The following is a 57,671-nucleotide window of genomic DNA, read 5'->3' as shown; positions in this document are numbered from 1 at the left end:
TGTGCTCAGAAAATTGTCCGGGGCGGCTCCTATTTTAAAAGCTCCGTCACCAGAAAACAGAACAGTGTAAAGTTGTATTCCTTCAGGCGCGAACGTAATATTTTTAAGGCTTTTACCATATGTTTCTCGACAGTGTTCACAGATATCCCCAGCCGTTTGGCAATGTCCTGGTAGGACAAGTGCTCTTTTCTGCTCAGATAAAATACCTCCCGGCATTTCTCGGGCATTTCTGCACAGGAGGCCTCGATCTGTTCCTGTAGCTCCTTCAGTTGGAGCAGGGAAGCGGCGTCGGGCTGGTAATGGCTGTTATCTGTCAATACATGCTGCTGATAGTTGTTACGCACCAGTTCGGACCGTACGGCATTCAGCACTTTATTTTTCAGTGAAATATGCAGATAGTTGCGAAGAGAGGTACGGAGCACAATTGTCTCCCGTTTCAGGTACAGGTTTACCAGCAGGCTTTGCACCATTTCCATGGCTGTTTCCTGCACTTTTACCCGCCTGTAGGCTGCGTCCAGCAGTTCCTGCCAGAAACGTCTGAAAATCTCTTCGAATGCATCGCTATCCCCCTGTTTCACGAGCAGGAACACCTCTTCATCAGTATACGTGGAAAAATCTTGTCGCATCGCGTGAATTCAACTACCGGCTAATGTAATCGTTTTAGCACAATTTTCTAAATCCGCTCTGTTTTTTGCGATGCGGCATTTTTTATCCTATTGCATGCTTATCGAGAAGGGCTTATCAGCCGGTGCGAGCCCCCGGTTGGTGGCGGGCTTACTGCCCATTTCCAGTACCAGGATACCTCCGTTCATGATATCGGTATGACTGATCCAGTTATGCGAATACGGTCTGCCATTCAGCGTAGCGGATTGTATATACACGTTTTCCGGACTGTTGTTGTGTGCTTCTATTGTGAACTGTTTCCCGTTCTCCAGCGTGATGGCCGCTTTAGGGAACACCGGACTACCGATCACGTACTGGTCAGTTCCAGGGCAGACGCTGTATAGTCCCAGGGCACTCATGACATACCAGGAAGACATCTGCCCCTGGTCTTCATCGCCAGGATAACCGTCGGGACCGGCGTTGTATAGTTTGCTCATTACCTCTCTTGCGTGTGCCTGTGCCTTCCAGGGCTGGCCGGCGTAGTTGTAGAGATAGATCATGTGCTGGATGGGCTGATTGCCATGCGCGTACTGCCCCATCTTACCATCTACCATTTCCTGCATTTCATGGATCATTTGTCCGTAGTAGCCTACGTTCACTTTATCAGGTACGCTGAATACGGAGTCCATCTTAGCGATGAAACGGCTTTCCCCTCCCATCAGGTTGATAAGGCCCTGTACATCATGAAACACGGACCACTGCCAATGCCAGGCATTGCCTTCTGTATAGGGTCCTCCCCATTTGTAAGGATCAAAATCTTCCACCCAACTGCCATCCAGCTTGCGGCCACGCATAAAACCGGTGGCGGTATCGTACTGGTTTTTGTAGTTATACAGCGTACGGCCAAAGATGTATTGGTAGAAGCTGTTGCCGGTTGATTTTGCCAGCTGATAACCACAGAAGTCGTCATAGGCGTATTCCAGTGTCTGGGAAGTACTACCATGCGATTCAGGGAAGCTTACATATCCCAGCTGATAATATTCCTTCCAGCCGGCACGGCCATTTGCCCCGCCCCAGGGGCCTTTATTCATCGCTTCATGATAATAGGCATCCAGGGCCTTTTTAGGGTCGAATGTGCGGATCCCCTTTACCCAGGCATCTGTTAACAGAGAGATGGCATGATTGCCCAGCATACCGCCTGTTTCACCCGGGAAAGACCAGGCCGGGAACCAGCCGCACTGCTCCTGTGCAGCGAGTAATGCCTGCATGTATTGGCCCTGCATCGTTGGATGTACGATCGTATTCAGCGGGAACTGTGCACGAAAGGTATCCCAGAAGCCGTTGTCTGTATACATATAGCCGTTGTGGACTTTACCATCGTAAGGGCTGTAGTAGTAAGGCTCTCCTTTGGCGTTATACTCGAAGAACTGGTGAGAGAAGAGATTCGCTCTGAAAAGGCAGGAGTAAAAAGTCGCCTTGTCCTGTTCCGAACCGCCTTCCACTTGTACCCTTTTGAAAAGGTCGTTCCAGATCTTGTTTGCGGCCGCTTTTGTTTGTTCCAGTTTGGTAAACTTTCCCAGTTCCTGCTGCCAGGTCAGTTCCGCCTGCTCCGGACTGATATAGGAAGACGCGACACGGGCCTGTACCTTTGCTCCCTTGCGGAAGCGGATATATGCACCGGCACCTTTTCCTACGGTGGAAAGGCTGTCTGCCGATATTTTGTTGTTTACATTCTCCCAGGTACCTACCGCTTCAAAAGGCTGGTCAAACACAATGACGAAGTAACTTCTGAAATCCTTTGGGATAAAGCGCCCATTGGTTACGTAGCCTGTGATCTTCCGTTCTCCAGGGAATATCTTTACTTCACTCACCGCGTTGTAACCGTCCAGTACGATGTGTGCCGGTGCGCCTGCCGGAAAGGAAAAACGCAGGTGCGCACCTCTTTCTGTGGGTGATATTTCGGTAGTGACTTTATTGTTAAACGTTACTTTGTAGTAGTCAGGACGCGCGATCTCGTTCGCATGGCTAAACCCCGCTGCACGCTCTTCTTCGTTGACTTTCAGTTCTCCAGCTACCGGCATCAGGCTTATTACGGCGTAATCGCCCACCCAGGGGCTGCATTGGTGTACCTGCTGGAATCCGCGGATGGTGGTAGCCTTGTATTGGTATTTCCAGCCGTCGCCATTCTTGCCGGTTTGTGCCGACCAGGCATGCATGCCGAAGGGCAGTGATGTGGTCGGATAAGTATTCCCGTGGCTTAAAGCGAATTCTGAGTTTGTACCCTGGAGGGTGTTTGCATAGGTTACCAGGTCCTTTTGCTGGGCAAATGCCGTGATCCAGGTGGTGCATAATAACGTGGTGATGGTAGTCCGAAGGTTCATATGTATTATTTGCGATGGCTTTTATAGTAGACACGCGAGAAGAGGGGTACCGCCATTTACAAAACAAATAGGACCCCGGTTATGGATCCTATTTGTTTTGTTGATCATGTTTTGTAATGATATGCGAGTACGCTTTATATACGCTTCATACACGACGCATACAGGGCGCATATACGACGCATAGGTGGACTTCATCGGGAAAATGTTATCAGAGCCCTATTTTCGAATAGGGGACCCTTATACCCTTTAACCGGTAATAATATGGGTCAAGGTAAGCACCTTCACAACCATCTAAACCGCATGCTGAAAAATTCACGCTGTACGTCAGTAGTAGCTCATTTCTTCCATTGACAAACTCAGGATGAATAACGGGCGTATAATAACGGGTGTACTGTTCTTTGAAGTATTCCTTTATTGTATACACCTTGATCTGTGTTGAAAAGGGACCTGTCGGCGAGCTGGAAGTAGAGATATAAATACTTCTGTCGGGATCGCAGTTAAAGCCCTGGTCCATCGTCATCAGGATATATTTTCCATTCAGATAAGCTACGCTGTTGCTGCCCCTGGCATCGGAGATTTTGGAAGTCTCTCCGGCAACAGGCGTACTGGTCCATGTTGATCCGTTGTAATACTGCCATTGCAGCGGATTACTTTCGGGGAACCTGGCTACATGGATATAACTGCCATAACCGAAAAAGACGGCTTCACTGCCGAACGCGTATACGTAACCATCGCCTGGTTTCACCAAGCCGGTAGAATAACTGATGGCAGTCTGACCGGCAAAACCATTAGGCATCATACGCTCGGATACCCATTGTGTACCGGAGCTTTGCGTTAAGCGATAAAATGATTGTCCGGTGGCAGTCAGCCCATTTCCTTCTCCGCATTGCACCCATACCTTATCGCCGATCTCGATACCAGGGCCAGACCATGACCAGGATGTACCCGGCTGTATATTGAAGATCTGCTTGGGCTTACCGGAGGTGCTGTTATTAATGGTCATGTTAGGCGCACTGTTAGGGTTCCAGTTTGTTTTAGATGGCTGAATGAATACAGAGTTACTATAACTATGAAAATTGCCGCAGTTAAACATGCCGTTAGACTGTACCTGTGAACCATCCCAGGCATCTTGTGTTACCCACAGTACTTTACCGTTATTAGCGCCCCAGGTCAGCGGAATGCTGTTGCCCTGGTCAAAAGCAGCGGAGCCCAGGCTGGCACTGTTACGATGGAAGAAGCGTACGACTTCATCGTCCCGGTAGGTATCTGCCGCTATTGCGGTAATGGTCCAGTATTGTTTGGTATCGTTGACAGCTGTTTCCTGTATTACCTGCACGCCGTTACCCGTAGCGCCTCCAGCAACAGATAGCGCCAGGCCGTTACCTTTGTTGACGATCCTGTATTGTCCTGTAGTGACTTCTACAAGGCGCCATAACTGCTGATCTGCAAGCAGTGGGAACGCTGCGTATTGCTGCATGACCGTACCGCTGACATTAGTTCCGGAAGGTACGTCGATCAGTTTACCGCTATGAAGACTACGGATATGGTAATACTTAATCCCACCTGCGGTTGTTTGATAGATAAGATGCCACTTCTGCCACAGGTCTACTTCAGCACCAGACATGGAAGTTTCCCATTGTTGCAGAAGCGCATTGTCTTTGAATTTGGCATTTTGTACCGGGTTCCCTCCTACTTCCAGGAACTTGTTGCTTTTGACGTTCTTTAGTGTAACTGTCATGTAATCAGCGAGAGCAGCAGCGCTCATAATGCTTTCAACCTGAAGGGGTTTTTCAACAGGAGCTAAAAGGCTTTCTTTACAGGATGTTAATGCCAGCAGGCAGATACCTGTCTTAATCAGACTGTTCATCATAATGTGGATTTTAAATGTGTATTTTATTTGGTCAAACATGAGGTTATAGACAGTGGTAACGGGAACTTACAGCACAAACAGGTCACACAGGCTTCTTTTGCGGCCCATGATGCTTGTTTACACAACGTGGTATTTCAATCTAGTATATGACACTTGAGAGATGGGTGTCCGCCATTCGGGAGGAATTATTTATATGAGGCTATTCCGGATAAGAGCCACCAGCTTCCTGCATTCAGATATTTATCATACATTCATCGTCATTTTATTGGCTATCTGTATGCACACATTAAATTCACAAGAAAACTTCAGGCAACAAGTTGAAAAGGTTATCGCTGATTATGAGAAAGCAATCGCGCTGCGGCCAGACGAGTGGGAACTTTATATTAATCGCGCCAGGGCATACGTGGAAATAAACGAACATGAAGCTGCACTAAGAGATTATAACCAGGCAATACAACTAAGTCCGGATACCGCAGCGGTTTATTTTGAACGGGGCGATTTCTGGTATGACAACTATCATTACGACCAGGCAATTGGAGATTATACGAAAGGGCTTGAACTGGCGGAAGGTTATGTACCGGCCTATTTATACAGAGCCAATTGCTTCTCTTTCCAGAATAATTTTGAAAAGGCAATGGCGGATTATGACAGAGCAATTGAGATAGCCCCAGGTTTTTCCATGTCTTACTTCCACCGTGGTATAACTTCGCGCCGCAACGGAGATCCTGAAAATGCCATTGCTGATTTCGACATGGCGATATCGCTTGACGCAGACAATGCAGATTTCTATTGCAGGCGTGGAATGGCACATACCGATCTGAAAAACTTCACTGCTGCAATGAACGATTTCGACTATGCTATTTCATTGGACCCGGATTTTGCATTATCATACTATGGCCGCGGTTCTGTTTGGCATGACACAGATCAATATGAAAAAGCGATCGCTGACCTGGATAAGGCCATAGCACTTGACAGTGATGACATCACGTATTATATACGAAGAGGCCTGGTATGGAACAGTTTGGAACAATACCAGAAAGCACTTGGTGATTTTGATAAAGCGCTTGAAATAGACCCTTCAGACGATCTGGCGAAAGGGTTAAGGGATGAGGCTAAAGAAAAGGTATCCTGATAATAAAGAATAGTTTCAAGGGGGACAACAAGTCTCCCTTGATCATTCTGTATAATAATCTCTTAAAGATTTCTGAAATGATATTTCAACTTTTTCTCCCCGAACGAATGTGCCATTCCGGACAATGAGCAGATCTTTGAAGTTCAGGAAATGTTCTCCTATTTCCCAGTGGTGATAATATGGAACAGGATCATCAGGAGACGAAAAAGGAGTTGTTGCGGTCCAACCTACAGCTTCCTCACCAAATCTTTTTAACGCTGCAGGCAACAGTTTATCTGACGGCGAAACAATAAAATAAAGTTTAACTATCACAGAGTCTTTATCTAAACTCATCTGTATTTTCTCAACAGGGGTTCCCAGGAAAAAGTAATCAACAGGGTTGTCAAAAGAGTAATAGCTTCGTTCCATACGGCGATTCACCATAAGCGGCATCTCCTCTTTGGATACCTGGTGGAAGCTATCCAGATTAAATTGCCGCACAGGCAGTTCTATTATTTCATTCGCATCCTCAAGATGCAGTGGCAGACTGATTTTGGCTTGACTCATACATTTTGAAGGATTGATCAGGTAGAGTACAGTACAGAGAACGAGGATAATACGACCCATAGCATGATTTTGAGCTGTAATTATTCTAATATAAGCTATTTGTAGATAATGGATATGTTATCGGACGATAACTCAATAAACGATATATTTGTTTAGCCAACAATCGCGTCAATCAATGTCAAGTATTACCAGTCAGAATAATATGCCAGTAACCGAAAGATTTGAAGCATGCATATTATTGGGGGCAATTGGGGACGCCTGGGGAAGTAGCTACGAAAATTATGTATCTCCTATTAAACCTAATACTTTCTACTGGCACCCCATAAGTCAACCTAAAGAGACATGGCTATTAACGGATGATACGATGCTGACATTGGCTTCATGTGAAGCGTTGCTTAACAAAGATTTCGGCCCTGAGATTCTTTCCAGATACTTCGTCAAATATCATAAACAAAATAAACTCACCGGAGTTGGAGCCAGTACTTTAAAAGCCATACTCGAACTTGAAATAGGAGGTCATTGGTCCCAGGTAGGCCGATCAGGTGAATACGCTGCCGGCAACGGCGCTGCTATGAGAATAGCGCCAATTGCATTCAGACAGTCTATAACGAGAGAAAATATCCGGGACTTATGCCGGATCACGCATAAAAACGACGAAGCATATGCTGGCGCATTATCGGTTGTTCTGGCTATACGGGCGATCCTCAATGGTGAATGGAGGGGAGAACCGAACCTGCTGGATATCTTAATACCACAGTTACCGGATACAAATGTCAGGGACCGGTTCATTGAGATCAATTCAAATTACGAAACAAAAACTATTGAGGAAGTTGCAAAACTTGGAACCAATGGCTATGTAGTTAACTCTGTGCCCTTTGCAGTATTTTCTGCATCACTTGTGATGAAAACCGGAATAAATAACATGTTCCAGCAAATTATTGAGGCAGGTGGAGATACGGACACAAATGCTTCAATAGCGGGACAAATCGCAGGAGCCCTTGTAGGCTTAAAGGGAATACCTATCAATCTGTACGAAAATCTGCAACAACTTAGTGAGTTCAGCTGGATGGAAAAAATTCTACATCAGGTTCGAGGGACAATCAAATGGGATATTTGATCCGTTAGGTCGCACCTATTTTATCATCATCAAGCACTACCTTAAAAAAAAACGCTACGATTACCGTCATATAAACGTAGCTTAGAGGCATATGACCTACAATAATGATGAAAATATCGCATTTGAGAAATGTATTAACTTCCTAAATAGTATTGGTATTAAGACAATATTCCGGAAGATCGGGACAAACAGCTTCCTTCCGGGTTTACTAGTTGAAAACGGAATGATCGTTATTGACAAAGATACCCTGGAACATCCCGGGGATATACTCCATGAGGCCGGCCATCTTGCAGTAGTGCCAACTAAACATCGTCACTCGCTGACTGAAAAAAACATTATCAAAAGAAGTAACAGGGAAGGAGAAGAAATGATGGCCATTGCCTGGTCATACGCAGCCTGCATGCATTTAATGATAGATCCGTTTTTCGTTTTTCATGAGCAGGGCTATAGAGGCGGTAGCCAACAGATCGTGGACAGCTGCGGTAAAAACGATTATATCGGCTTGCTGATGTTGCAGGCGGCTGGTATGACAACGGGCGAGAAAATGATAAAATGGTTACGTGAATGACTATAAATGTTCTCTGACAAAGTCTTCACTGTACTGTTTTACCTGCTCCCTGACAGCCCTGAACTGATCCATGACCTCCTGTTCCGTGCCTGTTGCTTTGGCCGGATCCGGGAAGTTATGATGGAACTTCTGCGCAGTGGAAGGGAAAAACGGACAACGCTCTTTTGCGTTATCGCAAACAGTGATTACATAGTCGAAATCAATGTCCCTGTATTCGTTCATGTTGTTTGATGTATGACGGGAAATATCAATGCCATCTTCCGCCATCACAGCAATCGCCTTCGGGTTCACACCATGTGTTTCTACACCGGCGCTATAAACCTCCGCTTTATCACCTGCAAAATAACGTAAATATCCTTCGGCCAATTGGCTGCGGCAGCTGTTGCCGGTACAGAGTACGAGTACTTTCTTCATTCTTATCTATTGTTAGCAGCATCCGCCGCCAGGTGTACATGTTTGTCCTGCATCTTGTAATACAGCTAGTTTCGACTTCGGTGTACCACAGGTCTGTCCCCTGTCTGTCGCCTTACATTGAGTAGCGTCCGGCTGCAGATCAACGATCAGGTCCTCTCCTTCCAGCAGGAACGCGTTCGGGTACATCTGACGCGTATCGAAGTCTGAATTACCAAACTCAATCTTTACTATACCCGCCGGATTCAAGGGTAGACTATTCTCTACCAGGTCGACTATCTTCAATGCCTTACTTACCGCCATTGCCCTTTGAGTTTGCTCTTCGCCAGGCTCCCACAATTGAACAATGATCTCTGTCCATGCATTCATCTTGCCGCCGCAATCAACAGAAGTGATCGGCGCCTGCTTTATTTCCGTAATGTGATAAGATGGTGCTACGAACTTCTCCGCTGCAAACTGGAATTGCAGGATCTGATCAGGATGTGTTTTCAGCTGGTCCTTAAATGATTGCCAGCTCATTCTCTGGTTGTTCATAAAAGTAGTTTTTATTGTTAATTATGCGATGATAGTATCTTCCTTGTACAATTTTCTTTTAAGCCAGAAGGCTGCGTTAACCAATCCTATCAATGCCGGTACTTCAACGAGCGGGCCGATCACACCAACAAACGCCTGCCCGGAATTAATTCCAAAAACGCCAATTGCTACAGCTATTGCCAGTTCAAAATTGTTACCCGCCGCAGTAAACGCAATAGACGCATTTTTAGAATAATCGGCACCTGCAGCCTTACCCAATACGAAACTCACCAGGAACATGATAGCAAAATATATCACTAATGGAATTGCAATACGCAACACATCCATAGGTATATGAACGATCAGTTCCCCTTTAAGGCTGAACATAACAACGATAGTAAACAGCAATGCGATAAGTGTAACCGGAGATATTGCCGGAATAAATGTCTCCTGATACCATTGTTCACCTTTGAGCCCCGGAAGGACGAAGCGACTGAGAAGCCCGGCTGTAAAAGGAATACCGAGATAGATGGCAACACTCTCTGCTATCTGACCAATAGTAACATTTACCTCAATACCTTTTATACCGAAAGCCGGAGGAAGCACAGTAATGAAAACATATGCATAGACACTGTACAATAGTACCTGGAAAATGCTGTTAAGCGCGACCAACCCCGCTGCATACTCACGGCTTCCCTCCGCCAGCTCATTCCATACAATAACCATCGCAATACAACGGGCCAGACCAATCAGTATTAATCCGATCATATACTCAGGATAACCATGCAGGAAAAGCAGTGCCAGCACGAACATCAGTATTGGCCCGATCACCCAATTCAATAATAGCGATGTAGCAAGTACTTTTGTATTTTTAAATACCTCTCCCATCTGTTCATACCTGACTTTCGCCAGTGGAGGATACATCATCAATATAAGTCCAATAGCCAATGGAATATTGGTCGTTCCCGAAGAAAAGGAATTGATAAACCCGGCGCTGGATGGCAAGAAATACCCTATGCCTACCCCGGCAGCCATTGCAAGAAATATCCACAATGTGAGATACCGATCAAGGAAACCCAACCTCTTTCTTTGTGCCGGATTACAATTCTGCATGTGTGTGATATTTATTGCAACAGGAATAGTGTCAATTACAATATCGCAATATTACGATAATGATATATCACAACCAAATGAATCTGATCTTTTTTCCATAAATCATCTGTTTATATGGCATACTGACGCATGACATTCCCGATACTATTGGTATACAGGCGGATCATACAAAGAATAATAAGTGGAAGAAATGCTAGCAGCAGTTTCCTTTAGTGTTCACATCAACAAAAAACATAGCAAATGCATCCCTGCATTTTTTCCATCCGATGGGGTCTATACAATAACAAACACTGTTTCCTTCAATAGTGCCTTTAATTAAACCAGCTGTTTTAAGTTCTTTCAGATGCTGTGAGATAGTGGCCTGTGCCAGCCCCAGTTCATCTACCAGGTCTCCGCATATACAGGTATTGGATTTGACGAGGTATTGTAGAATTGCGATCCGGGCGGGATGACCCAATGTCTTGGCTACGTTAGCCATATCATTCTGCTTCTTATTAAACAAATCCGTCTTGGTGATACCCATAATCCACAATTTATTGCAATATTACGATTTTGGGTTTATCTCCCCAAAGGGCTGCGTACAACTCTTAATTTATAACATTACCCCCACTTACAGGCCCGGTTTTTGATTTTTCCAACAAAACGGATTGTATGAAAACACTGGCTTCAATGACAAGCGGACTGATTAGCTCAGTAGCTCTTACAGTGGCACATGAGACATTAAGAAAGAACGTCTCTCAAGCGCCGAGAATGGATAAACTTGGTATGCAGGCCTTATCAAGTTCACTCAATCAGGCCAGGCTGCCTGTTCCGGGTGAAAAGAAACTATATTATGCTACTATGGCCGGAGATATTGCCGGAAATGCAGGCTATTATTCACTTGTCGGCATGAACCCAAAATATAGCATACTCACAGGGGCCGCTTTAGGACTTATGGCCGGTATCGGCGCTATCACCCTTCCTAACAAGCTGGGTTTGAATGAGAAGTATAGTAACAAAACGGGGAAAACACAGCTGCTTACATTGGGATTATATGTAACTGCGGGCTTGATAGCAGGGGTTGTACACAAGCTACTGGATAAGAAAAAACCAGGAAACTCCCAGGCTGAATAATACATGAGAAAGACCCACTAATGAAACATAAGCGACTCTCGGAAATGCCGGAGGATCCGGATGCCAGTGTGTAAATAAAGACCAGAAGATAGTTGCTATACAACCTGTTATCAACCCAAACACGATACTGCTGCTCCAGCCAGGATTACCTATGCCATTCCGCCATAGAAAAGCGTAAAACAATGCGAAGCCTACGCCTATACAATAATGAAGCAGTATCCCGATGAACAGGTCCGCTCTGTCTTTAGTCAGTCCTTTTGATGCTGTTGTATGTCCGGTGACCATCGTAGCCAGTATTCCGACAACCTTAAAATTTTTTCCGGTGATGATTGTCAGCAGATAAAGTGCACCTGTCATCAGCAGTGTACCAAATATACCCGCCGGAATTGCTCTTAAAATATTCATACGCAGTCCTTACTTAAAATAGTTAACCCTTATTTCTCCTTCATGAACTATGCCATAAGAACTGGTGAATGCCTCCCTGCGTTCGTGGAAAGTTATTAAATCATACTTAAAATTTTACAATCTTAACTATTTAATGAACTTTCTGCTATTTTTGTATCCCGATGACGAGATTGTTAATAAATTTTTTCTTATCGCTCTGTTTTTTTCTGTTGAAGGGGCACGGCCATCTGTATGCTGATACAGATCAGGACAATCTTTACAAGTCACTGAAACTGCATTCGGAAAACAGGGTACAGATAAAGGTTTTCGAACTACCGAGCCTTCAACCGCTGATCAGCAATGCTCCTTCCTCCGGCAAAAAAAAGGAAAAGATCAAAGCCACAGAGGTCGAGGAAGAAGAAAGCTTTTCAGCGAGAAAGCATTTACAGATCAGCCATTACTTTTGTTTATCTCCCCAGGAACCCCCATCTAATTATAGCTACCTTAAGAACCCCCTACCTTTTTGCAACCATTTTTCCTATTCTTCTTCAGATAAGTTTATTGTACACCGTGTAATCCGGGTATGATCGATTTATTCCTGTAGCTCAGGCAAAGCCTTGCCTGGCTGTTCACAAATATTTCTTAACCGTTTGCCGTCGTAGCATCCTGCTATAGAGGTTATGACGCTATACACCGTTCAAAACATCATTATCAAATAGCAACTTTTTAAAAATCTATAAAATACCATGAAGAGAATTGTCATGCTTATGGGCGTGTCGGCCATGCTATGTCATATAGGCTGTAAATCACACAAAGAAGAAAAGGAAGAGGAAACCAAACTGGTGGCCACCAGTCCGTTGACAATGGATACAACTGTCACCAGCGAATACGTATGTCAGATACGTTCTATGCGCAACATTGAACTGAGAGCACAGGAAAAAGGCTACCTGCAGAACATCTATGTAGATGAAGGTCAGTTCGTGAAAAAGGGACAACTCCTGTTTAAGATCATGCCGACCATATATGAAGCTGAACAGGAAAGAGCACAGGCAGAAGTTAACATTGCTGAAATTGAAGTACAGAATACCCAACCACTCGCCGATAAAAACGTCGTGTCAAAGAATGAACTGGCAATGGCCAAAGCTAAGCTGAGCAAAGCCAAAGCTGAACTGGCACTGGCTACAGCTCACCTGGCCTTTACTGAAATAAGGGCTCCTTTTGACGGCTTAGTTGACCTTCTCCACCTAAAACTTGGAAGCCTCGTAGAAGAAGGTGAACTGCTTACTACGTTAAGCGACAACAGTAAAATGTGGGTCTATTTTAATGTATCAGAACCAGAATACCTCAGTTATAAAGCACAACAATCGAACACCGGTAAGCTGGAAGTAAACCTGCTGACGGCCGACAAACAGCTGTTCAAACATCCGGGAGTAGTTGAAACCATTGAGAGTGAGTTCAATAACGAAACCGGTAACATCGCGTTCAGGGCTACATTCCCTAACTCAGACGGCCTGCTGAGACATGGTGAAACAGGTACCATCCTGATAAATAAACCGCTTAAAGATGCACTGATCATTCCGCAGAAAGCTACGCTGGAGATCATGGACAGAAAGTATGTGTATACTGTAGGTAAGGACAATGTGGTGAAATTAAAACCTATCACTATCGCTGCAGAAATTCCTGATCTGTATGTAATAAAAGAAGGACTGGCCGCAGATGACAAAATCCTGCTTGAAGGATTGAGGAAAGTGAAGAACGATGACAAGATATCCTATGAATATGAGGATCCCAGGAAGGTAGTTTCCCATTTAGTGTTGCCAACGGAATAATCTGCGAATCAAAAAAAGTAAGAGAATGTTTAACATATTCATGAAACGGCCGGTCTTTGCGATAGTGATATCACTTGTCATTGTCTTCATGGGCGTACTGGCCATTTATACATTACCTACCTCACAGTTCCCTTCTATTGCGCCGCCCAGGGTAATTGTGAGTGTGGCATACCCCGGCGCCAGTGCCGATGTACTGGTCCAATCCGTTCTCATTCCGATGGAGAAAGCCGTGAACGGTGTTCCGGGTATGAAATATATGACATCCGACGCTACCAGTGCCGGTGAGGCGAACATACAGGTGGTCTTCGATCTGGGTACAGACCCGAATCAGGCTGTAGTTAACGTAAAGAACCGTATTGAACAGGTAACGAGCAGGCTCCCGCCACTCGTACAGCGTGAAGGTATCGTTGTGAATATCCTTCAGCCCAACATGTTGATGTATGTGAACGTATTCAGTACAGATCCGAAGGCTGACGAGAACTTCCTGTACAACTACGCCAATACAAACATCCTGCAGGAACTGAGAAGGGTATCCGGTATAGGTAACGCCCAGATCCTCGGTAGCCGTCAGTATGCAATGCGTATCTGGCTGAAGCCTGACAGGATGCGTGCCTATAACATCTCTACTGAAGAGGTGATGGAAGCGCTGTCTACTCAGAGTGTGATCGGTTCTCCCGGCAGGTTGGGAAGAAGCGATGGTAAACGTTCGGAAGCACTTGAATATGTATTGACCTATCAGGGTAGATATAACAAACCTGAACAGTATGAGAATGTGATCGTAAGGGCAAATCCGAAAGGTGAGATCCTTTACCTGAAAGACGTTGCTAACATTGAATTCGGTAGTGAGTTCTATGATATTTATTCGAACCTGAATGGTCACCCTTCAGCGGCGATCGTACTAAAACAGACTTATGGAAGTAATGCGAGCGATGTAATTAAAGCCATTAAGGCGAAACTGGCAGAGATCAAGAAAAGTTCCTTCCCTCCCGGAATGGACTATGAGATAGACTATGACGTATCCAGCTTCCTGAACGCCTCCATTGAAAAGGTTGTGCATACACTGGGTGAGGCTTTCATACTCGTGGCAATAGTGGTGTTCCTCTTCCTCGGCGACTGGCGCTCCACGCTTATTCCAACGCTGGCAGTGCCAGTATCGCTGGTAGGCGCCTTCTTCTTTATGCAGGTGTTCGGACTGACCATCAACCTCATCACACTGTTCGCACTTGTACTGGCTATCGGTATAGTCGTCGACAACGCCATCGTGGTGATTGAGGCCGTCCATGCGAAAATGGAGGAAGAACATTTATCGCCCTACCAGGCTACATATAAAGTGGTACATGAAATAGCAGGGGCCATTGTTGCGATCACCTTCGTAATGACGGCGGTGTTCATTCCCGTAGCATTCATGTCCGGCCCTGTTGGTATATTCTACCGGCAGTTCGCTATTACCATGGCTACGTCCATCGTGCTTTCCGGTGTGGTAGCGTTAACGCTTACACCTGTTCTTTGTGCCATCATCTTAAAGAACAATCACGGCAAACCAAAGAAAAAGTCACCGATAGATAAGTTCCTCGACGGTTTCAACAGGCAGTTCGAGAAACTGACCGGCAGATATACCAGTCTGTTAAGGGTGATCGTAAACAGAAGAGTGGTCACTTTCGGTATCCTGCTGGCCTTCGGGTTCGGCATATTCGGGATCAACCAAAGTCTGCCTGCCGGATTTATTCCGAATGAGGACCAGGGTATGATCTACGCGATCATTCAGACGCCTCCCGGCTCTACACTGGAAAGGACCAATGATCTGGCCAGAAAGGTGCAGGAGATCGCTGAGCATATCGAAGGTATCCAGTCTGTTTCGGCACTGGCAGGTTATGAGGTATTGACAGAAGGTAGAGGTTCCAACGCCGGTACCTGTATCATCAGCTTGAAAGACTGGTCTGAACGTAAACACTCTGTAACTGAGATCATCGAGGAATTGGAGAAAAAAGCCAAAGAGGTTCCCGGTGCAACCATTGAATTCTTCGGTCCTCCGGCTGTACCTGGATATGGTGCTGCAGGTGGTTTCGCGCTACGTTTGCTTGATAAGACCAATGCCGATGATTACAAGGAACTGGAAAAAGTGAATGACGACTTCATGGCTGCACTTGGCAAGCGTAAGGAGTTAACAGGATTATTCACTTTCTTCAGTGCCAACTACCCTCAGTATGAGTTGCAGATCGACAATAAAGCAGCTATGCAGAAAGGCGTATCCATTGGTAAAGCAATGGACAACCTGTCCATATTGATCGGAAGTAGCTACGAGTTGGGGTTCATCCGGTTCGGTACTTCGCTCAAGGTATATGTACAGTCCAGTCCTGAATACAGGCGCTTACCCGACGACCTGCTGAAGCTCTACATAAAGAATGACCGTGATGAGATGGTGCCTTATTCTGCTTTCATGTCCATCAGGAAAACACATGGTCTGAATGAGATCACCAGGTACAACATGTATACGTCGTCAGCTATCAGGGGTGAGCCTGCAGCAGGTTACAGCAGTGGTGAGGCTACCAAAGCCATCCAGGAAGTAGCAGCACAAACACTGCCGCGCGGATATGACATCGACTGGGAAGGTCTGTCTAAAGATGAAGTAGGACGTGGTAACGAAGCCCTTTATATCTTCCTGATAGTACTGGCCTTTGTATACCTGATCCTTGCAGCGCAATACGAAAGTTTCCTCCTGCCGTTAGCAGTAATCCTCTCTCTCCCTGCGGGGATCTTCGGGGCATTTTTCCTCGTTAAGGTAATGGGCCTGGCAAACGATATCTACGCCCAGGTGGGACTGGTAATGCTTGTCGGCCTGTTAGGTAAGAACGCCGTGTTGATCGTGGAGTTTGCCGTTCAGAAACAGCGTTCAGGCTCGACTGTCCTGGAAGCTGCCATTGAAGGCGCCAAAACGCGTTTCCGCCCGATATTAATGACATCCCTGGCGTTCATCGCCGGTCTGGTCCCTCTCCTCTTCGCTACAGGCCCCGGCGCCATCGGTAACCATACCATTGGTGCGGCTTCTGCAGGCGGTATGTTGCTGGGAACAGTATTCGGTGTGATCGTCATCCCCGGACTATACTACATATTTGGTGGTATTGCGGCAAGACGCAAGCTCATTAAAGACGAAGATATGAATCCGTTAACAGAAGAAATTGACCATAATGTTTAAAAAGAAAATACATAAGTACATAGGGATAGCCGGTATCTCCCTGGCTGCCGCGGCTTGTGGTGTTCCGGCTTTAACGGAGAAATCAGAAAATAAAACAGTTCCTGCGAGTTATAACAACTCGCAGGATACAACCAACGTAGCCAATCTGAAGTGGAAGGAATACTTTACCGACCCTTATCTGGCTGCGCTCATAGATACGGCTTTAAAGAACAATCAGGAGCTTAATATCACCTTACAGGAGATAGAGATCGCCCGGAACGAGATAAGGGCCAGAAAGGGCGAATATTTGCCTTTTGTGGGTATTAAAGGTGCGGCCGATGTAGAAAAGGTAGGAAGATACACCAGCCAGGGCGCCGGTGACGCTACTACCGAGATCAAACCCGGAAAGGAAATGCCGGACCCACTGCCAAACTTCCTGGTAGGCGCCTATGCTACCTGGGAGGTGGATATATGGCACAAGCTGCATAATGCAAAAAAAGCAGCACTGACCAGATACCTGTCCACAGTTGAGGGAAGGAACTTTGTGGTAACCACCCTCATCGCAGAGATAGCTAACTCTTATTATGAATTACTGGCGCTGGATAAACAGCTGGATATCGTAAAACAGAATATCGGCATTCAAACCAACGCGCTGGAAATAGTGAAACTGCAGAAAGAGGCTACCCGTGTTACTGAGCTGGCCGTACGGAAATTTGAAGCAGAGGTATTGAATACGCAAAGTCTGCAGTTCGACATTCAGCAGCGCATCACCGAAACAGAGAACAGGATCAACTTCCTGCTGGGTAGATATCCGCAGCCTATTCAAAGGAATGCACAGACCTTCGACAATGCTATACCTGATGTGATCCATTCCGGTATCCCGTCGCAGTTGCTGGCTAACCGTCCTGACATTAAACAGGCCGAACTGGACCTGGCCGCTTCCAGACTGGATGTGAAAATAGCAAAGGCACAGTTCTACCCTTCTCTGGGTCTTTCTGCTGCTATCGGTTATGAGGCGTTTAATCCCACATACCTGTTTAAAACACCCAAGTCACTGTTATACTCTGTAGCCGGCGATCTGGTTGCGCCATTGGTCAACAAGAACGCGATAAAGGCTGCCTACTACAGTGCCAACGCTAAACAGATACAGGCCGTTTACAACTACCAGCGTACCATCCTGAACGCCTACGTTGAAGTGATGAACCAACTGATCAAGATCGGCAACCTGGGCAAAAGCTATGACCTGAAATCCAGACAGGTAGAGACGCTCACCCAATCTATCACTATTTCAAATGATCTCTTCAAATCGGCGCGGGCAGACTATATGGAAGTATTGCTGACCCAGCGTGATGCGTTGGAATCAAAGTTTGAACTGATCGAGACCAGGAAGCAACAGATGACCGCCATGGTCAATATTTATCAGGCTTTAGGCGGAGGCTGGAATTAAAAGTGCCTTAAAACAGGGCCTTTCCTCTAATCTTTCATATCGCTTCACCGTCATCTCTATATCATTTTACCGTCATCTCTATATCGAAGGGATATACAGATGACGGTAAAGTGACGGCCAGATGACGGTTTCGCGATATGGAGATATAGAAACCTGAACGAATTTCGATAGAACTACGAATTTCTATTCTCATTTATTACTTTCGTAGAAGTCATCAGCGATTCCACATGAAAAAACTATCCTTTCTTTTTTCGGTATTGTTAGCCGTAAGCTGCCACCTTCTTGCACAACAGCCTATCCAACAGCTTCCCGATTGGGCGTTAGGGCCTTTTGTCAGACCTCCCGGCGTCAATCCCATTATTTCACCTGATACTGCCAGCCGCTTTTACGACCCTATGCAGCAAAAGCAGCTGGACTGGGAAAGTAATGACACTTTTAATCCTGCCGCTGCGGTTAAAGACGGTAAGGTCTATGTGCTCTATCGTGCAGAAGATAAGTCAGGCGTAGGTATCGGGCATCGTACCTCGCGGATAGGGTTGGCTGAAAGTAAAAACGGCGTTACAATGAAACGCATGGGTAAACCGGTGCTCTTTCCAAACACAGACGATCAGCAGGAATTTGAATGGACCGGTGGTTGTGAAGACCCGCGTGTAGCTGTTACCGAAGATGGAACTTACCTGATGTTATATACACAGTGGAATAAGAAGGTACCCCGCCTGGGTTCCGCTACTTCAAAAGACCTGGTACACTGGAAGAAGCATGGTCCTATTTTTCAGGATGCCTATAACGGCAAGTTTCACAACATCGCTTCCAAATCGGCGTCTGTCCTCACTACCCTGAAAAATGGCAAATTGCAGATCACAAAATATAAAGGCAAATATTGGATGTACTGGGGAGAAAATCACGTGTATGCAGCTACTTCGGATAATCTTGTAGACTGGTCGCCGGTGCTGAACGAGAAAGGCGGGTTGAAAGAACTGATCTCTCCCCGTAAGGGATATTTCGACAGCCATCTGACCGAATGCGGTCCTCCCGCTATTCTGACCGACAAAGGCATTGTGCTGCTCTACAATGGTAAAAACCTCGCTGGTGCGAATCGTGATACGAACTATACAGCGAACTCTTATTGCGCCGGACAAATGTTATTCAGTGCAGAAGACCCATCTAAATTTATCACACGGCTGGACAAACCTTTCATGGTACCTGCCGAGCCTTTCGAGAAGAGTGGGCAATATCCTGCAGGAACAGTGTTCATTGAAGGTCTTGTATATTTCAAAGGCAAATATATCCTGTATTACGGTTGTGCTGACTCCAGGGTAGCTGCTGCTGTTTATGAGCCCAGATAACTCACTCTTTTATCAGAACATCAAGCCCGGCATCATCCGGGCTCTGATAAATTACTTCATCGATTTCATGGTCTTTTATGGTAACGATCATCGGATAGATATGTTTCTTCTTATCGGGATACCCGATCAAATTAGTTGTGTCCAGCAGGATCTTACTGCTGGACATTACTTTGCTACCTAATTTTATCCTCAGTAATTTAACTGATTGTATCCGGGTGAAGATATATCTGATGTTATCCTGACGATCAATATGTTTCTTCACGAATGCTTCTGCCGTACTGATACAACCTTCGCACCCCTGATTGGGGATAATAACATAACTGCCTGTAGCAGGTTGAAGCGCATCCAATGTTTTAATGGCTTTGCGCAGGTCTGCGTGATCATCAGCACACGCTGTTATCAGTAGCAAACACAGGATATACTTATAATTCAATTTTACATTGTACATATTGCGCCAGATCTTTGTTTTTATTGCCAACATTTAGAAAATATAATCCTTCACTGGTAACAAAAAAATTATCCAATCCCAGGTAATCAGGCAGCCTGGCCTCTCCCAGATAATTGAAGTCTTTATCAAAAGCAATGATGCTGATATTTTTGTCGAGGTATGTGCCCGTATACGATTGTAACGGTACAGGAGGCATTTCCAATATTCTGTAATATCTATCGTGATACTTGTCATAAATGATATTACGATATGAAGGTGTACCGGTAAAGTATCCCAGCGTCGCTTCTTCATCCAGCAACTTTTTATCGTCTTTCGACAGCGGCATCGAAGTGATACAGATATCCCTTCTGCTTCCTGCATAAAATTCAGTGGTCTGCCAGTTGCTATCAATAACCTGTATATTATGATCTGCCGGAAGACTTAATATCATTTTTTTTGTCCGCTCATTAAAGGATGTATAAGGGTCACGCATGTGCGACCCTCCCCAGTTATATTGCCAGTATAGCTTTGGATACGGAATATGGTTGCTGATATTTCCTGAAGGCAGATCAATTTTGGTACAAATAGTACGGGTCATTACATTTTCACCCTCCCCCTCGCCTAACATCATTCCGGCACCGATAACCCTGTTATCGGTAAAAAACAGCGGCTTTCCTGCTGAAGGGTAAGGCGGGGCAGCCGATATCTTCATTCGCACTACCTCCTCTTTGACGAATGCCAGGCTTTTATAGACAGTATCCCTGTTCAAAGAATAATAGAACAACGTCGCCCCACTCGCGCCGCCATAAGTATACAGCGCCACCGTATCACGGGATATATATTTAATGTAGGAGATCGAGGAAGATATTTTAATCGGGTAAATACTGTCCGGATATATCAGTCCCTTCGCGTTCAGATTATATGATAGCAGCCGCTTATTATAACGATCAAATACGTATAGCATCTTTTCCTTTGCCTGATAGTCGACCGACGATGCCCAACCCAATACCATCATTTCGTCCAGGTGAAGATTCAATGTATCATTATAAGAAATCGCCAGTGGGATAACGGCCTTACCGCTTACACTACAGTTTGACCATGTTTTTTCAGCAGGTGTTTCACACCCGTAAAGTGTGATCGTGATTAACCACAACAGGGATAGCATTCTTGATTTCATATTCAGATTTAGATGTTAATAGGGATAATTTGAATAAACAGGGTGTAGTGCCCCTGTTTATTCGTTTGTTTCATCAACTACTACTCTACATAATAAGTGCAGTTCGTAGTTTCCGGATCAATCGCAGTTACACAATTGTAGTGATATACACCACCTACAACTGTGATCCTGCATCTTCCGCGTAAGCCATGATGATCGTCCTCGCAGGCGCTTCCGGAAGAAGATCCTGATACAAACAGCACCATAGCAGTGATAGCAATGCTAAAAAGAATGAAGGGTCTTTTCATCTTATATAGTTTTAAATGAAGGAAAAGCGTAGTTGGCTAAATCACAGTCTTATCGGGTATAACACATTATAATTTACAGGTCATTGGCATCAGCGGGTATTCATAAACGTTCAGTACACAAATAAATTTAACTAAATTTCTATAATCAGGCAAAGCTATTTTGAACAGCCGCCCCTTGTTCTTTTAAACTTATCAACATCTGTTCCTTACGGTGTTGCACATCATCTCCTGTTCCTATACTGTCTTGTATGAGGACTACCTCATAACCAAGCCGTAAAGCATCCAGGGCAGTTTGCATCACACAGTATTCCGCCAGGAACCCACACAACAAAAGTCTTTTGATATCATTACGTTTTAGATGATGTATGAAACCGGCAGATGAAAAACAGCTATGCTGCGTTTTGGTCATGAAAGTATAGGCGGGGTCGACGTCGATATCTGTCTCATGTCCTTCAGTTCCCGGAATGCAGATGGACAGGCCTGTTCCGAACTGGTCTTTCTTATAATCGGAGGTAACAATGATTACATGGTTCTTATTAACGGAGTGCACCAGGCCGTTGATCTTTTCTTTAGCATCCAGCATTTGCCTGATACCGTTATGCCTACCGGCATAATTACCTGATTCACTAATGAAGTCTTTCTGCGGATCAATTACTACGATACACGAGTTTGACATATGTTACAGGATACGTTAAGTATACTGCAAATGTACCGATCCTGTTGTATAAAACCCTGTATATACTGAAAAGGGGACCCAAACTGAGTCCCCTGAAAATGCTTCTATGAAATATCAGCTCACGATGTAGCTGCCGCAACAGGCCTTGCCTGCTTACTGGCCGGTAATGGTTTATTCAATAAACTGGCCAGCATTATATCTGCCGTCTGCAAAGCGCCTTCTACCCAGCCCTGTGCATCAGAATATGCCTCGCCACAGATATACAGCGGACAGTTATCTATCGGATGAACGATCTTATCTCTCACCTCCCAGCTCTTCACACCGATATTCCAGCTGTTCCAGCCACCGCCAAATGGGTCTTCACCCCAATCACGGAATGCGGCAGCTCTGATCTCCGGAGTATAATCCAGGTCGTGCATCTGGGTTAATTGACGGCCAATTTCTTCTACCATGCGTTCTGGCGCCTCATATTGCGCCCAGGTCTGGTTAAGGCGCGCATCGACACCATTTATCACCGGGGCTTTTTTATCGTCCACTCCAACAAACGGATTCACCATCGCTGCGCGTGCGCCACTCTTGCGCCATGCAGCGCTACGTTGTGGCCGTAAACCATCCCAGAAACCTGTATTACTGCCATCGTCATAACTGGCCAGTAGCATAGATGGTCCGCTTATAGCAGGCGTTCCATCACGCTTCGGCCAATAATAAGTCTGACGTACCGGCAGATCAGTTACAGAACGGCCTGACTGTACAGGTACGAACTTTCCTTCTGCATTGGTATATCCTGATATCCTCCACCACGGACTACCATAAGTGGTAAACAATTTGAACAAAGGACGCGGAGTGACGCTACTGATCAAAGGCTGTATACCTTTCAACGCTTCACTTTCAGGCATCAGCAGGTCCAGCGATCGCCGTGGCATAGCCAGGATCAATTTTCCTGCGTTTATCTTTTCTCCGTTAAAATCAAGCACAAACTGCCCGCCAGTAAATTCAAAACCCATTAATTTTTTCTTCAGGCGTATTTCTCCCCCGCCTTCTTGAAAAAATTGAGCCAGTACAATAGGCACCTGCTGGAAGCCGTTGGTAAATCCTTTGTACTCCGGCGAGATCCCAAAATCAGAAAGATACCAGGGAATTGCATCCGCGGCATTCCAGTTAAGCAAGGTAGAATCATAGCCGCCCGCATCTATGCTGAACTGGTATCCCTCACTGCTGATAACACGGTAGAGCAGGTTCCAGAAGCCCCAGTTGTACAGCTCAACACCATCAAAAGTGGCATTCCTTGCCATCTCCCGGCGTTGCTCTTCATTCAGCGACTCATCCGTTATACCTGGTACGATCTGTTCAATAGCATTCACGATGATGGTACCAGGACCATTTCCCGCTTCAAGGAAGGAAAGATTGTAAGGTATCCTGTCAGGGATCGCAAAGTCAAACAACCGGAGGAATTCTCCTCTCAGGTATGCGATGTTCTGGCTCTCATCCACCGGAAAATCATAAGTCGTAATTTTCTTATCTGCGGGTAACAGCGCGTTCAGATCATCAATCAGCTTCACGATCCTGAACTGATTATTTTCCAATATGCGCATTCCTCCCAGCTCAGCCACCATATCGGGGATATTTGGTGGTTTTACGGAAAGTAAACGGCCTCCTATATGATCGCTGCCCTCGAATACAACGATCTTCTGGCCAGGGAATTCCTTTTGCAGTTTCCAGGCGCTGTATACGCCGGAAACGCCTCCACCTACAATGGCGATGTCAATTTGTTCATTTGCCATAAGAAATTGGTTTTTTGAGATGATGCTTTACTGGTTATTTCGCTGATTAAACACATGACTATCCCGTCCGTCAATGACAGGAACAATAAAATAAGGTTATAAAAGAATGAGACTACCGGACTACCTGATCAGTAATCACTGGTGTTTTCATGAATATGGAATGATCTCGTGGTATATATTTTTTTGATTATTGGAGCTTTCTGCAAATAAGAATTCCCTGACAGTGATGTAAACAACAATGGAATGAGATGATTTGTTTGGGGGACTTGTAAAATGATTTTATTGCTGATCAGACGTAACCTTCAGGACAATGATTAATAAAATTAGATTGAGGACCCATTTATGGCCTTCATTAGGGGGCTTACCCAGTCAGGATATTTCTTCATATTCAAATGTAACTCACCACCTGTGATATATAAGATTTCTTCAGGAACTTGTGGTGCTGCAATATTAGGGATTGAGTTATCGTACAGGCTTACTGAATCGAATTCCCTGAAATATTTATAAAGATTCTTGTATCCATGTTCATAGTTATAACGAATGGATGGTTCCGCAACCTTATGTCCGCCAAGTTGGACACGCTGCTCAACCCTCTGAATCGATTCCTCAATAGAGTTCAGCCCCATAAATATTAAGTGAACCTCATAACCCTTCTCTTTAAATTGCCTCGCCGAGGACATCCGATCTGACGAACTGAAATTAGTCTCAAATGCATAGTCTGAACCATGATGGATCGCGTCCAGCTTTTCCGCCATAAAGATATTGCTATCAATGTACGACCATAACGCCTCACTCCCTGTCTCGGGGAATTGCTTTACGAGAGATGACATGTGCTTGTCGCCATCAAAAACATTGAGTTTTTTTCCTGTAAGTACTTTGGAGAACAAACTTTTTCCCGAACCGTTAGGTCCGGCAATAATGAAAAGCCTTGGCGCAGACATAAATTAATGCAACTCTTTAAGGATCCGCTCTTTTGAATCATTCTGATCTTGCTCGATCAAAAACATCCTTCCATCTTTATGTTGGTGGATAAACTGGTTTTTTTTAACGCAAAGGTCATTACGATAAACTAACGGCCTGTCCATTGCATATGTTTGCAACATGGCCTCATCCAATACTTCTTTAAATCGAATTACTTTTTGAACACGGGACAATTCAAAAATTAACTTATTTTGTTTACTTCGATTCATCATTAATTTATACTTGTAGGATACAAAATTAACAAAAATCTATTAACCTAAATTCTAAAGGCCTTTTACACTTGCATAGTCATTAATTTATCAATATAATAATCTGATAATAAAATATTTGCAACCTTCACAGAAGGAGTCACTCCCATTAAGATTACATGATGTGATTATGTGATCCTGGCCCCTCACATTAGCCTTCTTCAATATTATGAAAAACGGCTTATTAAGGTGTTTGTTAAGCATGAAAACATACCATCCCTTATTACCGGATTCCTGGCATTTCCAGTAAAAATAATCATAATGTCTATAAAAGAAGCCCCCGCCTGTACTCCCCATGTGAGCCTAAAATGGTATATTTATATTAGTACCGATGCCTATTCCATGTTTAAGAAAATACAACTGATTCCGCTGTTATTGCTGGTAAACTATGTCTATTCACAACAGCCCTCTTACCAGTTCTCTTCTTTGAATGTCAATAATGGCCTGTCCCACAACCAGGTCAATTGTATCTACAAAGACGCTAAAGGATTCATGTGGTTTGGAACAATGAGCGGATTGAACCGTTATGACGGTTACTCCTTCAAAGCTTTCAGACACAATGCAGCCGACTCCAACTCACTGAGCGACGACTATATCATGGGCATCTATCCCGCTCCGGAGAACAAACTCTACGTCAAAACCCGCAATGGCGATAACCTCTACGATCCCGTCAGGGAACAATTCTCCAGCGCTACCTTATGGCTGCAAAGCAAAGGGCTGTCCGGTTATTATGTGTCCGGTCTCGCTCAAACCGGCAATACCTGGTGGTTAGCTTATTCCAACGGCGGATTATACCGGATTGACAGCACCGGGCGCGCTACTAAATTCCTCATTCCCGGAAGTACAGGAGCTGCCGTCGCCGACATGAAGGAAGACGCCCAAAACAGGCTCGTTATACTCTACACCAATGGCAGGCTGGAAAAACTGGATATCAGCACCAACAGGATCGTTTATCGTAACGATCATATCATCCCCATGATAGAAAAGCCACAGGCCCCACTCCGCTTTTTCATCGATGCACAGGAAGATCTCTGGATCTATATGCTGGAAAATGACTTCGGCGTCATATACCTGAATGCGCAAAAGGGGACGATCAAACATTTGTCAAGCCGTAATGGCTTCCTGAATAACGATATCGTTAACAGCATCGTGCAGGATGATAAAAACATCATCTGGATAGGAACTGACCACGGAGGCATTAACCTGATCAATAAAAACGACTTCTCCTCCCGTTTCCTGCTCAACAGGGAAGAAGACCCCAAGAGCGTTGCAGAAAATGCTATTTATGCACTCTATAAAGATAACTTCGGCATTATCTGGTGCGGCACTTATAAAAGAGGCATCAGTTACTTCACAGAGAACATGCTCAAGTTTCCCCTCTTCAAACACAGTCATACAGATAAACAGAGCCTGAGCTATAATGATGTGAACTGTTTTGCGGAAGACAAAAAAGGGAATCTCTGGATCGGTACGAACGGAGGCGGCCTCATTTATCACGATCGCACTGCCGGTTCGTTTACCCGCTTCCAGCACCGCCCCGGCGATGATAACAGCATCAGCAATGACGTCATCGTCAGCCTGTATGTAGACGACCACGACAACCTCTGGATCGGATACTATTTTGGTGGGATGGATTACTACAACAAAGGCAGGTTCACCCACTACCAGCATAACGATAAAAATCCCAACAGCCTGGCCAACAAAACGGTCTGGAAAATATACAAGGATAAGCGTAACAACTTCTGGGTAGGTACCCTGGGAGGAGGCTTAGACAGGTTCGATCCAGGTAATGGCATCTTCTACCACAATAATGTAAATCAACCGGCCTCAGTACACTCAAACTTTATTACCGCTTTTGCAGAAGATAAACAGGGGAATCTCTGGGTAGCTACCGCCTATGGTATTGACGTCCTGGACAATTCTAAGGGCATTTTCGTACATTATCTCACCACCACCCATCAGTTGAGTAACGATAACGTTACCACCCTGTTATACGACCGGAAAGGGCATATGTGGGCGGGCACCCGTTCAGGCCTTAATGTGTTTGACGAAGCCTCTCAGACATTCAGATCATTTACAGTAAAAGACGGCCTGCCGGACAATAACATTGTCTGCATCCTGGAAGACGATGAAGGCCACCTCTGGGTCAGCACCTCCAACGGATTAGGTAAGATCACGGTAATAGAAGGTCCCGAAGGACTAACCATCAGCTGCCGGAATTACGACGATAAAGACGGCCTGCAGGGAAAGGCATTCAATGTCAATGCTGCCCTGAAGCTCAGATCAGGAGAACTTGTTTTCGGCGGAGCAGATGGGTTTAATATGTTCTCTCCCTCCTCACTGCCGCAGAATACCAATCAACCGGCTCTCGTATTCACAGGGCTTCAGTTGTTCAACAGGCCGGTAGAAGTGAATGAAAAGATAAGGAAACGGGTCATCCTCCCTACTTCCCTGTCCGAAATAAAAGAAATAGTGCTGAAGTATAATGAGAATGATATCTCTATCGATTTTGCAGCCCTGAACTTCATCAATACCGACAAGAACAGGTATGCTTACAAACTGGAGAACTTTAATAAGGAATGGCTGACCACAGATGGCAAAACAAGACGTATCACCTACACCAATATCAATCCCGGCACATACACCCTCTTACTGAAAGCCGCCAACGAAGACGGTTACTGGAACGAAGAAGGTATCTCCCTGAAAATACACATCAGGCCTCCGTTCTGGAAAACGCCCCTTGCCTATATCGCTTATGTGGTCCTGGCAATCGCCATACTGCTCCTTTTAAGAAGAAGGGTCATCAAACGGGCCCATACGCGCTTCGTGCTTGCCCAGGAAAGAAAGGAGGCCCAGCGTATGCACGAACTGGACATGATGAAGATCAAATTATTTACGAACGTCAGCCATGAGTTCCGCACACCTGTCTCCCTGATCCTTTCGCCGATTGAAGAGATCATTCAACAAACCAGGAACCAGGAAGATAAAAATAAGTTCCAGCTCATCTACCGTAATGCCAAACGTTTGCTCAACCTGGTCAATCAGCTGATGGACTTCAGGAAGATGGAAATGCATGAACTGAAACTGGACCCTGTTGCGGGCGATATTGCCGGTTTTATAAAAGAGGTGGCCTGTTCCTTCACCGACCTTGCCGAAAGGAAACAGATCAACTTCTCTTATCAAAGCAGTTGCAGCCAGCTGTATACCAGCTTCGACCCCGATAAAATTGAGCGGATACTCTTTAACCTCCTTTCCAATGCATTCAAATTTACGCCCCAGGGAGGCGCTGTAAGCCTCGATATGACCGCAAGTGCCACCGCAGATAAAACATGGCTGGAAATAAGGGTTAAAGACACCGGTATCGGTATTCCGCCCGAAAGACATGAGAAAGTCTTCGAACAGTTCTTCCAAAGCGATATGCCCGGAGGCTTCGTTAACCGGGGCAGCGGTATCGGCCTGGCTATTACCAAAGAATTCGTGAAACTCAATAACGGGTCCATCACAGTGGATAGTGAAGTCAATAAGGGCAGCTGTTTTATCGTCAGATTACCTTTTGAGCCTTCAGCAGCACCAACTATTGAAACGGTCCCTGTCCAGGTCTCTTCCCCGGTAGTGCCGGCAGCAGTAGAAGAAGACATTGTCCCTGCCTTCCTTAACGTGCAGGCAACCGAAAAGCAGACCATCCTGCTCATAGAAGACAATGACGACTTCCGCTTCTACCTGAAAGAAAATCTGAAGGACTATTACCATATTATTGAAGCTGCCGATGGCGGAGCCGGGTGGCAAAAGACCCTTTCAGGTCACCCCGACCTGGTTGTCAGCGATATCAATATGCCCGTTATGGATGGCGTGGAGCTGTGCAGGAAGATCAAACACGATAACCGTACCCGCCACATCCCCGTGATACTCCTCACCGCCATGGCCGGGGAAGAAGAACAGCTGAAAGGACTGGAAACCGGTGCGGCCGACTATATGGTGAAACCTTTCAACTTCGAGATCATGCTGTCCAGGATCCGTAACCTCCTATCCCGCCAAACAACAGTAAAACATATCATCGGCCCGATGACCACCACTGCCGATGACCCTTATATTGCCACCCCTAACGAGAAGTTCCTCCAGAAAGCACTCGCCATTGTGGAAAAGAACCTGTCCAACGCAGGCTTCTCTGTTGAAGAACTAAGCAGGGAGCTTTGCATGAACCGGGTATCCGTGTACAGACGCATTTTCTCCCTGACAGGTCAAACACCCGTAGAGTTCATCCGTACCGTACGCATCAAAAAAGCTGCCCAGCTACTGTCCAAAACAGAAATGAATGTGACGGAGGTCGCTTACGAGGTCGGCTTTAATAATCCTAAGTACTTCGCCAAATACTTCAAAATGGCCTATAACATGCTGCCATCCGCATACGTGGCCACTATGAGGAAATAGCTTTGCAAAGAGCGATACCGTTAAATGTTACATTTGATACCCCTCCTGCAACATTTTATCCCTTTTAATAAACATTGCACCTCCCTGCTTTTCAACACATAACGATACTTTTATGTTATCGTTATGAGGGACATTATGCCTGTGTACAAATTCACCAAAATCGAAACGATCGCGCATTAATTTAAAAACTTAATCTCCACGCTATGAAACGAGCCAGTATTACTGGAGGGTCATACCTATTGGTATGGATCGTGACCTTCTTTTGTGCTTTTATTATGCCGGCCCGGGCACAGAACCAATCCGGCGACGAACGGACCGTTTCCGGTACAGTTACTTCCAGGGAAACAGGCAGCCCGGTTCCGGGTGCTTCTATTACTATTAAAGGAACTAAAAAAGCCACTACAACCGATGACAAAGGAAATTTTACTATTAAGGCTGCTCCCGGCCAGGTGATCAGCATTTCATCTATGGGATTCATGCCCCGCGACTTTAAAACCGGTACTTCCGGTGCAGTCAACATCGCTTTACAGGACGATTACCGCAAACTGAATGACGTAGTAGTTATCGGTTACGGTAAAATGAAAAAGACCGACCAGAGCAGCGCACAGGTATCCATTACCTCCGCCGACGTAAACCGTACCGTAAACACAACGATAGATCAGGCCATTCAGGGCCGTGCTGCCGGTGTATACGTTACCCAGAACTCCGGTCAGCCCGGAGGCGGGATCTCTGTCAATATCCGTGGCGTCAGTACGCTCAGCGGTACCAATGAACCATTATATGTGATCGACGGGGTACAGATACAACCAGCCACTATCTCTTATGGCGCTACCAGTTCTGTCAATGCACTGGCAGGTATCAATCCGGCCGACATAGAATCCATCGAGATCCTCCAGGGCCCTTCCGCTACCGCAGTATATGGTTCCAGAGCCACAAACGGCGTGGTACTGGTCACCACTAAACGCGGTAAGGCTGGTAAAGTGAAAGTGTCTTATAACTACCTGTACACGCTCCAGGATAAACCTGAAGACATCTCCACCATGAACCTCCAACAGTTCGCGCAGATGAACAATGAAATTGATCTCCTGCTAAGCCGCGCTCCTCAACCGGAATTTCAGAATCCCGGCGTATTGGGGCACGGTACCAACTGGCAGGACGCCTTGTTCCAAACCGCACCCTTGCAGAAACACCAGGTGACCATTGGCGGAGGCTCTAACAATACCACCTATTACATGTCTGGCGAATACTTCAAACAAGATGGCGTGGCCATAGGCTCTAAATTCGACCGTTACTCCTTCCGCCTCAACCTCGACAACCAGGCCTTTACATGGTTGAAATTAAGCACCTCTCTGAACTTCTACCAGACAAAAGAAAAACTGGCTTCCACCAGCGAAGATGTTGTCAGGAATGCCATCAACCTCGCGCCGAATATCCCGGTAAGAAATCCTGATGGCAGCTGGGGCGGCGCTACAGAAAATGAATATGGCAGCAACGCCAAGTTCGCACCACTCAATCCTGTGGCCATAGCAAGCCTGGTCAACAATGATTATAAACGTACCGGCGGACTAGGCGGGGCCACTGCTGAAATAAACATCATTAAGGGACTGACCTTCCGCACCAGCTTCAATGGCAACTTTGAATATTCAGACGGTAGCAAATTCACCCCTACTTATCAGCTGGGATATAACGTCAATGAAAAGGCTACGCTGGCTATCAATAACGGCAGGAACTTCTACTGGAACCTCAATGAGCTCTTACAATATAACAGGGAAATAGGTAAACACAGCTTCGGTGTAATGGTAAGCCATGAAGCACAGGCCTGGAATGGTCAGGGCTTCTCCGCACAACGTGTAGGATTTGCAAGCAATGATATCCCTTCCCTGAACCTCGGTGATGCCCTCGGACAAACCACCGGTAGCTATAAGAATTCAGGCGCACTGGAATCTTACCTGGGCCGTATCAATTACACATACGATAACAGGTATATCCTGCAACTGGCAGGACGGGCCGACGGCTCATCCAATTTCGGTATCGAAAACAGATGGGGATACTTCCCTTCCGTTTCCGTTGCCTGGCGCATTACCGGCGAAGACTTTATGAAGGACCTGCCCTTCATCAACGAGCTGAAGATCCGCGCAGAATACGGTACTACGGGCAACAATGGTAGCGGTGGTGCACAGTTCTCCTCACTATCGGCAGTTACCTCTCCCTGGGGTGCAGGCTTCCGTACGGGACAGTATGGTAATGCCGGTCTGAAATGGGAATCTACCATGACTAAAAACATTGGCTTCAACCTCAGTGTACTGAAAGACAGGATCCAACTGGAAGGAGACTTCTATATCAAGAAAACAGATAACCTGCTGATGCCAAACCCTCTACCCGCCTATATGGGTACACAGGGCGAAGGGGCCATTAATCCTCCGGTAGTGAACATCGGTGCTATGCAGAATAAAGGCTTCGGCATCACGCTGAACACGGTGAACATCGATAACAGAAGCGGCTTCGTTTGGAGGACCAACTTTAATATTTCTTCCTTTAAAACCAAAGTCACCAAGTTCTATTCTGATGCTGCCTTTCTGTCCAGGACGGCCTGGTACATGAATAACTTCACCTCCCGTTCTGTGATAGGAGAAGCGCCCTGGCAGTTCTATGGTTATGTGGCCGATGGACTGTTCCAGTCAGTGGAAGAGATTAACGGCAGCGCCATACCTGCACAGGCAGACGGTACCCGCCTACCTGTAGCAACAGATGGTGTTTGGGTAGGAGATGTGAAGTATAAAGATCTCAATGGTGATAAGATCATTGATTCACGGGACCAGACCTACATCGGTAACCCCTGGCCTAAACTGACATTCGGTCTCACGAATACTTTCGCTTACAAAGGATTTGACCTCAGTATACTGGTTACCGGTGTACAGGGCAATGACATCTTCAATTACCTGCGTTTTGAAAATACCAATCCAAATAATATCAATCTTGGCAGGAACCTCTTGCAGGAATCCTTTGGTTATGCACGTGTATCAGACGAAGGCGGCAAAGCGCATCTGCTGAATCCCGGCACCAACGTTCCGAGAATAGTAGCTACCGACATCAATGGTAACGGCAACCGCTTCACTAATCTGTTCGTGGAAGACGGCTCATATATCAGGATCAAGAATGTACAATTAGGTTACACTATTCCACGTACGCTGCTCAAGAATCAATCTGTTGTAAACAACGTCCGTTTGTCAGCGGGCGTTCAGAACCTTGCCACCTTCACAAAGTATAAAGGATATGATCCTGAAGTAGGCGCGTACCTGGGTAAAGAAGTGCAGTTAAACAGTCAGCTGATGGGTGTGGACGCCGGTCGTTATCCTCTCACCAGATTGTATTCAGCAAGTGTAGCCGTTGATTTTTAATGAGCCTTTAAACTAACACTATGAAAAAGATGATCCACCATAAATATCTGATCACGTTTATCTGCCTGATAACACTATCAGCCTGTAGTAAGGACTTCCTGAACAGACCTCCTGAAGACGCGATCGTGGACGTGAATTTTTATAAAACATCCGATCAGGTGCTGGCAGGTACATCACCACTTTATAACATCGTATGGTTTGCTTACAACGATAAAGCCTCACATGGTATCGGAGATGGCAGGGCCGGTATACTGATGTCCGGTTCTTATCAGCTGGAAAACATCAGGATGCAAACAACAGACGTAACACCTGAAGTATATAGCTCCTGGACCTCCTTCTTCAACGTCGTGGCACAAGCCAATATGGCCATCAGTAATCTCACGAAATATACAGCCCCAAGCGTACCGGAAGCAGTGAAACAGGCAGGCATCGCAGAAGGCCGTTTTATGAGAGGGCTCGCCTATTCCTATCTGGTACAGAACTGGGGCGCCGTTCCCATTATTGTTGATAATAACACGCTGCTTACTGATACAACCATCACCAGGAATACAGTAGAATCAGTATGGGAATTCATCATCCGCGATATCCGTTTCGCTGCGGAAAATCTGCCTGCTACACCACTCCAAAAAGGACGTTTAACCAAATGGGCTGCCGAAGGTATGCTTGCTAAAATGTTCCTTACCCGTGCCGGCGTATCCGGTTCCCGTAATCAGTCCGATCTCGATAGTGCCGCATGGTACGCTAATGATGTGATCATGAACAGCGGCGCTTCCTTAATGAGCAATTACGAAGATCTCTTCCTGATGAAGAACAACAACAATCCCGAAAGCCTGTTTGCCCTGCAATGGAAATATGACGGCGATTGGGGAACACAAAACAGCGTACAGGCCTTCCTTGCCTATGGTTCTGAGATCACAGGTTTCGGAGACGGATGGGGCGGCGATCTTGGCGCTTCGCTTGATCAGCTGAAGTTATACCGTCCGGAAGATAAACGCCGCAAAGGCACCTTCATGCTGCCCGGCGATCACTACTCCTACATACACCAGTCAGTAGATGATCCTAACAACCCGGGTAAAAAGCTCATACAGGAACTGCAGGTGCCCTGGAATTTCGTGGGCAATGAAAGATACAATACAAGAGCATGGGTGAAGAAATATGTAGTAGGACGTCCCGAAGACAACGACGGCAAAGTAACACAACAGCACACAGAGATCAATACCTATATGTTACGCCTGGCGGATGTATACCTGGTATATGCGGAAGCCGTATTAGGCAACTCTCCTTCCACCAGCAACAGCGGCGCGCTTCAGTACTTTAATGCTGTACGCACAAGGGCCGGACTGGCAGCGAAAGCCAGTATTACCTGGGATGATATCCATCTGGAAAGAAGGCTTGAACTGGCTATGGAAGGACAGGCATGGTATGACCTTGTAAGGTTGCACTATTACAATCCTGCAAAAGCGCTCGCTTTACTGAATGCACAGGATCGTGGTACCTACAGGCTCGTTCCCAATTCACCGATCAATGCAACTGCCTGGACCATTACTTCAGATACGCCGGCATTCTATCCGGTAACGGAAAGCAACTTCATGCTGCCTTATCCGGCCGCAGAAATGACTGCTGCACCTAATCTGAGAAAACCACCGGTACCATACAAGTTTTAAATAAAAAAAGAAGCGTTATGACTCACTATAAATCAACTGCCATCAGTAAGATGAAATGGGTATTCTTATGCCTGCTGCCGGTGGCATTCTCATTCTTCATGTCCTGTTCTAAAGATGATGATCATACAGGTGTGCCTATTATCAACAGTGTTACCTTACTGGACTCCACTAAACAGGACAGTGCTTTCGTAAGGGCACTACCAGGCACACTTGTACTGATCACAGGACAGAACCTGGGCGGCATCACACAGGTGTCTTTCAACGGACAGAATGCCTACTTTAATCCGACTTACAACACAAATACACACCTGATCATCACCATACCCGATAATGCGCCCACAGAGGCGACAGACCCCGATGTGCCGAACATGATCCATATCGTGACAACACACGGTGAAACGTCCTATTCTTTTGTAGTAGACATTCCTCCTCCTGCTATCTGGGCGATCTCCAATGAAAATGCATTGCCCGGTGATTCACTCATCATCTATGGCGCCGCATTATGGTTGATCGACAAGATCATACTTCCCGGTGGCAGAGAAGTGGCCGACTTTGTTGCCAATGAAGCCGGTACCAGAGTTGGACTCATCATGCCCGACCTCGGCACAGATACCGGCAGGTTGATCATCGAAGCGAAATATGGCGCTACCAGGTCCGACGGACCACTCAACGATCACCAGAGCGGAGACGTGATCAGTAACTTCACCAACAACGGCGAGACAGGAGAAACAGCTGTCTTCAACTGGGCATGGTGGGGCGCTAACAGAACAAACGATGCAACACTGTACCCCGGTACAAGAGGCTACTATCTGCAGAATATCTTCGGCGGTGTCGGTGCAAATGACGGCGGCTGGTGGAATGGCAACCGCTCCGGCAATTTCAGTGATATCACAACCATGTTCACTCCCGCTATCATGACACAGCAGGCATCCGACTATGTTCTGAAGTTTGAAATGAATACTAAGGAACCCTGGACGGCAGGTATCCAGGTGTTACGCTTTGGCGACAACTACGCGTTCCGTCTCATGCCCTGGTCAACCGCCGCAGATGGCAAATTTGATACAGAAGATCAATGGATAACCGTCACCATCCCTCTATCTGAATTCAAAACAGTAGCAGATGGTGTGGAAGGCACAGGCGCCGGCGCATCCGTAATGGGAGATCTCCTAAAGCCAGGCGGCGTGGTGGCGTTCAGCTATCGCTTCATTACAGAAGCTGATCCTGTCGATGTGTACAATGCCGCATACGACAACTTCAGAATTATTAAGGTTAGATAAAAAATGTTAGTTACGGGAAAAGATCAGGTCCGCAGAAGTCTTTCTGTGGGCCTGTCTTAAAAAATGTATCATGCATAAAACTTCACGGATGAAGAGAATATCAGCTATCATTGTAATGAGTCTCGGACTATTGATAGCAACCGCCTGCAGCAAGAATGGCCATGAAAAATATGATGATGAAGACGATGGCAGTGATACAACGGGAGTGGTCGTAACACCGGATGATCCTTCACTGGCTTCCAGCATTGGTTTTTTCATGGATGCATGGACGCCAAAGAATTTCACTCCGCCAGCCTATACAGAAGTCACTCCGCCAACATCAACAACAGTCGTGGTAAATGTAGATGCATCTGCTGTCGTTACAAAAATATCCCCTGCACTTTTTGGCAACAACAGCAATCCCTATATGACGCAGATGGTAACGGAGCCCTTGCTCATGGCTCACCTCACTAATTTACATCCGCGCATTATCAGGTTCCCCGGAGGTAATATCAGCAGTATTTTCTTCTGGAACAGGCAACCCGGTAATCCTCCTGCTGATGCGCCAGCCAGTCTCCTGAATGCAGAAGGATTTCAGATAGATCCCGGTTACTGGTATGGTGGCAACACCGCTAACTGGACACTGTCTGTAGCTAACTATTATAACATGTTGCAGCAAACAGGTAACGAAGGTATCATCACCGTTAACTACGGATATGCAAGGTATAGTACCGCTGCCGATCCTGTTGCAGCAGCCGCACATCTGGCGGCTGACTGGGTACGGTATGACAATGGCCGCACCAGGTACTGGGAAATAGGCAATGAAAGCAATGGCACCTGGCAGGCAGGTTACAGAATTGATGTATCGCAGAATAAAGACGGTCAGCCGGAAATTATAAACGGGCAGCTATATGGCCGCCATTACAAAGTATTTGCCGACTCTATGCATAAAGCAGCAGCAGAAAACGGTAAAACGATCTATATCGGCGCACAACTGCTGGAACATGAACCAGCCTTCTGGGCCACGGTTACAGACAGACAATGGAACACCGGCGTCTTACAACAAACAGGCGCTGTGTCAGATTACTTCATTGTGCATAGTTATTTCACCCCCTATAACACTAACTCAAATCCACAGGAAGTGCTTGCTTCCGCAGCTCCCGTTACGAAAGCAATATTCGATCACGTATCATCTTCCATCTCCGGTAACGGTACAGCTATGAAGCCCATCGCACTCACGGAATGGAACATCTTTGCGGTCGGCTCACAACAAATGGTATCGCAGGTGGCAGGTATGCATACAGTAATGGTATGGGGCGAATTAATGAAGAATAAATATGGCATGGCCGCACGCTGGGACCTGGCCAACGCATGGGATAACGGTAACGACCATGGGCTTTTCAGTCAGGGCGAACAGGCAACAGGTGAAACGAAATGGTCGCCCAGACCAGCCTTCTATTACCAGTATTTTATGCAGAAGTTCCTGGGTGACAGATGTATCAATGCAACAGTGTCCGACAGCAATGCCAACATCAGTGCATATGCATCCACTTTTAGTTCCGGAGAAGTATCCGTAACGCTCGTCAACAGAGCTGGAATGACGCAGAACATTGCACTCAGCTTTAAGAACTTTAATCCGGGCGCCCGTTACTACTGGTATGTATTAACAGGCGGAGAAGGCAGTACCGGCTTCTCCCGTAAGGTGTTTGTAAATGACGCCGGACCTTCAGGCATTGCCGGAGGCCCGGGCAACTACAGCTCCCTTAAGGCATATGCTGCCAATACAGGCAATGGCGTGAAGATCGCCTTGCCTCCCATGTCTGTCGTCAATTTGGTTGTGGATAAAAAATAGGCGAACCAAAAGCCGGTGGCGTGTCAACGCACCGGCCTTTACGCTTTCGGCATTCCCCTGCGGGAATGAAATTTGTAATAAACGCTGAACATGTGACACACTAATAGCGGCCTTATGAATTTGAAACCGAAAGATGTATTAACAGAAAGCGAAGTCCGGCGGGGTATGAATATTGTGATCTGGGATGGGCTTGCTGCAGAAATGATGACGACCTTTACGGGTAGCGCTTTCCTTGTTGCTATGGCACTGTTAATGGGCGCAAATAACGTTCAGATCGGGATACTCGCAGCGCTGCCAACATTCACCAATATTTTCCAACTCATCTCAATATGGCTCGTCCGTAAATATAATAACCGTCGCGCAATCGCCGTATTCAGTGCCTTTCTTGCCAGGTTCCCGCTTGTATGCGTCGGCATCAGTGTACTTGTATTTTCGAACAGCTCTATCAGCATACTCATTTTCTTTCTCTTCTTTTATTACTTCTTTGGTTCCATCGCCGGTCCCAGCTGGAACTCGTGGATGAAGGACCTCGTTCCTGAGAATATGTTGGGTGTTTACTTCTCACGCCGTAGCCGATATAACCAGATCCTCGACGTAGTATTAAGTATTGTCCTCGCGGTGTTACTGGATTATGTCAAAAGCCGGTATCCGCAATATGAATTGCGCGTATACGCTATCTTCTTTATCATTGCCGGCATCGTTGGTACTATCGGAGGATATGTCCTGTCCAAAGCCCCTGAACCACAATCTTACCTGTCCAATGCCAATATCCTCGCACTTTTTCATCAACCGCTAAAGGATAAGAATTTCGGCAGATTGTTAACCTTCAACTGTGCATGGGTATTTGCACTGAACCTTGCAACCCCGTTCTTTACCGTGTTTATGATGAAAGCATTAGGACTACCAATTTCCTACATCATTATCCTTTCTATCATCAGCCAGCTGTCCAGCATTATGACCATACGCATATGGGGTACCTTTGCAGACCGGTATAGCAATAAAAGCATTATCGCATTAAGCGCCCCAATATATATCGTGTGTATCATTGCATGGTGCTTTGTAGGAATGTACTCCAGCATGTATATCAATCTAACCCTGCTGGTGCTTATCCATATATTCACTGGCATCTCCACCGCTGGTATTAACCTCTCACTCACCAATATAGGATTGAAATTAGCTCCCCGGGAAGACGCCATTGTATATTTATCACTGAAGAATATCGTCACTGCTTTCTTCTCCTCTTTAGGGCCACTGGTCGGAGGTTCGCTGGCAGACTATTTCACCAACAGAAGCCTGGTGATCACGGCACAATGGAGTAGCCCCGACATTAACAAAGCAGGCCGTCTTATCTCACTGCATGAATGGAACTTCCTTTTCCTAATAGGCGCCTTATTAGCTTTAATAGCACTGGAATTACTGGCCCATGTAAAAGAAGTGGGAGAAGTTGACAAAGACATTGTGAAAAGGGTCATGCGCACAAGTATAAAAAGAGACCTGAAAGAATATTTCCTGATAGGTAATATTATTACCTGGCATGAACAATTACGGGCAATTATCAGGTTAAAGAAAAGGAACGTATAATATCCTCTCCTGCCATCACCTATCTCAAAAAAACGGAATCGATTACGTTAAAGTTCAACACTTGTACAAACGACAACAATAAGAAAAACGGAATCGATTACGTTGAAAATAATTACTTGTTCAACTGACAACTATCAAATTTAATAGTACACGAAAACCAATACCAGACTACATCTACGGAATAAAAAGTTAAATAGCACAACATATCCGCATCATTTTTTTTCAATTAAGTGTATATTGTACCCACAATCCAGATATCCGGTTTAACCTGTTAAAGACAATCAACGACGCTGCGAAGAAAACAACCCACGAGATAAACCTGGACCGGAATATTCTGTACAAACAAAAGCACCAGTTTTTTAATAACTCATCAACCAAAGAAAACAACGTTATGACCTAAAGTAATGACTTCTTAGCCAATTCCATGTTATGCAGGGAAGTCCCTATCAGTACATTTCCTGAACCCGAAAACAGCATCCGGAGTGCCGTTAAGGGCATCCGCATGTATTCTTCCATCGTTTAATGAAAACAATATGAAACCAAGAAACTGGAGAGCCCCTCTGTGCAAGGGCCTGTCCACTCTTCTGCTACCCGTATTGCTAACCTGCAACGGGATACCGGTATTTGCCCGGTATAGTTCCACCAGCCTGTCGCAACAACAGGCAGCTACACTAAAAGGCATTATCAAAAACGCAAAAGGCGAATTCCTCGCCGGTGTAACGGTCAAGGTAAAAGGTAGTAATACCGGCACCGTATCCAGAGAGGACGGCTCGTTCCTGCTACAAGTACCCGAACCTGGCAAAGCCATACTGGAGATCAGTTACATGGGATACCAGTCGCAGGAGATTGCCCTCGCAGGCCGCAGCACTTTAGAGATCACATTAACAGAAAGCGCCAGCGGATTAAATGAGGTCCTGGTGATCGGATATGGTACACAGAAAAAAGTATCTTCCACTGCAGCTATATCATCAGTAGGTGGTAAGGAGCTCGCTAAATCAACCGTACCTAACATCTCCAACTCTCTCGCAGGAAGAGTCGCCGGCGTAAGCATGCGCCCTAATGGCGGTCAGCCGGGAGCTGATAACCCTGATATCCATATCCGGGGTATCGCCACCACCGGCAATAATGGTGCACTGATAGTCGTAGACGGTATTATCCGTAACAACATCAATGAAATACCCGCCAGCTCCATTGCTTCCGTAACAATACTGAAAGACGCTGCTGCCGTAGCTCCCTACGGTTTAGGTGGTGCTAACGGCGTACTGCTTATCACAACAAAAAAAGGTGCAAGCGGTCCGCCGCAGTTATCGTTGAATGCCTACTATGGTTACCAGTCGCCTACCTATTATCCTGACATGCTGAATGCACAGGATTATATGCGCCTGCACAACGAAGCCTACCTGAACGAGAATCCCAATGGCACACAACTGCCTTACGCACAGACCCTGATCGATAACTATCAGAAGCTGAATGCAGAAGATCCCGACAGGTATCCTATCAGTAATACCAAAGACCTCGTGCGCATGCGTGCACCTATGCAGAATTATGCACTGCAACTGACAGGCGGATCACAAACAATGAAATACTTCGTTTCACTGGGTTATCTGAACCAGTCCGGTATGTTCGATCCCGTGAAATATCAACGCTATGATTATTCAATAAACCTGGACGTACAGGCAACTAAAACTACTACTGTAAATTTTTCACTGATCGGCGCACAACAGCAAACACGTTCTGTAGATGCCGCCACAACTGTTAACATACTTTTCCGCAGTGGTTATAAATTCATCCCGATCGCTAATCTGCGCTACAGCAATGGCCTTTGGGGCGAATTCGCGGGTAACTCCCCCATCGGTATCCTGAATGCAGGGTATCAGCGCGACAACAAAAGTACAATGCTGTCTACCATCGCGGTCAACCAGGAATTGCCCTTTATACCCGGTTTAAGTCTCAAAGGGACCTTTAGCTTTGACCCGATGCAAACAACCCGTAAAGGATGGCATACGCCCTTCTATTTCTATTCGCAGAACCTATCTACCAACCCATATAGCTACACCCGGCAGATCTCCACATCTGAAGGGAACGCAGCTTCCTTCACATGGCTGAACCAGGAATATGCACAACAACGAACATACACCTACCAGGGATACCTGAATTATAAACGCACCTTCGGAAAACACGATATCACTGGTCTGGTTGTGGCAGAAGCACGCGATAGCGACTCGAGCGCCTTCTCTGCCCGCAGAAACAATTTCGGCGTAGGCATCGATGAACTCAGCATGGGTAGCTCAAACAAGAACGATTTTGATAACACCGGATCATCCTCCACCGGAAGCCAGATCGGTTTCGTATACCGCGTAGGATATAGTTATGCCAATAAATACCTGGTAGAAGCATCCGGCCGCTACGATGGTCACTATTATTTCGCGCCAGGCAGGCGCTGGGGTTACTTTCCCGCAGTATCACTCGGCTGGGTATTGTCGAATGAAAACTTCATGCACCGCGTATCAGCCATCAATTATCTGAAGCTGAGAGGATCATGGGGTAAATCAGGTAACCTCGCCGGTACATCCTTCCAGTATCTCCAGGGCTATTCCCTCTATGGCAATGCCTATGCCTGGGGAAATGGCACAATGGTACAGGGATCATTCGTACCGCGCGAAGCTAACAGGAATATCACCTGGGAAATCTCTACCAAAACAGATATAGGTTTTGAAGCATCATTATGGAAAGGATTATTAGACCTTGAAGTCGATTACTTCCGTGAAAAAAGAACCGGTATGCTGTTGCCTCCTGCCGTAACAGTACCGATCGAATACGGCCTCGCCCTGTCCGACGAGAACGAAGGCATCATGGAAAATCAGGGTATAGAGATCACAGCAGGTACAACACATCAATTTGCCAACGGACTACGTATAGGCCTCAGTGGTAACTTCAGTTATGCACGTAATAAAATGCAGCAGATCTTCGAAACGGCAGCTACCCGCAACAATCCTAACAGAAGCAGGACAGGCAGGGCTCTGGGTACGCCGTTCGGTTATCATGCACTTGGGCTCTTCACTACCGCAGACGATAAAAATAATGACGGCGTCATCAACCCCGCCGATGGTTATAACGTAATACAGTTCGGCAACCTGCACCCTGGCGATATCAGATACGCTGACCTCAGTGGTCCTGATGGAAAACCCGATGGTAAAATAGATGCCAATGATGAAACCCGGATCGGTTATCCGACATATCCATTGATCACCTATGGTTTTACACCTACTGCGTCATGGAAAGGACTTGATCTCAGCCTCTTCTTCCAGGGCTCTTCCCTGTCTGGTTTTAACATCGCAGGTTTCCAGACCATCCCGTTCAATAACAACAATAGTAACTCCGCTTACGAATACTATAACAACCGCTGGACGCCTAACAATCAGGATGCGAAATACCCACGGGCCAATCAATCTCCTTACGCTAACAATACGCAGACTTCCGATTTCTGGATAGCCAATACAGGCCTGCTCCGCCTGAAAACAGCAGTGCTGGGTTATACATTGCCTTCACATTTGCTGCAGCGTTGGAAGATGCAGGCCGTGCGTGTCTATGTATCAGGACAAAATATGTTCACCATCAGTAAGATGAATTTCATGGACCCTGAAGTAGGCTACACAGATGGTGAAGTGGCTTATCCCAATCAGAAAGTCTATGTAATGGGATTGAATGTAACCTTTTAGTTCACGCTTAACTGGATCTACTATGAAACGTCTGATATATTTCACACTGCTCTTTGCAGTAATATCGTCTGCCTCCTGTACAAAGGATTTCCTGGAGAATACAGACAAAACACAACTGACCGACGAAATGCAATGGTCGTCCGAAGGAAATGCAGATATCTTCCTCAACGATATCTACGGCGATCTGCCCAACTACTGGAATCAGCCGGAGAACCTGGATAATTTTACTGATGATAATGATGCTGGCTTCTACTACACCTCCTATAACTGGAAACAAGGTATCGTATCACCTGCCGGCACAGACTATACAGTATGGGGAGGTATTACCGGATCGGGAGATCTTACCAACTGGCCCGCTACTTTTACAGCTGTAAGAAAGTGTAATACCTTCATGGCTAAAGTGCAGGCATATGCCGGTAACTTTTCAGACACCTGGAGAGAAAAACGCCTGGACGAAGTCCGCTTCCTCCGCGCCTTCTTTTACAGCGAGTTATGGATGCATCTCGGCGGATTGCCCATCATTACCAGCGTTCCTGACAGAAGCAACGGCGACAGCAGCCAGCTGTATTATCCACGTAGCACGTTTGGAGAAACCCTTGACTTCATCACAAGCGATCTCGATACGGTGATTTTAAACGCCAAATTAGCCGTTAAATACAACCAGGGCGATGCTGATGCCGGACGTGCCACATTAGGCGCTGCATTGGCCTTAAAAGGCTGGTTACAGTTATATGCAGCCAGTCCCGCGTTCAATGCAGCACAACCTGCAGCAGGTGCAGACCCTCATCGCATAGCAGGCTACAATAACTTTGATGCGAACAGATGGGCCGCTGCCGCAACGTCTCTTAAAAAGTTCATCGATCAATACGGCAATGGCCATCCTTTCGGTCTGTTCACCGACCTGTCATCCCTATGGTATGAAGCGAATGAATACAACAGCGAAGTGCTGTGGGACCGGCAGGTAGTAGCAGTTACTATGGGATCTTCTTTCGAACAATACGGCGGTCCCGTATGGATCAATGGCGCCTACTATACCTGGGGCAATTACAACCCCACACAGGAACTGGTCGACCAGTTTCAGATGGCCAACGGCAAAAGCATCCAGGACCCTGCCTCCGGTTACAATCCTCAAAACCCGTATGTTGGCAGGGAGCCCAGGTTCTATCAGTGGATAGTGTATGATGGTGCACCTTACAAGATGAACTGGATGGACAGGCAGGACACGATCTATACCCGCATCGACAGGGTACGTCCCTCCAAAAACCAGATCGACTTCGGTACCGACGATGTAAGCAATACGGGATACTATTTCAAGAAAAGACTGAACCCCCTCGTACGGCCAGGTGGAGGTACTATCAGCGGCGCAAATTTCATTTACTACCGTTACGCAGAGATCCTGTTGGGATATGCTGAAGCACAGAATGAAGCAGTAGGCCCGGATGCAACAGTATATGAAGCAATCAACCAGTTGCGCACAAGGGCCGGTCTTCCGAACCTGCCGGCTGCACTCAGCCAGGAAGCGATGCGTGATGCCATTCATCACGAACGGCGTGTGGAATTATGTTTCGAGAACAAACGCTTCTATGACCTCATCCGCTGGAAAACAGCAGAACAGCTGCTGATCCATGACAGACATGGCATGAAGATTTCCAACACCGTTCCGGAAAATAACAGCGGTGTATGGCAGTATGAAGTTGTACCCTTGAATCACCCGCACGTATTCGTGCCCAGGATGTACCTGAACCCGATACCGCAGGATGTGATAGACCGTAATCCGCGTGTAGTGCAGAACCCCGGGTATTAAACATATCGCTATAAAAAGAAGACGCCATCTCAGATTTGAGATGGCGTCTTCTTTTTATAGCGATCAAATAAACTAGTCAAGCTTCATAAACCTGATCGTCACAGGTCTTCCTTTCTCTCGTTTGAGCACTGCAAGATAGATCCCGGCCTGTAGCTGTGTTACATTAACACTGATCTTCGTGCGGCCTGAAACATTGTAAGAACCTAATTCCTGGCTACCATCAAGACTCATGATAAACAGCTTCTCCCATCTATCTGTCACATTCATTTTATCGATGGTCAGTGTATTGCCCACCGGATTAGGATAAAGGTGCAGGTCCAGCCTTCCGTTATCGCTATCCTCAACAGGCAGGTTAAAGGTTACCGCCCTGGATACCCCGGTACAGCTGTCCGCTCCTATCACTACACGATACTGACCGTTCACCTGTGGTATATATACAAGCTCCGTTGCAATTCCCAGCGCCGTTTTCCAATAGAATCTATCGTAATACTGCCACTCTATCGTGCCCTCGCTATAGTTGACAACCGTCAGATTACTGTCCGTAGCCAGAATGTCCGGAGTAAAGTCCCTCACAATTATTCCCACAGGCTCACTTGTATCGCTGGCTGGCTGTGCACATGTAATGCTGCTTTCCATGATCACACTTACCTTGTCATTATTTTTCAGCCATGTTGGACTAAAGAGGACATTACCGCTGCCGGTGGTATCAACAGGTACACCGTTGATCCGCCATCTGTAAACAGGCGCAATACCGCCATTCTCCGGAAATGCCTTAAACGTAACAGTACGGCCGCTGCAAATAACATCTTTATCCGACACTACCACTACAGACGGTTGTACTATTTCCTCCACCTGCATCGCAATACGGGTGCTGTATTTATCATCCACTACACAACGGAACTGGTATTCCTGCCAGCTTCGTGGTACATGGGCCAATGTTAGTGTAGATGTACGGGTACCAGAGAAATCCGCATTGTCAGTTATATTCACAAAACCATTACCGGTTTGCCGCTGCCATTGATAACGCTGACCGGTCAGGTTCGATGTCAGCACGGCAGGTGCATTATCACATACTCTTTTATGAACGGTATCTGACAACTGATTGAGGAGGAGCACAGATTTATCTGCCCATGCCAGAGATGCGATCAGGTCCTGCCTTCCATCCCCGTTAATATCTCCTGCAAGCGCAACCCCTGCGCTATCGCCACCGGGAAGGATACGCGGGTCGGCAAAAGAGATCGCCCCACTGGCAACACTTGTATTTCTCAATACAGATATTCCCTTGGCAGTATAATAATAGCCATCCAATATACCAAGCAATTCTGGTCTGCCATCACCGTTCAGGTCACTTATGAATGCATCCCGGCAGCTTCCGTCTACCTTGAACATTACCGGTTCGCCAAAAGCAAACGTACCAGGCGCGCTGTTGTTGTTTATCACCCAGATGCCACCACCACTAGCCGATATGATATCAGGCTTTCCATCACCGTTCAGATCTCCCAGGCGGATCGTGAGCGGAGAATTGTACAACGAATACAGTATTTCTACTGGCGGAGCAAAGGCAATGTGGCCTTTCGAACTGATGTTCCTGTATATGACCATCCTCCTGCCGTTAATCAGAATAACGTCTGCAGCACCATCCCCGTCCATATCATTAACCACGATGGACTCAGCACCGTAGGTAACAATGAAATCCTGCCTTACATCAAATGCCGGATGTCCGGGTGTACTGATATTTCTGTAAACAGAAAACATACCGGGATAAAAATTGCTAACGGCAATATCGGATTTACCATCGCCGTCTATATCTCCTATGGCGGTTCCGGATCCATCCGGTGGCTGTTGCATCTGGCTGGTTACGATGGTATGTGTCTTGAAACTGATCTCATTACCCGTGCCTGTATTCAGGTGCACCTGGAAGTCTTTGTTGTCTCCATTAAACACAACAAGGTCAGTCCGGCCATCTCCATCCACATCTCCGTTCAGGATGAAGCTCGGAGTAATAGAAGTATATATTGCTTTGTGCGGTGCAAATGATAGTTGATCCGGACTGCTGTTATTCGGTACGATCACCAGACTATCTTTCTTCTCAGCAATGATCTCCGGCTTGTTATCATTATTCAGATCAGCAATTTTCCGGACGTAGTTGTAAGCCAATCCGGTCTTTTCATTAAATGCAAAAAGTGTATCGCTGGTCACCGGGTAAGTAGTAACGAACGGCAATACAGCGTATGCTGTGAGATGGTCCGTCGTTAAGGTGACCGGCGTATAATCTGTGCCTGTAGGCACTTCTACCGTCAGGGAAGTAGTGCTGGCAGATAACACTTTAGCTTTTGCAGTGCCGAACAATACCCTGTTAGCGCCCGGATCTTCACTGAAATGTTCTCCTGTTATCACTACGCTCGATCCCACAGGTCCGGTAGCTGGCGTTACGGTATGTATCACCGGAACAACACCGTAAATAAATTCACCTCCGGCAGATGTACCGGCAGTGCTGCTAACGGAAACATTACCTGTACTGCCATCTCCTACAATTGCCGTAATTGTGCTGTCATTATCTACTGTAAATGAAAGCGCCGGGGCATCTCCAAACTTCACAGCAGTTACACCCGTTAAGTGCAATCCGGAAATAAGTACAGTTGTACCCTTAACACCCGAAGAAGGTGAAAACGCATAAAGGAAAGGTTGCGTAGAAACATGGTTCCTGTAAATAGAAATAATGCCTTCCTTGTTACCGGCCGTCATCATATCCGGTTTACTATCGCCGTTCAGATCAGCCACAATGAGATTGGCAGACAACCTGCCGTTGTCAAAGGTAACACGATCAGAAAACCGCAACCTACCAGGTGTACTGAGGTTTTTCATGATGCTCACATGTGCATCCGGTTCTCCCGAAACATTCAGGTATACAAGGTCTAATTTATTATCGCCATCTATGTCACTGAGGTCCAGTTCACTTGGAACAGCGCCAGGCCGGTAATTCCGCTCCACCTCAAATTTCAGCTCTCCGGTAGCCGGATCGGTGGTATTCCTGAAAAAGGAAATAAAGGATCCGTCGCCACTGCTAACAACAAAGTCATTCCTACCATCATTATCAAGATCGCCTACGCGCACATTTATCGCACCATTGGAATAATAGGCGCCAATCCTTTCAAATTTGATCTCACCTTTTGTACCGATGTTTCTCCAGATAGTTACACTGTCACCACTGGTACCAATTATTTCCGGTTTACCATCACCATCCAGATCGCCGGCTATACGCGATTGATCAGGCACATTGATCGACTGCTCCCATGAGTAACGGAACGTATCCGGATTAGACAAATTCCTGTACACTTCCCAGGAGCCAGCCAGGTCTGGTTTACCGTCACCATCCATGTCTGCAAGCAATCCCCATCCGCGTATCATTTTAGGAGGATCGAACGCAAAATTACCTGGCTGCGATCTGTTTATAAGTATATAGTTCCAGGAGTCAGGAGGATAAAACAAGTCAAGCTTACCATCACCGTTGAAATCTGCCAGCTGAACTTCCGCCAGCCAGTCATCTTCACGCGGAAGGTCCACCAGCACATGCGGCGCATCAAACGTAATGCTGTCGCCCGTAGTCGTATTTCTAAGGATATACAATTTTGTATTATCGGCTATGATGATATCCGTTTTTCCGTCCCCATCAATATCACCGGCTCTCATAGTTCCGCCAAACCTATGATAGGTGATCCTCACCGGTATTATAAAATCTATGCGTTGATCAAATGATGTAGCAGTGATACTACCGCCATTGTCGAAGGTGACGTTGAATGCCTTACCACTGTTACTTACCAGCCCATCATGTGCTACGGTAACAGGTTCATAGGTCGCTCCTGCCGGCACAGTCACCGTCAGCGAATGCTCAGTAGCAGCAGTAACTTCCGCTCTTACCGGTCCGAAACGGACCATATTCTCCGCAGGATTCGTGCTGAAGTGATTACCAGTAATGGTGACCGTTGTACCCACAGGACCAGAAAGTGGCGTCATGCCTGTAATTTCAGGACACTGCACAAAGGTGAAACCGTCCTTTTGAGCAAGAACACCCCTTGTCACAACCGAGACTTTACCCGTCCCACCATCTCCGACCATTGCAGTGATACTGGTCTTACTGTTTATTTCAAACGATTTTACATACTCAGTGCCAAAGGCGACAAAATTTGTGCTGCCAAAGCCGGTACCGGTAATTTCGACCATCTCGCCGGTAGTACCGATCTTCGGCCAGAAGTCCCTGATCACAGCTTTTATTGAAAACTCTTTTAGTCCGTCAACACCAGGTATACTTAAGCCACCCGCATTCTTAATACTGATTTTCCCGGTCTCACCCTCACCTACAACTGCTGTGATCACCGAGTCAGATACGATCGTAAAACTGGTTGCCGGTACGCCACCAAAGCTCACGGCAGTCGCCGTCAGGAAGTGAGCGCCATATATAGTGATGGTACTGCCTACAGTATCTGTATCAGGAGTAAAATCATAAATAACAGCTGCAGGCAGGAAAGTAAATCCGGCCAATGAATCGATACCATTAGGTCCCTGTACCAGGATGCTTCCGGATGCCCCCTGCGCCGACGGTACAGCGCGGATCGTTCCATTCCGCTGAACGCTGAATGACTCCGCCGGCTGACCGCCAAACGTAACCCTGTCGGCCCCGCTGAACCTGGATCCCGATATAGTAACCACATCACCGGCTTTCGCGGTGACAGGAGAGAAGGAATCTACCAGGAGCGTCGGTGGAAAGCTAACGTACCGCACCATCGTATCAGTCACGTTGCTATTGTGTGCCACTACCTTGATCGTATCAGTTGAATGACGTTTATCATGCACATAGGTGGCGTTATAACTATTGCCCGCAAATGACCCGTTAACAAACCACTCATAGGTATATACTGTTTTGCCTGAGTTGATCAGGTGAACAACATTGTCTATGTGCATTCCCGTCGTATCAACAGTGAAAAAAGCCTGTGGAATAGTTGGTCCTCCGCCGTTATTGCTCATTTCCAGAACTCCCCGCGTACCACCGGCCCATAATTGTGTGGTGTTAAGACATTGCAGATCAAGATACATATTCAGATTAGAATAGGAATCACTATCATGCGTCAGCCTTTCCCACATTCTTCCGCCGTCAGTCGTTTTATAGACCTCATAGTCATTGCCAATAGCAAATCCTGTATTGTCATCTACAAACTGGAATTTCCTGACGTCAATAGAAGTCGCTTTCGTACTCAGCTTATTCCAGTTTCTCCCCCCATCAGCAGTGTAGTATAGCAGCTTGCCTTCTGTAGATGATGAAAGATATACCCACCCTTTCTGAGGAGTGAGAAAATAAGCATAGTATAACCCACCGGTTGGTAAGGGGCGTGTTTCCCATGTGTTACCACCATCGGTGCTCATGAGGAACTTGGTGTTGATAATGCCTATGTCAGCAAAAGCAATATAGGTATTGGCGTCTATGGCCTGCAGGTTCGAATAATATGTTTGCGGCATCGGCCATACTACCGACCAGCTTCGCCCCCTGTCAGTAGTTCTCATGATCCGGTCCTGGTCAATGGCAAACCCTTTCGCACTGTTGCCGGCAAAAACCATATCCTGGAAACCATAAGTCAGATCCCCCGAAGAATTGCCATGAAATACAAGCTTGAAGTTATTCCCGCCATTCACAGAATACAGGATAGCGCCTACCAGGCCATAGTCTCCGTACACTAACAGGGTATCTTTGCTCAGTGCTTTCACACCGGAAATACTAAAGCCGAACGTAACATTGACAGAATAGTTATTAAAATCAACGTTATTGAGCGTAATGTCCTTCTTCAGGAACGTCCGCCCGCTGTCAGCAGTATAACCTAACCAGTTGCCAAAGGCCACATAGCCCTGGGAGGGCGACAAGAAACTCAGTTTATTGATATCAGAGGCGTCACTGTCTGTGTAGACTTTCCTCATTTGTGAAGATGCCTGGAAGCTAAAACACAGTACACAGGCAAGACTAGCCAGCAATAGCCGTAAAGCTGGCAATTTACTACGTAAATGCATATAGGTATTTGGGTATAAATAGTCGGAGATTGTCCCCTTTTCAAATTTCTGCTGATGAACGTTTACACAAGATAAAGATAGATATTAAAATACAATAATATCTATTTCTGTTTTCCGGTAGTGCACCAGTTCTAGGGAAAACTTCTGATTACCAGAAAAAAGCTGACAGTATATTGAAAATAAGGAACCGGTAGTTAACAATCTGATAATCATAAAATTATGCTGTAAATATTTTAAAGGAAAAATATATTTTTTTTTAGAAATCACTATCTTTACCGCAAATAGAACTCAATATGGCTAATACAATCGTTACTATAACAATTGCCGTAATATTTGGGTTGTCAATAACTATCCCAATTATAAGACTTTCATTCAAAACATTTAAAAAGGTTAATAAAATTACTGTCGAAAGTAAATTGAGTGGTGAAGTAGTGGAACTTGACCTGAATAAAAAAAACAATGTTGATAAAGTCGAACGATTTGCGGATATATTACTAGGACTTAAATAGTTATTATTTGGCAGGCAAAAAATCTCAGTTATCCTCAAAAGCAATAAGACAAGACAATATAGCGGGTGCAGGTGGCGGAATGTTGATTGCTAGTTTAGCTAATAATCTACCTGAAGGCAATCAATTCAAATCCTGGTTATTAATTTTAGCTCCACTATTAACTATTATCATAAAATCATGTTGGGACTTCATCTGGTCGGAGATAGCTACCTATTTTAAGAAATTACGAGCTGGAAGGTTAAGGAATAAGGCTGTAAAAAACATTGAGAAATTACTGAAAGATCCATCAATTAGCTATGAAAAGAAAACAGAATTAAGCGAGAAGAGAGAGCAGATAAAATTATCTTCAGTAGATGATTTGCTTGCTCATGTGAAGAAGCTAACGGGGTCATGAATTTTTATTGTAGCAAAACTCAAACCGTTACACTCTCCCTTTATCCACATCAACGCCGCCTGGTTGTGGATAATCTCCTACTAATCAATCCCAAACACACCCTGAATTGTGCTAAATTTATATACTCAAAATTATCTTTAATGGCACGCCAGAATTCTCTTATAACCTTTACCGGTAAACTCGGTAACCTCATCGGCTATCAGCGCAATGGAAAGTACTTCCTGCGCAGCATGCCTGAAATAGTAAGGCAAACTACCGCCACCCGGCATGCAGCCCGACGCTTCGGCCTGGCCAGCAGGAAGGGAGGCCTTATCCGTAACGCCTTCTATGACGATCTCGATATCCGCTGCGATAACAGCCATGTCAATCGCCTGAACAAACTGCTCATTGAAGCAGCCGGGAACCTCACTGCAATTACAGGCTACCGTTTCAATCAGTACGCCGGAACAGACCGTTTCTTTAGCATCGCACCCAGGCTTTTCAGGAATGGAATATTGCATATTCCCCCGCAAAACCTGGCGCACTACAAAGACATCAGCGCGGTGGAAGTAAAAGTAATTGCCACCCGTATCGACTTCGACAAGCATCAGATCACCGGTACAGAAACGGCTGTAATGAACATAGATCTCCGCCAGCCTTTCGCCGGAGCAGACGTTTCCCTGGATATAGCCGGTTCAGGTACCCTTATCATCACCTTACAGGTAAGAGGCATACATAACAACGAAATATCCGGCAACAGGCAATACCTCGCCGCCGACATAGTTGCCGTAAAAGAATTGCAATTACCAGTATCGTTTAAGAAAAGCGTCTACCCGCAACGGGCAGTATTATGGCCGGAGATGCCTTTATGCGCTACATACGTGCATGCACATCAACCGGCGATCCAACGGGAATAGACTTCCCCGCCCTTGAAGATCTATTTTGAGAGTAATATCCATTGACGTTATAACCCACCCTTCGCTTTTAATATCCGGCCCCTGCCCGTAGCTACAGCATAGCCCTGAAGCAGCCCTCCCATTGCCGTACTTCATCATAATATAGCTTATCGTTGCATTTCATCACAATTGTACGGGAAAAGACCAACACCTGATCAAGTCCACCTTCCCTCCTGTGATGCTTCAGGTATACAGCATGGTTTCCCCTATTACACACCTGGGATACGTCCGGTAAAGCCCTGTTCCCTTTTACTTCCCGAAATGCGCATTTATCAGTGGCAACCGTCTGAGCCCTTTAGGATTGTTCATCGCTATATTATATAACCCGAGCTGCACGCCTTTTAACCGGTTTGTTTTGTTAAAGCCTCCTACAGCAAGCCCTTTATGCTGATAAGAAGAATTATATGCTGAAATAGCCACGCCCCTCACTTCATTGACATTCGTGAAAATAATACAGATGGCCATCCCGTTCACCCTGTTCCGTAAAGAATCCCCCTCCTTTTGCCTGCTTTGCAACGTATAACTGGTTACCAAACCATTTAATGTGTCTGCAACCAGGACCGCACCCGCTACATATCCGTTCATTTTCTGCACTAAATTGATAGGAGATAGCATTATTCCGTTTTCCCGCGATACGGTATTCCATATTCCTGCAATGGCAATACCATTGTTCCTGCTTATTGAATTGAGACCTGCACCAATTGAGATACCGTTAGTAATGCCTTCATAATCACGGTCTACATTCAACAGGCTGACATCAAAGCCGTTCATCTTTCTGACATCATCATTTAACAGGCCAAACTTAAAGCCGGAATAAACCGGCGCATCACCAAAGCAGATCCCAGCTTTTCGCGGACCAAGACTGAAATATTTTGACGGTATTGAATCAGTTTTCGCAAATGCCAGGAAGGGAAACGATAACGCAAACAAGAGGGTTAAAGAGACAGATTTAGGCATAGTAAAGGAATTATTACCTTAATAATAACCATTTTAGGCTGAACTCCCAATTTTCACCCCTGTTTACCGCTTTCCGCCCGCTACATAAGGACCGAACGTATTCTTCACTTGCTGCCCCTTTTTAAAAGAATCCAGCACAAAAATATTATACGACCCTCCACCCGGAGCTACACGTATCACAATATGCCCATTGGTACTTTTATATGCATTCTCTAACGCAGGCCCGATCACCAGTTTATTTGCCTCCAGCATATTGGTGGCAAACATATCATGCGGATACGGATTAGTAGCCCGTGAAGTAAGGCGGATCAGCACTTCATGGCCAGGATGATCACTTGACCACACCTGTTGTATCCATACCCGTGGCCGCAGCGTCTGGATATAGTTTACATTGAGTGCATTCCTGTTGCCATGATGGCTCATCGTAGCAACATCCACCTGACCTACAATAGGCGCTACAGCACTTTCCATATCATTACAGGCCGGTTCTCCGTAGTTAACAACACCCTGGATATCTGCAGCAAAGAAGATGCTGAAGTTCCCGTATTGGGCTCTTATGCCGCAACCGGCATTATTCTCATCCGGCAGCATTCCCCCTGTATTGGCAAAATGATTGAACACATTCTCTCCCGTTCCGTTCCATATAAAACCGTTGGACATAATATTCCTGATATGAAACGCCGGATATGCAGCAGCATCTTCCACCATCACAAACTGGTCTTTACTACCCGTCCTGAAACGTTCCGCCTTCATTCCCTTATGACTTGTCTGGTATTCGATGAAGTTGATGTAATTGCCCAGTTGTTGCAGCTCCCCGTCATCACCCAACTGTTTAATCTTCTTTTTCAGATCAACCGGATAATTATAATCAGGATAACCACGGTCCACGATCTTCCTGATAGGAATTCTATCCCCTACCCCTGTTATTCCTGTCAGATAGTATTTTCCTTCCGCAGCCGCTTTCGCACCTTTATACATGCCGCCGAAATGATCATCATGAAAATGTGTGATCATCGCATAATCAATCCATGCAGACGGGTTCACCCCTTTGATATAATCCGCCACCCACGCATATGCCGGCTGACTGTTATCGGGCTGTAAAGGGGCTGTACGTGCCGATTGAGTGCGGGGATCGGCCGGGTTCAGCTCACCGGCGTCTATCAGCATCGTTGTCCCATCCGGCATGATCATAAAAGCACAATCTCCCCTTCCCGTGGTAATGAAATGAATATCAAGATTTCCTTTCTTCCAGCCCTCAAATACTTGTGCACCCGCATGCAACGACACAAAAAACAAAACCACCAATACAACAAACCGCTTACATGATTTATTCATCTTCAATCTATTTACAATAATTTTATATTCTACGCCGATCGACCCAGTCAAAGATCACCTTGTTTGTAGCCCCGCCCCGCAATATTAACACCACAACCCCGTCGGTTACATTACCAAATTGTTAACCACCGCTACCGCGTATCACTCCCCCACTATTAATTTCAATAGCAGATAATATAAACTTAACACAGTTACAGTATTCCAGGAAATATCTTTACGCGGCTCTATAACATTATTAGATACAAGAATTTACAATTATGAAAAAGGGATTTGCACTTTTTATTCTATCGTTACTCGCAACCGGCGTGTTTGCCCAGAAGGCTAAGCATATTGTATTAATTACAATTGATGGCTTCCGCCCGGACTTCTATCTTGATACTTCCTGGCACGCAACTCATCTGCAACAGATAGCTAAAAAGGGAGTGCAGGCGAAAGGCGTAAACAGTGTGTTCCCTTCTATGACCTACCCATCACATACGACCATCGTAACAGGCGTATGGCCGGTGAAACATGGCATTTACTACAATAACATGTTTGAACCGAACGGCCCTACCGGCAAAAACTACTGGAACGATAGCGCTATAAAAGTACCGACCATCTGGAGCGTTGCACAGCAAAAAGGCTTGAAGGTGGCAGCTTTGCTCTGGCCGGTTTCTGCGGATGCTCCGGTAATGTACAACATCCCCGACATCGGTGGTTTGGGTGATGCAGTAAGAGAGAAATATTCAAAGCCTGAAGGGTTCATCGCAACGCTGAAGAAAGATGTCTTCAACAACGCTTCGCGGATTGAATATGGAAAAGATCACAACGTTGCAGCTATCGCATCATACGTTATTAAAAAAGACCAGCCTAATCTGATGACCATCCACTTCTTCTCTGTGGACCATTATCAGCACGAACAGGGACGTCAGGGTGAGCGTGTAAGCGCAGCAGTAGCTGATGCCGACAGTAGTGTAGGCATTATCATCGACGCCCTGAAAGAGGCAGGTATCTGGGAAAACACAGTACTGATCGTTACCGGCGACCATGGCTTCCTTGACGTAAAAACAAGCATAAATCCCAATGTATGGTTAACGAAAGCAGGACTGATCACAGATGTGAAAAAAGATGACTGGAAAGCCCAGTTCAATTCCGTAGGAGGTTCCAGCTATCTATACCTGAAAGATAAAAACGACAGCAAAACATTAAAGCAGGTGAACGAGATCTTAGCTAATCTGCCTGCAGAAGAGAAAAAATACATCCGTATCATCGATCGTAAACAACTCGACAAAGTAGGTGGTAATCCTGAAGTGGCCTTCGCTCTCAGCGGCGAAAATAATGCCTCATTCGGTAACGCTATGACCGGCGATGCCATCAAACCTGGTAAAGGCGGCACACATGGTTATTATCCTGACTTCCGCGAAATACGTACCGGCTTTGTAGCCTGTGGCCCTGGCATAACAGAAGGTGGTGTCATTCCTGAAATGAACCTCCGTGATATCGCACCAGCACTGGCAAAACTGTTAGGCCTGTCACTGCCATCAGCAGAAGGCAAAATACCCGCTGGACTGCTATCAAAATAGTTCATACATCAGATGCCAACAAAGAAGGGCTGTGCTAATGCTTTGAGGCGCAGCCTTTCTCATTTACAACCCTTGAGGACCATAGTTTCATGTTGGGATAAGATAAATCGGAGTAAATAATCATTTTTCCTCATTTTCGCCCCGAAATAATCATTTTTCCTCATTTTTACCCAGAAATAATCGTTTTACAGTATTAAGTATTAGATTTACTGTAAACATGAGGATATGGATTTAAAACCAGCAGGCAGTCAATGGTTGAAGGAAAAATATAATATCTCTGGATATACATTGACACATTGCTCGTTTATTGGAAGCAATAACGCTATAGAAATTACTAACAGGGGAAATATTGAGCAGACATATACCAAAAAGTACGCACCTTCCGAAGATATGTCCGTAGCTCATTTGGAATTTTCATTGAAATATGATGATTTGAATCTGCCCTTCTTGGGGAAAGTATTTGAAAAGATTGAACGAGAGGATATAGAAAAATTTATTGAAGTATCCCCATCAGGGAAATATGCCAGAAGGATAGGTTTTTGGTTTGAGTTTTTAACTGGCAAACAGTTGAAAATAACAAAGCCAATAACCGGAAATTATATAGACCTGTTAGACAACAATAGATACATTACCGGTAATATTATTAAAGACCCTCGTTGGCGTATTAATAATAATTTGTTAGGTACAGCCGCGTTTTGTCCCGTCGTACGAAAAACAAATAAGCTTAAGGAATTACTCAAACAGGATATTACCGAAAAGATAGAACAGCTCAAAACAGAGTTCTCTTCAACCGTTTTCTACAGAGCTATCAATTATCTATACAGCAAAGAGACAAAATCTTCCTATGAAATAGAAAAAGAACAGCCTACTCCAGATAGAACAGAGAAGTTTGTAACTTTACTTATACAAGCCGGCGCAGAGGAAACGGAAAAATTACTGGATGAACAACGTCTGACACAATTACAAAATGCCATCGTAGATAGTAGGTTCGCAGCTGGTGGATTCAGAAATTTTCAAAACTACATCGGACAATCATTGCCGGGATACATAGATATGATCCATTACGTATGTCCGCCCCCGGCTTTTGTTCCTTCCCTGATG

At 45.8% G+C, this 57,671-nt stretch carries 39 protein-coding genes (1 of these 39 only partly in view); 21 read left to right on the top strand and 18 right to left on the bottom strand.

Features of this window, described 5'->3' with window-relative positions; genetic code table 11:
* Window positions 1-29: 29 nt before the first annotated feature.
* The 3 genes from C7475_RS23015 to C7475_RS23005 form a co-directional block, all read right to left on the bottom strand.
* Window positions 30-626 carry an RNA polymerase sigma-70 factor gene (locus C7475_RS23015; protein WP_110055752.1) on the bottom strand — a complete coding sequence of 199 codons (597 nt, stop codon included), beginning with the start codon at window positions 624-626 and terminating at the stop codon, window positions 30-32.
* Window positions 627-713: 87 nt separating this feature from the next.
* On the bottom strand, window positions 714-2,984 hold the full coding sequence (locus C7475_RS23010; RefSeq protein ID WP_110055751.1) for a GH92 family glycosyl hydrolase: 2,271 nt from the start codon (window positions 2,982-2,984) through the stop codon (window positions 714-716).
* 208 nt (window positions 2,985-3,192) lie between these two features.
* Window positions 3,193-4,854, bottom strand: a complete 1,662-nt coding sequence (locus C7475_RS23005) for an RICIN domain-containing protein (RefSeq protein WP_110055804.1) — start codon at window positions 4,852-4,854, stop codon at window positions 3,193-3,195.
* 277 nt (window positions 4,855-5,131) lie between these two features.
* Here C7475_RS23005 and C7475_RS23000 point away from each other — a divergent pair, with 277 nt between their 5' ends.
* Window positions 5,132-5,986 (top strand): lipopolysaccharide assembly protein LapB, encoded by an 855-nt coding sequence (locus C7475_RS23000; RefSeq protein WP_158286589.1) that lies wholly within the window; start codon window positions 5,132-5,134, stop codon window positions 5,984-5,986.
* A 42-nt stretch (window positions 5,987-6,028) separates the two neighbouring features.
* Here the strand turns inward: C7475_RS23000 and C7475_RS22995 are convergent, their stop codons facing one another.
* Entirely contained in the window at window positions 6,029-6,532 is a 504-nt protein-coding gene (locus tag C7475_RS22995; protein WP_146217625.1) for a hypothetical protein, read from the bottom strand.
* A 175-nt stretch (window positions 6,533-6,707) separates the two neighbouring features.
* Here C7475_RS22995 and C7475_RS22990 point away from each other — a divergent pair, with 175 nt between their 5' ends.
* Window positions 6,708-7,649 carry an ADP-ribosylglycohydrolase family protein gene (locus tag C7475_RS22990; RefSeq protein ID WP_110055748.1) on the top strand — a complete coding sequence of 314 codons (942 nt, stop codon included), beginning with the start codon at window positions 6,708-6,710 and terminating at the stop codon, window positions 7,647-7,649.
* Between the two features lie 91 nt (window positions 7,650-7,740).
* Window positions 7,741-8,217 (top strand): hypothetical protein, encoded by a 477-nt coding sequence (locus C7475_RS22985; protein ID WP_110055747.1) that lies wholly within the window; start codon window positions 7,741-7,743, stop codon window positions 8,215-8,217.
* Here C7475_RS22985 and C7475_RS22980 read toward each other — a convergent pair whose 3' ends face one another.
* The 4 genes from C7475_RS22980 to C7475_RS22965 all read right to left on the bottom strand — a co-directional run bounded on the left by C7475_RS22980 (window position 8,218) and on the right by C7475_RS22965 (window position 10,777).
* Window positions 8,218-8,631, bottom strand: coding sequence for an arsenate reductase ArsC (locus tag C7475_RS22980; RefSeq protein ID WP_110055746.1), 414 nt, complete (start codon window positions 8,629-8,631; stop codon window positions 8,218-8,220).
* 12 nt (window positions 8,632-8,643) lie between these two features.
* Complete coding sequence (locus tag C7475_RS22975) at window positions 8,644-9,162, bottom strand: DUF6428 family protein (protein ID WP_110055745.1); 519 nt, start codon at window positions 9,160-9,162, stop codon at window positions 8,644-8,646.
* 21 nt (window positions 9,163-9,183) lie between these two features.
* On the bottom strand, window positions 9,184-10,254 hold the full coding sequence (gene arsB / locus C7475_RS22970; RefSeq protein WP_110055744.1) for an ACR3 family arsenite efflux transporter: 1,071 nt from the start codon (window positions 10,252-10,254) through the stop codon (window positions 9,184-9,186).
* A gap of 193 nt (window positions 10,255-10,447) precedes the next feature.
* Window positions 10,448-10,777, bottom strand: a complete 330-nt coding sequence (locus C7475_RS22965) for a helix-turn-helix transcriptional regulator (RefSeq protein ID WP_110055743.1) — start codon at window positions 10,775-10,777, stop codon at window positions 10,448-10,450.
* A 128-nt stretch (window positions 10,778-10,905) separates the two neighbouring features.
* Here C7475_RS22965 and C7475_RS22960 point away from each other — a divergent pair, with 128 nt between their 5' ends.
* Window positions 10,906-11,367 (top strand): hypothetical protein, encoded by a 462-nt coding sequence (locus C7475_RS22960; protein ID WP_110055742.1) that lies wholly within the window; start codon window positions 10,906-10,908, stop codon window positions 11,365-11,367.
* Here C7475_RS22960 and C7475_RS22955 read toward each other — a convergent pair.
* Window positions 11,326-11,772, bottom strand: a complete 447-nt coding sequence (locus tag C7475_RS22955; protein ID WP_110055741.1) for a hypothetical protein — start codon at window positions 11,770-11,772, stop codon at window positions 11,326-11,328. The two genes, C7475_RS22960 and C7475_RS22955, sit on opposite strands and share 42 nt — an antisense overlap.
* Before the next feature lie 725 nt (window positions 11,773-12,497).
* Between C7475_RS22955 and C7475_RS22945 the strand changes: the two genes are divergently transcribed.
* The 4 genes from C7475_RS22945 to C7475_RS22930 all read left to right on the top strand — a co-directional run bounded on the left by C7475_RS22945 (window position 12,498) and on the right by C7475_RS22930 (window position 19,545).
* Entirely contained in the window at window positions 12,498-13,580 is a 1,083-nt protein-coding gene (locus C7475_RS22945; protein WP_110055739.1) for an efflux RND transporter periplasmic adaptor subunit, read from the top strand.
* Between the two features lie 25 nt (window positions 13,581-13,605).
* On the top strand, window positions 13,606-16,773 hold the full coding sequence (locus tag C7475_RS22940) for an efflux RND transporter permease subunit (protein WP_110055738.1): 3,168 nt from the start codon (window positions 13,606-13,608) through the stop codon (window positions 16,771-16,773).
* Window positions 16,766-18,199: a TolC family protein gene (locus C7475_RS22935; RefSeq protein WP_110055737.1), complete on the top strand. Its 1,434-nt coding sequence runs from the start codon at window positions 16,766-16,768 to the stop codon at window positions 18,197-18,199. The genes C7475_RS22940 and C7475_RS22935 overlap by 8 nt, the downstream gene beginning before the upstream one ends.
* Before the next feature lie 227 nt (window positions 18,200-18,426).
* Window positions 18,427-19,545 (top strand): glycoside hydrolase family 130 protein, encoded by a 1,119-nt coding sequence (locus C7475_RS22930; RefSeq protein ID WP_110055736.1) that lies wholly within the window; start codon window positions 18,427-18,429, stop codon window positions 19,543-19,545.
* A gap of 1 nt (window position 19,546) precedes the next feature.
* On the opposite strand, the gene C7475_RS22925 is transcribed toward C7475_RS22930, so the two are convergent.
* From C7475_RS22925 to C7475_RS22900, 6 genes are all read right to left on the bottom strand, one after another.
* On the bottom strand, window positions 19,547-19,954 hold the full coding sequence (locus tag C7475_RS22925) for a hypothetical protein (RefSeq protein ID WP_146217624.1): 408 nt from the start codon (window positions 19,952-19,954) through the stop codon (window positions 19,547-19,549).
* A 13-nt stretch (window positions 19,955-19,967) separates the two neighbouring features.
* Entirely contained in the window at window positions 19,968-21,149 is a 1,182-nt protein-coding gene (locus C7475_RS22920) for a DUF4221 family protein (protein WP_110055734.1), read from the bottom strand.
* Window positions 21,150-21,229: 80 nt separating this feature from the next.
* A complete protein-coding gene (locus C7475_RS22915) occupies window positions 21,230-21,436 on the bottom strand; it encodes a hypothetical protein (RefSeq protein WP_110055733.1) in 207 nt (68 codons plus the stop codon).
* A 145-nt stretch (window positions 21,437-21,581) separates the two neighbouring features.
* Window positions 21,582-22,112 carry a cysteine hydrolase family protein gene (locus C7475_RS22910; protein WP_110055732.1) on the bottom strand — a complete coding sequence of 177 codons (531 nt, stop codon included), beginning with the start codon at window positions 22,110-22,112 and terminating at the stop codon, window positions 21,582-21,584.
* 119 nt (window positions 22,113-22,231) lie between these two features.
* On the bottom strand, window positions 22,232-23,893 hold the full coding sequence (locus C7475_RS22905) for an FAD-dependent oxidoreductase (RefSeq protein WP_110055731.1): 1,662 nt from the start codon (window positions 23,891-23,893) through the stop codon (window positions 22,232-22,234).
* Between the two features lie 323 nt (window positions 23,894-24,216).
* The gene (locus C7475_RS22900; RefSeq protein ID WP_110055730.1) at window positions 24,217-24,834 is read right to left on the bottom strand and encodes a zeta toxin family protein; all 618 of its coding nucleotides are present in this window, start codon (window positions 24,832-24,834) and stop codon (window positions 24,217-24,219) included.
* A 549-nt stretch (window positions 24,835-25,383) separates the two neighbouring features.
* Here C7475_RS22900 and C7475_RS22890 point away from each other — a divergent pair.
* From C7475_RS22890 to C7475_RS22855, 8 genes are all read left to right on the top strand, one after another.
* A complete protein-coding gene (locus C7475_RS22890) occupies window positions 25,384-29,550 on the top strand; it encodes a two-component regulator propeller domain-containing protein (RefSeq protein WP_233259933.1) in 4,167 nt (1,388 codons plus the stop codon).
* A 203-nt stretch (window positions 29,551-29,753) separates the two neighbouring features.
* Window positions 29,754-32,948: a TonB-dependent receptor gene (locus C7475_RS22885; RefSeq protein WP_110055728.1), complete on the top strand. Its 3,195-nt coding sequence runs from the start codon at window positions 29,754-29,756 to the stop codon at window positions 32,946-32,948.
* A 20-nt stretch (window positions 32,949-32,968) separates the two neighbouring features.
* A complete protein-coding gene (locus C7475_RS22880) occupies window positions 32,969-34,612 on the top strand; it encodes a RagB/SusD family nutrient uptake outer membrane protein (RefSeq protein ID WP_110055727.1) in 1,644 nt (547 codons plus the stop codon).
* Between the two features lie 17 nt (window positions 34,613-34,629).
* Window positions 34,630-35,889 carry a glycan-binding surface protein gene (locus tag C7475_RS22875; RefSeq protein WP_110055726.1) on the top strand — a complete coding sequence of 420 codons (1,260 nt, stop codon included), beginning with the start codon at window positions 34,630-34,632 and terminating at the stop codon, window positions 35,887-35,889.
* 88 nt (window positions 35,890-35,977) lie between these two features.
* Window positions 35,978-37,720, top strand: a complete 1,743-nt coding sequence (locus tag C7475_RS22870; protein WP_110055725.1) for an alpha-L-arabinofuranosidase — start codon at window positions 35,978-35,980, stop codon at window positions 37,718-37,720.
* Between the two features lie 114 nt (window positions 37,721-37,834).
* Window positions 37,835-39,301, top strand: coding sequence for an MFS transporter (locus tag C7475_RS22865; RefSeq protein WP_110055724.1), 1,467 nt, complete (start codon window positions 37,835-37,837; stop codon window positions 39,299-39,301).
* Window positions 39,302-39,834: 533 nt separating this feature from the next.
* A complete protein-coding gene (locus C7475_RS22860; RefSeq protein WP_110055723.1) occupies window positions 39,835-43,020 on the top strand; it encodes a TonB-dependent receptor in 3,186 nt (1,061 codons plus the stop codon).
* Window positions 43,021-43,042: 22 nt separating this feature from the next.
* Window positions 43,043-44,824 (top strand): RagB/SusD family nutrient uptake outer membrane protein, encoded by a 1,782-nt coding sequence (locus C7475_RS22855; protein WP_110055722.1) that lies wholly within the window; start codon window positions 43,043-43,045, stop codon window positions 44,822-44,824.
* 72 nt (window positions 44,825-44,896) lie between these two features.
* Here the strand turns inward: C7475_RS22855 and C7475_RS22850 are convergent, their stop codons facing one another.
* The gene (locus C7475_RS22850) at window positions 44,897-50,878 is read right to left on the bottom strand and encodes an FG-GAP-like repeat-containing protein (RefSeq protein ID WP_110055721.1); all 5,982 of its coding nucleotides are present in this window, start codon (window positions 50,876-50,878) and stop codon (window positions 44,897-44,899) included.
* A 293-nt stretch (window positions 50,879-51,171) separates the two neighbouring features.
* Here C7475_RS22850 and C7475_RS22845 point away from each other — a divergent pair, with 293 nt between their 5' ends.
* The 3 genes from C7475_RS22845 to C7475_RS22835 all read left to right on the top strand — a co-directional run bounded on the left by C7475_RS22845 (window position 51,172) and on the right by C7475_RS22835 (window position 52,677).
* Entirely contained in the window at window positions 51,172-51,387 is a 216-nt protein-coding gene (locus tag C7475_RS22845; protein WP_110055720.1) for a hypothetical protein, read from the top strand.
* 7 nt (window positions 51,388-51,394) lie between these two features.
* Window positions 51,395-51,781: a hypothetical protein gene (locus C7475_RS22840; protein WP_146217623.1), complete on the top strand. Its 387-nt coding sequence runs from the start codon at window positions 51,395-51,397 to the stop codon at window positions 51,779-51,781.
* Between the two features lie 140 nt (window positions 51,782-51,921).
* Window positions 51,922-52,677: a hypothetical protein gene (locus C7475_RS22835; protein ID WP_146217622.1), complete on the top strand. Its 756-nt coding sequence runs from the start codon at window positions 51,922-51,924 to the stop codon at window positions 52,675-52,677.
* Window positions 52,678-52,965: 288 nt separating this feature from the next.
* On the opposite strand, the gene C7475_RS22830 is transcribed toward C7475_RS22835, so the two are convergent.
* Both C7475_RS22830 and C7475_RS22825 read right to left on the bottom strand, forming a co-directional pair.
* Complete coding sequence (locus C7475_RS22830; RefSeq protein WP_110055717.1) at window positions 52,966-53,673, bottom strand: hypothetical protein; 708 nt, start codon at window positions 53,671-53,673, stop codon at window positions 52,966-52,968.
* A gap of 63 nt (window positions 53,674-53,736) precedes the next feature.
* A complete protein-coding gene (locus C7475_RS22825) occupies window positions 53,737-55,008 on the bottom strand; it encodes a ComEC/Rec2 family competence protein (protein ID WP_110055716.1) in 1,272 nt (423 codons plus the stop codon).
* Between the two features lie 257 nt (window positions 55,009-55,265).
* Here C7475_RS22825 and C7475_RS22820 point away from each other — a divergent pair, with 257 nt between their 5' ends.
* Both C7475_RS22820 and C7475_RS22815 read left to right on the top strand, forming a co-directional pair.
* Complete coding sequence (locus C7475_RS22820) at window positions 55,266-56,570, top strand: alkaline phosphatase family protein (protein WP_110055715.1); 1,305 nt, start codon at window positions 55,266-55,268, stop codon at window positions 56,568-56,570.
* Between the two features lie 225 nt (window positions 56,571-56,795).
* Window positions 56,796-57,671: the 5' portion of a Fic family protein gene (locus tag C7475_RS22815; protein WP_110055714.1), read on the top strand. The gene runs 621 nt beyond the window's last position; only the first 876 of its 1,497 coding nucleotides appear in the window; its start codon is at window positions 56,796-56,798; its stop codon lies off the right edge, out of view.

The sequence above is a fragment of the Chitinophaga sp. S165 genome (genome assembly GCF_003182155.1).
In the GTDB taxonomy this organism is placed as follows: Bacteria; Bacteroidota; Bacteroidia; order Chitinophagales; family Chitinophagaceae; genus Chitinophaga.
This window is presented reverse-complemented; position numbering and strand designations above follow the sequence as displayed.

Coding starts and splice junctions, on each gene's coding strand:
- C7475_RS23005 (WP_110055804.1), bottom strand. CDS start 4,854: ATGATGAACAGTCTGATTAAGACAGGTATCTGCCTGCTGGCATTAACA.
- C7475_RS22910 (WP_110055732.1), bottom strand. CDS start 22,112: ATGTCAAACTCGTGTATCGTAGTAATTGATCCGCAGAAAGACTTCATT.
- C7475_RS22965 (WP_110055743.1), bottom strand. CDS start 10,777: ATGGGTATCACCAAGACGGATTTGTTTAATAAGAAGCAGAATGATATG.
- C7475_RS23000 (WP_158286589.1), top strand. CDS start 5,132: ATGCACACATTAAATTCACAAGAAAACTTCAGGCAACAAGTTGAAAAG.
- C7475_RS22830 (WP_110055717.1), bottom strand. CDS start 53,673: ATGCCTAAATCTGTCTCTTTAACCCTCTTGTTTGCGTTATCGTTTCCC.
- C7475_RS22985 (WP_110055747.1), top strand. CDS start 7,741: ATGACCTACAATAATGATGAAAATATCGCATTTGAGAAATGTATTAAC.
- C7475_RS22890 (WP_233259933.1), top strand. CDS start 25,384: ATGTCTATAAAAGAAGCCCCCGCCTGTACTCCCCATGTGAGCCTAAAA.
- C7475_RS22930 (WP_110055736.1), top strand. CDS start 18,427: ATGAAAAAACTATCCTTTCTTTTTTCGGTATTGTTAGCCGTAAGCTGC.
- C7475_RS22885 (WP_110055728.1), top strand. CDS start 29,754: ATGAAACGAGCCAGTATTACTGGAGGGTCATACCTATTGGTATGGATC.
- C7475_RS22855 (WP_110055722.1), top strand. CDS start 43,043: ATGAAACGTCTGATATATTTCACACTGCTCTTTGCAGTAATATCGTCT.
- C7475_RS22870 (WP_110055725.1), top strand. CDS start 35,978: ATGAAGAGAATATCAGCTATCATTGTAATGAGTCTCGGACTATTGATA.
- C7475_RS22900 (WP_110055730.1), bottom strand. CDS start 24,834: ATGTCTGCGCCAAGGCTTTTCATTATTGCCGGACCTAACGGTTCGGGA.
- C7475_RS22845 (WP_110055720.1), top strand. CDS start 51,172: ATGGCTAATACAATCGTTACTATAACAATTGCCGTAATATTTGGGTTG.
- C7475_RS22975 (WP_110055745.1), bottom strand. CDS start 9,162: ATGAACAACCAGAGAATGAGCTGGCAATCATTTAAGGACCAGCTGAAA.
- C7475_RS22955 (WP_110055741.1), bottom strand. CDS start 11,772: ATGAATATTTTAAGAGCAATTCCGGCGGGTATATTTGGTACACTGCTG.
- C7475_RS22825 (WP_110055716.1), bottom strand. CDS start 55,008: ATGAATAAATCATGTAAGCGGTTTGTTGTATTGGTGGTTTTGTTTTTT.
- C7475_RS23010 (WP_110055751.1), bottom strand. CDS start 2,984: ATGAACCTTCGGACTACCATCACCACGTTATTATGCACCACCTGGATC.
- C7475_RS22980 (WP_110055746.1), bottom strand. CDS start 8,631: ATGAAGAAAGTACTCGTACTCTGTACCGGCAACAGCTGCCGCAGCCAA.
- C7475_RS22915 (WP_110055733.1), bottom strand. CDS start 21,436: ATGAAAAGACCCTTCATTCTTTTTAGCATTGCTATCACTGCTATGGTG.
- C7475_RS22990 (WP_110055748.1), top strand. CDS start 6,708: ATGTCAAGTATTACCAGTCAGAATAATATGCCAGTAACCGAAAGATTT.
- C7475_RS22820 (WP_110055715.1), top strand. CDS start 55,266: ATGAAAAAGGGATTTGCACTTTTTATTCTATCGTTACTCGCAACCGGC.
- C7475_RS22875 (WP_110055726.1), top strand. CDS start 34,630: ATGACTCACTATAAATCAACTGCCATCAGTAAGATGAAATGGGTATTC.
- C7475_RS22945 (WP_110055739.1), top strand. CDS start 12,498: ATGAAGAGAATTGTCATGCTTATGGGCGTGTCGGCCATGCTATGTCAT.
- C7475_RS22935 (WP_110055737.1), top strand. CDS start 16,766: ATGTTTAAAAAGAAAATACATAAGTACATAGGGATAGCCGGTATCTCC.
- C7475_RS22865 (WP_110055724.1), top strand. CDS start 37,835: ATGAATTTGAAACCGAAAGATGTATTAACAGAAAGCGAAGTCCGGCGG.
- C7475_RS22960 (WP_110055742.1), top strand. CDS start 10,906: ATGAAAACACTGGCTTCAATGACAAGCGGACTGATTAGCTCAGTAGCT.
- C7475_RS22835 (WP_146217622.1), top strand. CDS start 51,922: ATGGCACGCCAGAATTCTCTTATAACCTTTACCGGTAAACTCGGTAAC.
- C7475_RS22850 (WP_110055721.1), bottom strand. CDS start 50,878: ATGCATTTACGTAGTAAATTGCCAGCTTTACGGCTATTGCTGGCTAGT.
- arsB (WP_110055744.1), bottom strand. CDS start 10,254: ATGCAGAATTGTAATCCGGCACAAAGAAAGAGGTTGGGTTTCCTTGAT.
- C7475_RS22940 (WP_110055738.1), top strand. CDS start 13,606: ATGTTTAACATATTCATGAAACGGCCGGTCTTTGCGATAGTGATATCA.
- C7475_RS23015 (WP_110055752.1), bottom strand. CDS start 626: ATGCGACAAGATTTTTCCACGTATACTGATGAAGAGGTGTTCCTGCTC.
- C7475_RS22860 (WP_110055723.1), top strand. CDS start 39,835: ATGAAACCAAGAAACTGGAGAGCCCCTCTGTGCAAGGGCCTGTCCACT.
- C7475_RS22920 (WP_110055734.1), bottom strand. CDS start 21,149: ATGAAATCAAGAATGCTATCCCTGTTGTGGTTAATCACGATCACACTT.
- C7475_RS22995 (WP_146217625.1), bottom strand. CDS start 6,532: ATGAGTCAAGCCAAAATCAGTCTGCCACTGCATCTTGAGGATGCGAAT.
- C7475_RS22905 (WP_110055731.1), bottom strand. CDS start 23,893: ATGGCAAATGAACAAATTGACATCGCCATTGTAGGTGGAGGCGTTTCC.
- C7475_RS22880 (WP_110055727.1), top strand. CDS start 32,969: ATGAAAAAGATGATCCACCATAAATATCTGATCACGTTTATCTGCCTG.